The 44,698-nt window shown below is 49.7% G+C and carries 38 protein-coding genes and 1 tRNA gene; 15 read left to right on the top strand and 24 right to left on the bottom strand.

All coding sequences use genetic code 11. The annotated features are described in order from the left end of the window. Nucleotides 1–343: 343 nt before the first annotated feature. The 5 genes from ACY0JR_RS20470 to rpmH form a co-directional block, all read right to left on the bottom strand. Complete coding sequence (locus tag ACY0JR_RS20470) at nucleotides 344–868, bottom strand: DUF2480 family protein (protein ID WP_462636029.1); 525 nt, start codon at nucleotides 866–868, stop codon at nucleotides 344–346. Nucleotides 869–875: 7 nt separating this feature from the next. After that, complete coding sequence (tsaB, locus tag ACY0JR_RS20465; RefSeq protein WP_462636028.1) at nucleotides 876–1,565, bottom strand: tRNA (adenosine(37)-N6)-threonylcarbamoyltransferase complex dimerization subunit type 1 TsaB; 690 nt, start codon at nucleotides 1,563–1,565, stop codon at nucleotides 876–878. A 109-nt stretch (nucleotides 1,566–1,674) separates the two neighbouring features. Further along, nucleotides 1,675–3,336 carry a S41 family peptidase gene (locus ACY0JR_RS20460; RefSeq protein WP_462636027.1) on the bottom strand — a complete coding sequence of 554 codons (1,662 nt, stop codon included), beginning with the start codon at nucleotides 3,334–3,336 and terminating at the stop codon, nucleotides 1,675–1,677. A gap of 33 nt (nucleotides 3,337–3,369) precedes the next feature. Beyond that, nucleotides 3,370–3,780 (bottom strand): ribonuclease P protein component, encoded by a 411-nt coding sequence (gene rnpA, locus ACY0JR_RS20455; RefSeq protein ID WP_462636026.1) that lies wholly within the window; start codon nucleotides 3,778–3,780, stop codon nucleotides 3,370–3,372. A 35-nt stretch (nucleotides 3,781–3,815) separates the two neighbouring features. Beyond that, a complete protein-coding gene (rpmH, locus tag ACY0JR_RS20450; protein ID WP_071885432.1) occupies nucleotides 3,816–3,974 on the bottom strand; it encodes a 50S ribosomal protein L34 in 159 nt (52 codons plus the stop codon). 430 nt (nucleotides 3,975–4,404) lie between these two features. Between rpmH and ACY0JR_RS20445 the strand changes: the two genes are divergently transcribed. Together ACY0JR_RS20445 and ACY0JR_RS20440 are read left to right on the top strand one after the other, a co-directional pair. Continuing rightward, nucleotides 4,405–6,144 carry a M61 family metallopeptidase gene (locus ACY0JR_RS20445; protein ID WP_462636025.1) on the top strand — a complete coding sequence of 580 codons (1,740 nt, stop codon included), beginning with the start codon at nucleotides 4,405–4,407 and terminating at the stop codon, nucleotides 6,142–6,144. Between the two features lie 78 nt (nucleotides 6,145–6,222). Further along, entirely contained in the window at nucleotides 6,223–7,116 is an 894-nt protein-coding gene (locus ACY0JR_RS20440) for a serine hydrolase (RefSeq protein WP_462636024.1), read from the top strand. Nucleotides 7,117–7,245: 129 nt separating this feature from the next. Here the strand turns inward: ACY0JR_RS20440 and ACY0JR_RS20435 are convergent, their stop codons facing one another. Both ACY0JR_RS20435 and ACY0JR_RS20430 read right to left on the bottom strand, forming a co-directional pair. Next, a complete protein-coding gene (locus ACY0JR_RS20435) occupies nucleotides 7,246–7,527 on the bottom strand; it encodes a hypothetical protein (protein WP_462636023.1) in 282 nt (93 codons plus the stop codon). Nucleotides 7,528–7,591: 64 nt separating this feature from the next. Beyond that, complete coding sequence (locus tag ACY0JR_RS20430; RefSeq protein WP_462636022.1) at nucleotides 7,592–7,909, bottom strand: hypothetical protein; 318 nt, start codon at nucleotides 7,907–7,909, stop codon at nucleotides 7,592–7,594. Between the two features lie 159 nt (nucleotides 7,910–8,068). Here ACY0JR_RS20430 and ACY0JR_RS20425 point away from each other — a divergent pair, with 159 nt between their 5' ends. Then, nucleotides 8,069–8,446 carry a hypothetical protein gene (locus ACY0JR_RS20425; RefSeq protein ID WP_462636021.1) on the top strand — a complete coding sequence of 126 codons (378 nt, stop codon included), beginning with the start codon at nucleotides 8,069–8,071 and terminating at the stop codon, nucleotides 8,444–8,446. A gap of 132 nt (nucleotides 8,447–8,578) precedes the next feature. Here the strand turns inward: ACY0JR_RS20425 and ACY0JR_RS20420 are convergent, their stop codons facing one another. The 4 genes from ACY0JR_RS20420 to ACY0JR_RS20405 all read right to left on the bottom strand — a co-directional run bounded on the left by ACY0JR_RS20420 (nucleotide 8,579) and on the right by ACY0JR_RS20405 (nucleotide 11,940). Next, nucleotides 8,579–9,499 carry a PfkB family carbohydrate kinase gene (locus tag ACY0JR_RS20420; protein WP_462636020.1) on the bottom strand — a complete coding sequence of 307 codons (921 nt, stop codon included), beginning with the start codon at nucleotides 9,497–9,499 and terminating at the stop codon, nucleotides 8,579–8,581. A 211-nt stretch (nucleotides 9,500–9,710) separates the two neighbouring features. Further along, nucleotides 9,711–9,787 (bottom strand) — tRNA-His (locus tag ACY0JR_RS20415). Between the two features lie 123 nt (nucleotides 9,788–9,910). Continuing rightward, nucleotides 9,911–10,573 (bottom strand): hypothetical protein, encoded by a 663-nt coding sequence (locus tag ACY0JR_RS20410; protein ID WP_462636019.1) that lies wholly within the window; start codon nucleotides 10,571–10,573, stop codon nucleotides 9,911–9,913. Between the two features lie 29 nt (nucleotides 10,574–10,602). After that, complete coding sequence (locus ACY0JR_RS20405) at nucleotides 10,603–11,940, bottom strand: dihydroorotase (protein WP_462636018.1); 1,338 nt, start codon at nucleotides 11,938–11,940, stop codon at nucleotides 10,603–10,605. A gap of 781 nt (nucleotides 11,941–12,721) precedes the next feature. Here ACY0JR_RS20405 and ACY0JR_RS20400 point away from each other — a divergent pair. Further along, on the top strand, nucleotides 12,722–14,161 hold the full coding sequence (locus ACY0JR_RS20400; RefSeq protein ID WP_462636017.1) for a DEAD/DEAH box helicase: 1,440 nt from the start codon (nucleotides 12,722–12,724) through the stop codon (nucleotides 14,159–14,161). A gap of 155 nt (nucleotides 14,162–14,316) precedes the next feature. Here the strand turns inward: ACY0JR_RS20400 and ACY0JR_RS20395 are convergent, their stop codons facing one another. From ACY0JR_RS20395 to ACY0JR_RS20385, 3 genes are all read right to left on the bottom strand, one after another. Beyond that, nucleotides 14,317–14,775, bottom strand: coding sequence for a hypothetical protein (locus ACY0JR_RS20395; protein ID WP_462636016.1), 459 nt, complete (start codon nucleotides 14,773–14,775; stop codon nucleotides 14,317–14,319). A gap of 148 nt (nucleotides 14,776–14,923) precedes the next feature. Beyond that, nucleotides 14,924–15,589 carry a uracil phosphoribosyltransferase gene (upp, locus tag ACY0JR_RS20390; protein WP_462636015.1) on the bottom strand — a complete coding sequence of 222 codons (666 nt, stop codon included), beginning with the start codon at nucleotides 15,587–15,589 and terminating at the stop codon, nucleotides 14,924–14,926. Further along, nucleotides 15,544–16,506 carry a GNAT family N-acetyltransferase gene (locus tag ACY0JR_RS20385; RefSeq protein WP_462636014.1) on the bottom strand — a complete coding sequence of 321 codons (963 nt, stop codon included), beginning with the start codon at nucleotides 16,504–16,506 and terminating at the stop codon, nucleotides 15,544–15,546. The genes upp and ACY0JR_RS20385 overlap by 46 nt, the downstream gene beginning before the upstream one ends. Nucleotides 16,507–16,839: 333 nt before the next feature. Here ACY0JR_RS20385 and ACY0JR_RS20380 point away from each other — a divergent pair, with 333 nt between their 5' ends. Then, nucleotides 16,840–18,534 (top strand): hypothetical protein, encoded by a 1,695-nt coding sequence (locus ACY0JR_RS20380; RefSeq protein ID WP_462636013.1) that lies wholly within the window; start codon nucleotides 16,840–16,842, stop codon nucleotides 18,532–18,534. Between the two features lie 244 nt (nucleotides 18,535–18,778). After that, the gene (locus tag ACY0JR_RS20375) at nucleotides 18,779–20,611 is read left to right on the top strand and encodes an ABC transporter ATP-binding protein (protein WP_462636012.1); all 1,833 of its coding nucleotides are present in this window, start codon (nucleotides 18,779–18,781) and stop codon (nucleotides 20,609–20,611) included. Between the two features lie 109 nt (nucleotides 20,612–20,720). On the opposite strand, the gene ACY0JR_RS20370 is transcribed toward ACY0JR_RS20375, so the two are convergent. Next, nucleotides 20,721–20,993, bottom strand: a complete 273-nt coding sequence (locus tag ACY0JR_RS20370; RefSeq protein ID WP_462636011.1) for a hypothetical protein — start codon at nucleotides 20,991–20,993, stop codon at nucleotides 20,721–20,723. A 30-nt stretch (nucleotides 20,994–21,023) separates the two neighbouring features. Here ACY0JR_RS20370 and ACY0JR_RS20365 point away from each other — a divergent pair, with 30 nt between their 5' ends. From ACY0JR_RS20365 to ACY0JR_RS20330, 8 genes are all read left to right on the top strand, one after another. After that, nucleotides 21,024–21,533 carry a hypothetical protein gene (locus tag ACY0JR_RS20365; protein ID WP_462636010.1) on the top strand — a complete coding sequence of 170 codons (510 nt, stop codon included), beginning with the start codon at nucleotides 21,024–21,026 and terminating at the stop codon, nucleotides 21,531–21,533. 3 nt (nucleotides 21,534–21,536) lie between these two features. Then, nucleotides 21,537–22,121, top strand: coding sequence for a D-sedoheptulose 7-phosphate isomerase (gene lpcA, locus ACY0JR_RS20360; RefSeq protein ID WP_462636009.1), 585 nt, complete (start codon nucleotides 21,537–21,539; stop codon nucleotides 22,119–22,121). A gap of 52 nt (nucleotides 22,122–22,173) precedes the next feature. Continuing rightward, a complete protein-coding gene (locus tag ACY0JR_RS20355; protein ID WP_462636008.1) occupies nucleotides 22,174–22,851 on the top strand; it encodes a hypothetical protein in 678 nt (225 codons plus the stop codon). Nucleotides 22,852–23,129: 278 nt separating this feature from the next. Beyond that, nucleotides 23,130–24,668 carry a YifB family Mg chelatase-like AAA ATPase gene (locus ACY0JR_RS20350; protein WP_462636007.1) on the top strand — a complete coding sequence of 513 codons (1,539 nt, stop codon included), beginning with the start codon at nucleotides 23,130–23,132 and terminating at the stop codon, nucleotides 24,666–24,668. Between the two features lie 302 nt (nucleotides 24,669–24,970). Continuing rightward, nucleotides 24,971–25,588 carry a porin family protein gene (locus ACY0JR_RS20345; protein WP_462636006.1) on the top strand — a complete coding sequence of 206 codons (618 nt, stop codon included), beginning with the start codon at nucleotides 24,971–24,973 and terminating at the stop codon, nucleotides 25,586–25,588. 308 nt (nucleotides 25,589–25,896) lie between these two features. Beyond that, nucleotides 25,897–26,589, top strand: coding sequence for a porin family protein (locus ACY0JR_RS20340; protein ID WP_462636005.1), 693 nt, complete (start codon nucleotides 25,897–25,899; stop codon nucleotides 26,587–26,589). A gap of 400 nt (nucleotides 26,590–26,989) precedes the next feature. After that, a complete protein-coding gene (locus ACY0JR_RS20335; protein WP_462636004.1) occupies nucleotides 26,990–27,640 on the top strand; it encodes a porin family protein in 651 nt (216 codons plus the stop codon). A gap of 193 nt (nucleotides 27,641–27,833) precedes the next feature. Further along, a complete protein-coding gene (locus tag ACY0JR_RS20330; RefSeq protein WP_462636003.1) occupies nucleotides 27,834–28,487 on the top strand; it encodes a porin family protein in 654 nt (217 codons plus the stop codon). 106 nt (nucleotides 28,488–28,593) lie between these two features. On the opposite strand, the gene ACY0JR_RS20325 is transcribed toward ACY0JR_RS20330, so the two are convergent. From ACY0JR_RS20325 to uvrA, 9 genes are all read right to left on the bottom strand, one after another. Next, nucleotides 28,594–29,964 carry a dipeptidase gene (locus tag ACY0JR_RS20325; RefSeq protein ID WP_462636002.1) on the bottom strand — a complete coding sequence of 457 codons (1,371 nt, stop codon included), beginning with the start codon at nucleotides 29,962–29,964 and terminating at the stop codon, nucleotides 28,594–28,596. A gap of 693 nt (nucleotides 29,965–30,657) precedes the next feature. Beyond that, nucleotides 30,658–31,302 carry a glycerol-3-phosphate 1-O-acyltransferase PlsY gene (gene plsY, locus ACY0JR_RS20320; RefSeq protein WP_462636001.1) on the bottom strand — a complete coding sequence of 215 codons (645 nt, stop codon included), beginning with the start codon at nucleotides 31,300–31,302 and terminating at the stop codon, nucleotides 30,658–30,660. 215 nt (nucleotides 31,303–31,517) lie between these two features. After that, complete coding sequence (locus ACY0JR_RS20315; protein ID WP_462636000.1) at nucleotides 31,518–36,602, bottom strand: hypothetical protein; 5,085 nt, start codon at nucleotides 36,600–36,602, stop codon at nucleotides 31,518–31,520. An 18-nt stretch (nucleotides 36,603–36,620) separates the two neighbouring features. Next, nucleotides 36,621–37,484, bottom strand: a complete 864-nt coding sequence (gene prmA / locus ACY0JR_RS20310; protein ID WP_462635999.1) for a 50S ribosomal protein L11 methyltransferase — start codon at nucleotides 37,482–37,484, stop codon at nucleotides 36,621–36,623. Nucleotides 37,485–37,725: 241 nt separating this feature from the next. Further along, the gene (tpiA, locus tag ACY0JR_RS20305; protein WP_462635998.1) at nucleotides 37,726–38,490 is read right to left on the bottom strand and encodes a triose-phosphate isomerase; all 765 of its coding nucleotides are present in this window, start codon (nucleotides 38,488–38,490) and stop codon (nucleotides 37,726–37,728) included. 186 nt (nucleotides 38,491–38,676) lie between these two features. Then, a complete protein-coding gene (locus ACY0JR_RS20300; RefSeq protein ID WP_462635997.1) occupies nucleotides 38,677–39,828 on the bottom strand; it encodes a lycopene cyclase family protein in 1,152 nt (383 codons plus the stop codon). Further along, a complete protein-coding gene (locus ACY0JR_RS20295) occupies nucleotides 39,818–40,483 on the bottom strand; it encodes a carotenoid biosynthesis protein (RefSeq protein WP_462635996.1) in 666 nt (221 codons plus the stop codon). The genes ACY0JR_RS20300 and ACY0JR_RS20295 overlap by 11 nt, the downstream gene beginning before the upstream one ends. A gap of 98 nt (nucleotides 40,484–40,581) precedes the next feature. Further along, on the bottom strand, nucleotides 40,582–41,265 hold the full coding sequence (locus ACY0JR_RS20290) for a YiiX family permuted papain-like enzyme (protein ID WP_462635995.1): 684 nt from the start codon (nucleotides 41,263–41,265) through the stop codon (nucleotides 40,582–40,584). A gap of 208 nt (nucleotides 41,266–41,473) precedes the next feature. Next, a complete protein-coding gene (gene uvrA / locus ACY0JR_RS20285) occupies nucleotides 41,474–44,290 on the bottom strand; it encodes an excinuclease ABC subunit UvrA (protein WP_462635994.1) in 2,817 nt (938 codons plus the stop codon). Nucleotides 44,291–44,567: 277 nt separating this feature from the next. Between uvrA and ACY0JR_RS20280 the strand changes: the two genes are divergently transcribed. Beyond that, the coding region (locus ACY0JR_RS20280) for a 30S ribosomal protein THX (RefSeq protein ID WP_462636030.1) at nucleotides 44,568–44,698 on the top strand (131 nt) is incomplete at its 3' end.

Raw genomic sequence — 44,698 nt, 5'->3', positions numbered from 1 at the left:
CGAGACGCAGGAAGTTCCAAGCAGGAAATATTTTCCTCAGTAGAGAAACTTGGATAGGACTCCCGGCCGGAGCCTCAGACGTAACCAAGATCAGGTGCCCGAGAGTTCCCTGCTGATTGAAGTTTTACTTCGTTTTAACGCCATTTTTAGGAATCAAAGCTGAAAACACCCTTAGATCGAGTAGATCTTACTAAAAGAGACAAGATGATGCCACCTTGTCTCTTTTATCTTCATCAGTACACCTATTCTGCTTTGGGCCTGCTTTTCTAAAAACAGTTCATCTTTCGCAATCGCATCTTGGCTGTAATTTAAGAATACAGCCGGTTAAGCTAAAGCCATAGGGTTAGACTGTGGCTACTTTGTCTTTCGGCTTTTTATAGATAGGAACGGTGGAGCAGGGCTCACCATACATAATGCTGCTTACTACCGGTAACAACTTCTGCATGATCTCTACATAGGCATAGGTAGGAACCGGAATCTGTCCGCAGCCTTTGATTACTACTTTGGCATCTTTGTACTCTTCGGCATTTATTTTGGCGATAGCATCTTGTAACAAGGCCTGCTCTAACGCATCAAGATCACCGAATACGTAGCGGTTCACGAAGGGCTGCAGTTTACTTGCCAGCAACATATAGGCCCAGGTAGGGACAATGGCATCTGTAGAGCAGATGATGGCTACGTTCTTGCCTGCGTACTGCGACCAGTCATTGTCCTTGACAAAGGCACGGAAATCCTTTTCGCGCAGCATCAGTTCCATGAACAGGTTGTCCTTTATATCATAGATGACGCGCTCACCGGGGTGCAGGTATTCTTCCAGGTTTAAAGTGATGAGGCCACTGTTGGCTACTCGGTTTACAAACTCTTCCATCTTTCCTTTATTTCCCTGAGGGCTTGGTGATATATACTTCTTTTAAATAGAAAGGCTCATAATAAGCCACATCTTCAAATTCTGCTGCTTGTAGCTTTGTCCATGCTAAAACACCAATAGCCTTGGCTGTAGGTTTAACATTCTCCAGGTAAAAAGCGTTCGGGTGTGGTGCCAGAAGTTCCTGGGCCTTGGCTGCGCCGCTTCCGAAGAAGATTATGGGCTGTTTTTCCAGTTCAGCGGCAAAACTAGAAGCTTCCAGAATCATCGGCTCTACGGGCCTTTGTTCCTCCAGATCATGCGTCAGGAGACAGGTGTATACTTCTGAGCGGCGGGCATCTAACATGGGGCAGAACAAATACCGCTCCGGAGCGGGGGTAACCGAGATGACTTGTTGCGCCATGGAGGCAAGCGTGCTTACCGAAAGCAATGGCTTATCTAGTGAGAAACACAAGCCTTTAGCTGTTCCTGAGCCGATGCGCAGGCCGGTATAGGATCCTGGTCCACCAGAAACGGCTACGGCATCTACCTGTTCCAACCTCACGCCGGCATATTCCAGCACCTGTTGCACCATCACCGTGATGTGGGAGGAATGCGACTTTTCCATCTGAAGCTCTGCATAAGAGAGCAAAGCCTGGTCTTGGTGTAAAGCCACAGAACAGACCGAGGAGGAAGTTTCTAAAGATAAAATATACGCCATGGGCAAAAAGCTAAGCAGTAACTGGGTTGCAAAGCTACGCTATTCTAAAATAGAAGGGCAACCATGTTCTGGTTGCCCTTATTATACTATATACAAAAGAGAGTAAACTCTATTTCTTGGTGCTGGTGGTAAGCAAACTCTGGTAGCGCGACGGGTTGTTCAAGACCTCTACCGCTGCTACAATGTTTTTATCGTCATTGAAAGTGGCTTCCACCAGGCCTTTTTGCAGATAATAACGGGAAACAATCTCCTGCTCCAACAACTCAGTGATCTCGGCTTTGAATCTGAGCAGGTCATTTCCTTTGTTGGCGGCCACTTTCTTTCTGATCTGCTCAATATCGCCTTTCACTTCCTCATAGTGCTTGTCTTCCTTCGCTTTCTTGATCATGTTGTCTAAGGCTTTCTCCACATCGGTTGAATAGGAGATGTCTTTTCCGTTGAGAAAGGTGATGAACTTCTGATACTCGGCATCTGACAACCGGAAGTCTTTGGCCGAAGCAATGGTTGGGTTAGCCGCTCTGAACCGGGTGGCGTAATCAAAGATGTAGTTCTTTGTCATCAGTTTGCGGATGATATCTGGCACAGGTTGGTCTTTCACTTCCACGTCTGGGCTGATGCCACCACCGTCATATACCACGCGACCATTAGCCGTCTTGAACGCTACCCGCAAAGAATCTGGGGTTTTGTGCAACGTACCGTCTGCATCTCGGTGGGCGTAGTCAATGGCTTGGATGCACCGGCCGCTGGGGATATAATATTTAGCGGTGGTTACTTTCAACTGAGAGTTATAGGAGAGCGGACGCGTCATCTGTACCAATCCTTTTCCGAAGGTTCTTTCACCCACCAGCACGGCCCGGTCATAGTCTTGCAAAGCACCGGCTACAATCTCGGCGGCCGAGGCGCTGTTATTGCTAGTCAGGACTACCAACGGCATCTGCACATCCAGCGGCTCATCTAGGGCCTTGTACATTTTATTCCAATCAGACACCTTGCTCTTGGTGCTCACAATGTCTTTTCCACGGGCTAGGAACAGGTTAGAGATGTTCACCGACTCGTTCAACAAACCACCGGGATTATCGCGCAAGTCCAGAATCACTTTCTTGGCTCCCTGCTCCTTCAACTTGGTCACGGCATTGCGCACCTCGCGGCCTGCGTCAACGGTAAACCCAGAGAGTTGCAGATAGCCAATCTCAGGCGTGACCATGCCATAATAAGGAACATTGTTGATTTGGATGTTGGCCCGGGTGACATCCACCACTATGGGCTTCTCCGTACCGAAACGCTTGATTTCCAGTTTCACGATGGTGCCGGCCTGCCCTTTGAGCAGTTTGCTGATATCGTTGTCAGATTTTTTGGAAAGGTCTACCCCGTCAATCTTCAGGATTTCATCGCCAATGATTAAGCCTGCCTTCTGGGCCGGAGAACCCTCATGCGGCAACGAGACAATGGTGCGGCCTTCGCGTTTTCCCACTAAAGCACCTATACCGCCGTACTGACCCGTGGTCATGGTACGGAAGTCTTCAATGTCGTCTTCGGGAATATAGTTGGTGTAAGGGTCCAGTGACTTAAGCATGGCGTCAATGCCGGTGCGCACCAGTTTGGAGGGAGCCACATCATCTACGTAATAGGTATTTACCTCTTTGAAGAGCGTGGCGAAAATGTCAAGGTTTTTGGCGATATCGAAATAGCGCTCAGAGCCGTCGTTGGTGAACGAGAAAAGGCCCCACGCGGTGCCCGCCACCAATAGGCCGGCAAAAGTTTTCTTCAACATATCAGCAGCGGTGAAAACGGGAAAAAGGGAAGACTATTTAGTTAGCAAACGCTCTAGCCCTGAATTTAGTTTTTTGCTGATATAATTGAAAGGACTTTTTTCTTTCCCAATGTAAAGAATACCAATGTACCACGTGCCGCCGTCTGGATTTGGCCTGAAGAACGCGTGTTTGTGCAACCGGTACGCTTCGCGCATTTGCCGTTTGATACGGTTGCGGTCCACGGCTTTTTTGAAGTTCCGCTTAGAGACGGAGACCATTACCTGAACGGGGAGTTCAGAAGGGCCGGGAACGTGCATGGCCACGAAACGGAGCGGATAGGAATTAAAAGAAGAACCTTCACGGAAAAGCTGTTCAATCAGCTTTTTGCTCCGTAAACGTTCTTCTTTCGGAAATCTATAAGAAATCGAATGCTCTTCTGCAGAATGTTCAGTGAAGGAACCCATTCGCGAGGCGCCTTGCAGCGAGCTACTCAGAAAAATTAGGCTTTATGTCTTCTTTCGTCAGAAACGGTCAGTTTATGACGGCCTTTAGCTCTTCTGCTAGCTAATACTCTTCTACCATTGGCAGTTTCCATTCTTGAGCGAAAACCATGCTTATTTCTTCTTTTGCGTTGCGAAGGTTGGAATGTTCTTTTCATCTTACACTAAACATTATATTAAGGGCTGCAAAATTAGGAAATGAATTCTGATAAATCAAACCTCACTCCACATTTTAATTTGATTATTTGCACGTTACCCCGTTCGGCTGAAAGCCCTGCTGCACTAGATGGCCCAAAAATAAGCGTTTTAAGGCTGATTTAGGTAAACGAAGTTGGGAAAAGGAGCTTCATTCCCGAAAAGTACGGACAGGTCGCGCCCTGTCCTAAACGGTGGCTCTCAGCAGCAGCCTTTACTACCAAGGAAAGCGTAGGGAAATGCCAAGATCAGGAATGCACCGGGGAATGCCAAGATCAGGAATGCGGGAGGACAGGTCGCGACCTGTCCGTACTTCTTTTTAATGGTGCCATAAAATGAGCCTTAAAACGTGTTACCTTCGTTATAAGAGAAAAACGCCTAAACAGACACACTGTGCCGCACTACCACCTTTCCTTTGAGAATCCGCTTACGGGCTTTCTGCAAGTCCGGACTTCTATCGAAAACATTTCCACACCAGAATTGTACCTGCAATTGCCTGCCTGGCGGCCGGGACGGTACGAGTTGCAGAATTTCGCGCAGAAGTTGCAGGGCTTTGAAGTAGTGGCCCCAGACGGCTCTCCCCTACCCTTCCGAAAAGAAACCAAAGACCGTTGGCGCGTAGAAACCCAGGGAAACCAAACCTTGGAAGTGCGCTATAACTTTTATGCCCGCCAAATGGATGCGGGAGGCTCTTGGTTGGCCGAAGATTTTCTGTACGTAAACCCCGTGAATTGCCTGCTTACCGCCGAGGGACAGGAACAAGAAGTCTGCACGCTGTCATTGAGCATACCAGAAGAATGGCAAATTGCCTGTGGGCTCCCAGAACCGAAGCGGCACACGTTGGAAGCCCAGAACTTTGACCATTTGGTAGATTCGCCGTTTATCGCTAGTGCCACACTACAGCATGAGGTGTATGAAGAGCAGGGCATTCCGTTCCACGTGTGGTTTCAAGGTGACTGCGCACCGGACTGGAAGCAGATTCTGTTGCATTTCAGGGCGTTTACCCAAGAGCAGTTGGCTTTGTTCCAGACCTTCCCGGTGAAGGATTACCATTTCCTGAACATCATTCTGCCGTATCAGCATTACCACGGGGTAGAGCACCTGAATTCAACGGTAATCACGTTGGGGCCTTCGGAGGCTTTGATGGCACCTACTCTATATAAGGAGTTGCTGGGCGTGAGTTGTCACGAACTGTTTCACACGTGGAACATCAAGCAGATACGGCCGAAGGAGATGCTGCCGTATGATTTCACCCGGGAGAACTACTTCAGAACTGGCTACGTGGCCGAGGGCGTGACCACTTACTACGGCGATTACCTGCTGGCCCGCAGCGGTGTGTTTACTGCTGACCAGTACTTCCAGGAACTGAACACCGTCCTCAAACGCCACACTGTAGACCAGGGCGAGGCAAATCTTTCCGTAGCCGATTCTTCTTTTGACACCTGGCTGGACGGTTACAAACCTGGCATCCCAGACCGCAAAGTGAGCATTTACCACAAGGGCTGTATCGCGGCCTTGGTTTTAGACCTGGAAATCAGAAAAGCCACCCAAAACACTCATTCCTTGGATGAGGTCATGCGCCGCATGTGGGAAGAGTTCGGGAAGCCAGGCATTGGGTACGCAGAGGAAGACTACCAGCGGCTGGCCGAGGAGGTGGCAGGTGTCTCACTGGAGAAGTATTTCCGGGAGATGGTTTTTGGGACGGTTGCTTTTGAGAAGTGGTTGGCACCGGCGCTAGACTACGTAGGTTGTACGCTGGAGAAAGCACCGGCCGTGCTGCCGTATGAAAGTGTATTCGGTTTTCGGCTGAATCCCGCGCCGTCAACCTCTACGGTCATCAGTTATGTGGTTCCCGGCTCACCGGCTTCCGCAGTGCTGTCCGTAGACGATGAACTGATTGCCGTCAACGGCCGAAAACTGGAGAACGGCAATCTGCCGCATTTACTCAAAGGCCAGACAGAGATAGAAGTGACCTTGTTTCGGCAAAAGACCCTTAAAATGGTGAACCTGAAAGCCGACGGCATCCTCTATCTTCCGCAGTATTGTGTGCAAAAGAATCCATCGGCCACGGCCGAACAACAGGCTAATTTCAAACGCTGGCTTAAGCAGGACTTTGGAGCTGCTATTCTTTAGTCTTTTCCAGGCTGTTTTTCAGAAAATGAGCGCTAAGTGGGCGGGCTTCATTACCTTGGGCGTAAATCAGAAAAAACCATGCGTACTTCCATCGCTAGCCTGACATTGGTGTTTCTGCTGCTGGGTTGCACCGTTACTAAACAGAACAAGGAAATGCTTGCATTGAGAGAACAGGTACTGGCCGAACTAGGCAAGCAGAAAGGCACGTTCGCGGTGGCGTTTAAGAATTTGGATACCGGCGAAGAACTGTTGCTGAACGAACACGAAAGTTTCCACGCAGCCAGCACCATGAAAACGCCGGTGCTCATAGAAGCCTACAAACAAGCCTCTGAGGGGAAATTTGCCTTAACGGATTCTATTCTGGTGAAGAACGAGTTCAAAAGTATTGTGGACGGCAGCCCGTTCAGCATTAGTCCCGAGGACGACAGTGAACAGGAACTATACTCCCAACTAGGGCAAAAGCGGCCCATAGCTGAGTTGTTCTACAAGATGATTATCCAGAGTAGCAACCTAGCCACCAACATTGTGATTGAAAAGCTGGACGCGAAGAACGTAACCCAAACCATGCGGAGCTTCGGGGCGAATGACATTCAGGTGCTGCGCGGGGTGGAAGACACCAAAGCGTACCAGAAAGGCATGAACAATACCACCACGGCTTATGACCTCCTGCTGCTGTTCCAGAAGATGGCAAAAGGAGAAACTGTGAGCGAAACGGCTTCTCAGGAAATGATCAAGGTCTTGCTGGACCAGAAACACAATGACCTTATTCCTGCCAAACTGCCCCCAAACGTGAAAGTAGCCCACAAAACCGGCTGGATCACCGGCGTACGCCATGACTCTGGCATTGTGTTTCTGCCCGATGGCCGGAAATATGTCTTGGTCTTACTCTCCAAAGGGCTGGAAGATGAAAAAGCCGGCATTGCGGCCATGGCCAACGTCTCTGAAATGATTTACCGGCACGTTGTGAATTAGTCCTGAGTTCTGAGTCTTGAGTTCTGAGTTTAGGAATCTCGCTTCTCGTTTGACCTGAAGCATAAAAAAGCGGAGGCTGCCCATTAGATGGGCAGCCTCCGCTTTTTTATCAATCAATAAAGAGAACTCTTATTTACCGCGATCTACTTGGTTGTCGCTTGGGTTACTGCGAGGTCTGTCGCCGCCATCGCCGTAGGAGTTGTTCACGCCTTCACGGTTGTTGTTACCGGTTCTGGACACTGCCCGCTCGTCCTGAATGGTGGTGCCGCCGCTCTTGGAGCTGTGGTAACTACTCTCAGGGGTTTGGGGCGTTTGGTCATCCGGGGTCAGGTGGTTTTTATCTGTGTTATCAATGAAACCGCCTTTGGTATTATCCTTTTCTCCGCTGTGATTCTTCTTATTGCTGCTCATAAAATCCTCCTTTTGGGTTAAGTTGATACCTTCTATACGAGCACCTTGGTGAAAAGTATACCGATTATCCACTAAAAGCCAGCACCAAGATCACTAGCAGCGTGGGCAACGAAAGGTAAAACCAGAAAAGCACGTGCTTGCGGTAATTGCGCGGCACCTGAGAACTGGCCAGCAGCAACGCACCCACCAATACAGCCATATAAACCAGAATAAAGTACATGACTTTGTTCCAATTGCGCACAATAGAACCGCCTTGCTCCTCTACTTCGGGTGCTGTGGGAATAAGCCAAGTCATCAAGCTGTAATAGACAGCCACCTCCAGGGCCAGGAACACCACGGCTCCTATGAAAATGGCCAGCGCTGTATCATTTTTCTTCTGCATTGCTCTTTCAATAAAAACCAACTTAGAAAAATCTTGTCAGATTTTCTGATTTTTAAACAGTTTTCACCTTCCTTTCACTAAATCTCCCCTAAAACACGTTAGGAAAACGGAGCAGGCGGCATTTACCTGAGGGAAGGGGAATGGCGGCCTTGATGAAGCATGAGGACGAACCAAGTAGACATAAATTTAAAGGCTGTATTGGCCATCTTTGAGGGTTTTCTAAAGTCTCCTGAATTTAAGCAGATTGCCGAGGACAGCCTTGCCCTGGTACAGGAAACCGGCTATTCCAAGATTCTGGTAGACACCAGTCGCATAAAGATCATTCAGCAGGAAAACCAGCAGTGGATCAATGAAGAGTGGTTTCCCAGAGCCGTCAAAGCCGGTGTTACCCACATGGCCTTCCTTATTCCGCAAGATTACTTCGGGAAGGTAAGCGTAGAATCCACGAACAAAAGCATGTGCCAGCGCGGCGACATTGACATCCAATACTTCACAGACCTTAAATCCGCCAGAAGATGGCTGGGGTTTAAAGTCTGAAAGGGTTGAGTTTAGCACCTCTTTTCCTGAATACATCAAAAAAGCCCGGGGCTACTGAAAATTTCAGTAGCCCCGGGCTTTTTACTCTAGATGTGTTTTAAGGCTGAATTTTCAAAAATGGCCACTAAACGCTTAGGCTTGCGGCTGGAAGTTCACCAGCTTCACAAATTCCAATACACGCTGCACCACCTCATCTGGCTGCAGATCTACCAATCGCTCCGTCCCGAACTGCTCTACGCAGAAAGACGCCATGGCCGAACCGTGGATTACCGCACGTTTCATGTTCTCAAAGCTGATATCATCTGTAGAAGCCAGGTAGCCAATGAAACCACCGGCAAACGTATCACCGGCACCGGTGGGGTCAAACACTTCTTCCAGCGGCAATGCCGGCGCGAAGAACACCTCTTCCCTGTGGAACAACAGCGCACCGTGCTCGCCTTTTTTGATGATAAGGTATTTAGGTCCCATGCCCATGATCTTTTTGGCGGCTTTCACCAAAGAGTACTCGCCGCTCAGTTGGCGGGCTTCCTCGTCATTGATGCTGAGCACGTCTACCATGCCAATGGTTTGCACCAGTTCCTCCAAGGCAATATCCATCCAGAAGTTCATGGTGTCCATTACAATCAGTTTGGGACGGTTGGTCAGGCGCTCAATTACCTGGCGTTGCACCTGCGGGGCCAGATTACCCAGCATCAGGTATTTACAATTCTGGTAGCTCTCAGGGATTACCGGGTCAAAGTCGCCCAGCACATTCAACTCCGTCACCAGCGTCTCACGGCTGTTCATGTCATTAAAATAGCGGCCCGACCAGAAGAACGATTTCTCGTTCTCTTTGATCTGCAAACCATCTACGTTGATGCCTTTACTCTGCAGCATGGCAATGTCTGACTTCAGGAAATCGCCGCCTACCACAGAAACCAGGTTCACGGGCTGCACAAAGTTGGCCGCGGATAAAGAAATGAAGGTTCCGGCTCCGCCGATGATCTTTTCCCGTTTCCCGAACGGAGTTTCCAGCGCATCAAACGCCACCGACCCGATTACTAATAGACTCATGTGTTTTTTCAGTTATGCGCGAGACGTATCAAGTAGCACGTATCGCGTAGCAAGATTGTTTTAAATCTGATAAAGCTCAAAATCGGCAAAAAAAGCACTCATCCTTTGCAAGCATCCACCTCTCAAGATAATAGTCCTGATACGTGATATTTGCTACCTGATACGCTTTCGCCCGAAAACAAAAAAAGCCCCTGACGAATCAGGAGCTTTTTGGGGTGGCCGATGGGGTTCGAACCCACGACTTCCAGAATCACAATCTGGTGCTCTAACCAGCTGAACTACGGCCACCGTGTAATTGGATAGCAAAAGTAGTGGGTTTGGAGATTCAACGCAAGTTTCTGCCGCTAATTTTCTTTAATATTTTCTTCCTCACTACACAAAAGACATGAGGACAATCTGTTGTGAGGCAAATTAAATGCTTGGTGTAACTGCCTTTACTTCTTGACCAATCCAAACATTACCAAGCCTTAAAACAAACATCCTTTCTTGATCCGTTTCTTCTCCAACCAACCTAATGGGCGTATTTGACTTTACAAGCTTTCGGTAATACCGTTGATTTCCGTAATAATCCTCTGGACTGAAAAAGTCATCAATTTTTGCATCCAAGAAATCGCTTTCGCGGATAAAACTCATGTCATCTGAAGCAAACCAGTTGAAAAGCTTGATCCGCTCCAATTCATTACTAAAAAGCATGGTTGGAAAGACAACCTGCGGCTGGGCTTCAGGCCACATTCCCTCATAATCGAAAGCCCCTTCCCCAACTGCCGCAACGACCTGGGAGTCTATAAAATCATGCTCAAACACCCAAATAGCAAGATAGAACTCTGCAAAATTGGCCGTCAGCTGTGCTTTCCAAAAAGCATGGATATCCAAAAGCCTTGAGAACAACTGTTTCCTGTAATCTGAAGGATACGTTGCATCATAATATAGATTGGACCAAGGGTCAATCTTTGCCTTGCAGTAATAATAGCCTGTTCTCTTAAGCAGCTTTAAGTCGATTAGCTTGTTAGCTTCAAACCATTCATCTATGTTTTTCTGCCGTCTCTTTAATCCACGGATTTTTTTCGTTCTCAAAAGATGCTTTTTAGGTTCATGGACACAAATTACCGGCTAAACAGCACCCGCTCCCCTTTCTTGCTCTCATCAAACTGTCCGTTCTGATACGCCAGATGCCCAGAGACAATGGTATGCGTCACCACGCCGGGCAAAGTTTGCCCTTCCAGCGGCGACCAGCCGCACTTATAATAAATGTCATCTTTGGCTACCGTTTGGCTCTGGTTTAAATCTACCAACACCAGATCGGCCCAATACCCTTCCCGGATGAAGCCGCGCTTTTCTACCTGAAAACAGATGGCTGGGGCGTGGCACATTTTCTCCACCATCCGCTCCAGAGAAATCTTGCCCTGCTGATAGAACGCCAACATCACCTGTAACGAATGCTGTACCAGCGGTAATCCAGAAGGTGCTCCTTTATAGGTACCGGCTTGTTTCTCTTCCCAGGTGTGCGGCGCATGGTCCGTGGCGATGATGTCCAGTCTATTATCCAGCAGGCCTTGAAACAGCGCTTCTTTGTGGCGTGCTTCTTTAATGGCGGGATTGCATTTGATCTGGGCACCCAGCGTCTCGTACTGCGCCGCGTCAAACCACAGGTGGTGCACGCAGACCTCGGCGGTGATGCGCTTCTGCTCCAGCGGCACGTCATTCGCAAACAAAGCCAGCTCTTCGGCGGTACTGATGTGCAGGATGTGCAGGCGGGTATTGTGTTTCTTGGCCAGTTCCACCGCCATGCTGGACGATTTGTAACAGGCCTCTACACTTCGGATGACCGGATGCATGCTCATGGGAATTGCGTCGCCGTACTGCTCGGTGGCCTGCTGCATGTTGGCCCGGATGGTAGCTTCGTCCTCGCAATGGGTGGCAATGAGCATGGGAGACTTGGCAAAGATTTCTTCCAGCGTGCTGATGTTATCCACCAACATATTGCCGGTGCTGGAGCCCATGAACAGCTTGATGCCGCAAACGCTACGCGGATCAGTCTTCAGGATCTCCTCCAAGTTGTCATTGGTGCCGCCCATGAAAAACGAGTAGTTCGCCAAGGACTTCTGCGCCGCGGTGTCATACTTCTGCTGGAGCAGTTCCTGCGTAGTAGCGTTAGGCACGGTATTGGGCATTTCCATGAACGTCGTCACGCCTCCGGCTACCGCGGCTCTGGGCTCGCTGTATAAATCGCCTTTGTGGGTAAGGCCAGGATCCCGGAAGTGAACCTGGTCGTCAATGATGCCGGGCAGTAGGTACTGGCCCTGTGCCTCTATAATCGTATCGGCAATGGCATTGAGGTTTTGCCCGATGGTGTGGATGAGGCCGTCTTTTACCAGTACATCGGCGGATTGGATCTGGCCTTCGTTTACCAGTTGCGCGTTCTTGATCAGGATGCTGTTCATGGTGCTAAGTTAGTCCATGACTTAATTTATTCAGAAAGATTTTCTAAATCATTTATATCCCTTGTTCTACCGGTACTTTTCTTATTCTTAAGTAAATCTGGGAGGCTTATGAAGTTCACTGGCATTCCCTCAATATCGAATACTATCCTTCTAGGAAAACACTCCTGAAAAGAAACGCCATCAATCTGTGTAAGTATATCTATACATACGCACGGGAGGATAACCTAATTGCACAACTGATTCTGGCTCCAGAAAATCTTGCTTCCGTAGCCCTACAGCACCGAAACCAAATTCTGTCAATACGCTTAAAATCTTAGCCGCAGTCTCATCTGCCGGTTCAATCCAGACATCTAGGTCACCCGTGTACCTGGGGTAGCCATGTACTGTTACTGCATACCCTCCCACAATCAGATACTCAACATTATGCTTACTCAACATTATGCTGGTTTAATAACGCGACAAACTCGCTGAAGTCTGGGCTGAACATCTTTTCTGAATTGAATGTATTGCTGCCTTAGTACCTCCAAGGCCGCAAGTCGCTCCTGGGGAGTTTTTTGCTTCCAGTAATGAAAATCTGACTCCTGTTCCCGAAGCTTTCCTACTTTAACCACTTTTTCCATATGGCGGCATTTTATGCATTTAAAGATACGGGGTAATCACTGAAAAGATGAAAAGGTACTTTAACACCTTCTGTTTTCTGTATGCTTTCCCAAAAACAGCCCAATAACGTATTATAGGACTGAACGGTAGACACAAATCTCAATTCCGTACCTTTGCAACAATGATAGAAGAAGAAAACGAAAATCTTGCCCCAGTGCAAGACGAGAACATAGCCCCAGAGGCAATAGAGGAAACCGCGCAGGAAGAAGAGGCGCTGCCTAGTTTTGAGGATTTCAAGCTGAACAAGCAGTTATTAAATGCCATTGCCGAACTGGGTTTCCAGAAGCCTACGCCCGTGCAGGTTCAGACTATTCCGTTAGCTATGGCTGGGCATGACGTGATGGGCATTGCGCAGACGGGTACGGGCAAAACGGCCGCCTATGTGTTGCCGTTGCTCATGAAAGTAAAGTACGCCCAGGGCAAACATCCGCGGGCACTCATTCTAGCTCCCACCCGCGAGTTGGTGATGCAGATTGAAGAGAACATTCAGAAGTTCAGTGCTTACTTAGATTTGCGCACCGTAGGTATTTACGGCGGCGTGGGACCTAAAACCCAGATTGAGCGCATTCAGGCCGGTATTGACATTCTGGTAGCCACGCCTGGCCGGCTCATGGACATTTACCGCAAAGGCGAACTGCACCTGAAAGAACTCAAAACCTTGGTGCTGGACGAGGCCGACAAAATGATGGACATGGGTTTCATGCCACAGATCCGGCAGATTCTGGAAATTATACCGCGTAAACGGCAAAACCTGTTGTTCTCGGCTACCATGCACGAGCGGGTACACACACTATCTGAGGAGTTTCTGGAGTTCCCGATGGTGGTGGAAGTGACGCCGCAGGCTACGCCGGTAGAAACCGTGAGCCAGAAACTGTACCAGGTGCCCAACCTCCGGACCAAGATTGCGCTGCTGGACTACCTGTTTAAAGACAGAGAAACATTCAACCGTGTCATGATTTTCACCCGCTCTAAAACCAACGCCGACAACGTGAGTTCTTTCCTGGACCGCAAAGGCGAAGGTGGCGTGCGCGTAGTACACGGCAACAAAGGCCAGAACACCCGCATCAACGCGGTGGAAGCGTTCAGAGAGGGCGAAGTGCGCTATTTAGTGGCAACAGACGTGGCAGCTCGCGGCATCGATATCAATGATGTGAGTCACGTGATCAATTTCGATGTGCCTATCATTTACGAAGATTACGTGCACCGCATTGGCCGCACCGGCCGGGCTGAACAGAAAGGCGCTTCCATTATTTTCGCGAATGAGGCCGAGATGCACCACATTGAGCGCATTGAGAAGCTGATCAAAATGAAGATCCCGGAAGCTCCCTTGCCCGAGGAAGTAAAGGTCTATGAAACTCCGTTTGAAGAACAGCAAATCATTAACCGGGAACTGGACAACTACAAACGCCAGCAAGACCCCAACTTCAAAGGCGCTTTCCACGAGAAAAAAGCCCGTCCGCAGTACGAGAACAAAGGCAAAGGCGAAAAAGTGAGAGACCTGAAGAAAGCCGGCTGGAAGAAAACCAAAGCCGGCGGCGGCAGCAAGCGGAAGAGCCGGTAATTGTTGTTGATTGCTAGTTATTGATTGTAGAAAGTCAGGGATCGAGTTTTAACCCACTTTTCTAAAAACACGCTTAAAAACAGAAGAGCCGCTTAGTTTCCTAAGCGGCTCTTCTGTTTTTAAGCGTGTTTTACTCTATATAGAACAATCGACAATTATTTGAGAAACTGCAGGAAAGGCAAGTGGCTCAACTTGAAAAGGGTAAGTGTCACCGCGAATCCCCAGAAAATGGCACTCCAAAGCATGTGCAGCACAATCCGGCTTTTAGATACGCCCAGTACAATGGCCAGCACGGTGCCCACAATGGGCGTGAACAGAATGGGAGTAAGAAAAGCGATGCCAGACATGCCAAAGCGCTTCCAGACAGAAACGATACGGCGGTTCTTTTTGCTGAACATAGGCTTGTTTTTGGCTCGCTGTCGTTCTACATACCGGTCATGCACGGCAGAGCCAATCAAGGAGAAAAGCAGTACGCTGGTCATCATACCCGCAATGGTGAGTCCTACGGTCGCCCAGAAAGACAGGCCCATAGTTAAGCCGGCCAATGGCCCGCCAAAGAACTTGACCGCACTCAGCAAATAAACAGAAATATATTTCAGAACTGCAGCAATCATACAGTTGTTACCTCAAAAGTGTTCTCCAACATCATTCTTAAATTTCACGCAAGTCCTTTATTCCAAATACCTTAGAGACTTCAGCCTGCAAAGATACTTATTTAGTAACGCACCTTAACTAACAGTTATTAGGGCAAAAGAAAGTATCTTATTGTACTTTCTCATTTTTTTCACCGAAGGCTAAATCTCCAGCATCGCCTAGGCCCGGTACAATGTAAGACTGCTCGTTCAAGTGCTCGTCCAAAGCACCTAACCAAAGCTCAGCCCGTGGAATCTGCTCCTGGAGGTGGGCTACTCCTTCGGGGCTGGCAATAATGGCTGCTATAATGATCCGTTTAGGGGTGCCATACTGAAGCATGTCCTTATAGGTGAGCACCAATGATTTTCCGGTGGCTAGCATAGGGTCTACCAGAATCAGGATTTTATCTTCCAGATGTGGCGTGGCCATGTAGTCTAAATGGACAGACAGTTTACGGGCCCCTTCTACCCTATAGGCACCCACAAAAGCACTGGTAGAATGGTCAAAATAATTGAGAAAGCCTTGGTGGAATGGCAAACCCGCCCGTAGCACAGTAGCCAGAATAGGAAACTCCTGCAACAGGGTTTGCTGCGTTTGGGCCAGAGGGGTTTGAATAGTTTGCTCAGCGTACGGCAACGTTTCTGAGATTTTGTAAGCCATCACCTCGCCCAAGCGCTCCAGATTCCGCCGGAACCGCAAACTGTCTTTCTGCACGGTCACGTCACGTAACTCAGAAATAAAATGATTGGCTAACGAAGGTGTTTGGCTAAGAATGTGAAGACGGTTGGCGTCCATTGCAGGGCTGTGGGTTTAGGTTTACTGCTTAAAGATACGTAGGAGACCGGCTGCGCACCAAAACCGGCATAAAAATTAGCCACGCCGGGCACTTCACTGCCTTCAAAGTCGAACGTTTTGCCAGAACCAGCCTCCTGCTGCATAAGTTGGTCCAGCAGAAAAGCCATGGCGTTGTGCGTTCTTCCCTGCGCTGAACTGGCTCCAAACAAAAAGGTGATTCTGTGCGCTGTGCGGAGAATGAACGCAGCCGCGAGTAAGTTATTTTGATTTCGTACTTCCCAAATTTCGCCCGTCCCTTTCTCTTGGGCCTGCCGGTAAAGCTTTTCCAATCTTCGGTAATGCCGAGGTCGCAAACCATGCAGTTCTTTTCCTTTGGTACTTTGAAACAACTCCAACAGCGGAGCAATATTCTCGGTTGATTTCAGAACCAGCTGCGCGGCTTCAGCCTTTTTTAGATTCCGGCGGAGGTTGGTGCTGTAGTTTTGCCTCAATTCTGTAAAACCAGGCGCTAAAGACAATTCATAATTCGGCCGCAGCCGCGCAACCCAGGGCTCCGGCAATTCTAAAGTAGTGTTTGCCGGTAAAGGCATCTGGTATTGCACTTCCGCATAGAGGCCTGGCAAGAACGCCAGGTACTCCTCTACCTCTCTATACCTGCTGGCGGGCGTGGTCACCAACCCTAGTTGCTGGGTGAACAGCGGTTGGTACACCTTTCTCCTGCCCAGCCATTTCTTAACCGGTAACGGAAACAGGGAAACATATTCTTCGCCCTGCATTTCTACCAGCGCTTCCCATTGCCCACCACAGACCACGTCCAGATACCAGGCTTGCAGATACACCAACGGCTCCTCCGCTTTCCGCAGGCAAATCTCCCACTGCGCGAAGTTGAGTTCATGGTGTCGTACTAGCTGTATCATGGTTCTGGCAAGATACAGTTTTCATGCTTCTTTTGAGTTGTATCCTTTTAGAGCAGGGTCAATGCATTCCAGAGTATGATTGCTATTGATGCTTCAACAAACGTTTAGCAAGCCTCTATCTCACGGAAGTTGCAAACTTCCGACCATAGTAGGTCCAAGTTGAAAACTTGAACCATGTTTCACTAAAGCATTTTCACCCTACTTTTCCAAAAACAGGCAAAAAACAACTCAAGACTCAAAACTCAGGACTCAGAACTTCCCTAAGGCAACCTGTTGGCCTTGGGGAGAGTACACGTGCAAAATCCGTTATCTTCGTGGCTTCAATTCCTTTTTATGAGAAAAACATACCGTCTGCTGTTGGGTCTATCATTCTTGGCGGGTTCTGCAACGGCACAAGATGCCACCGTGCCGCTGAACCCCGATGTGTACCGGGTTATTGACCGTTACCACATTAAACGCAATACCGAAGACCTGCATACATCCTTCCGGCCCTACGGTCGTGCCCGGGTTGCCCGTTTGGCCGAAGAAGCCCGGCAAGATGCCACCTCCAGTTCCCCCACTGATGAGTACAACATTGATTACCTGCTCAACGACAACTGGAACTACACCCGCAACTCCCGCAACAATGAGAGCCAGCGGTCTCTAGGCCCGTTTTTCAAAAACAAAACCGATCTCTACCATTATGAGAGCGAGGACTTCACCTTGCGGGTGAATCCAGTCATAGGGCTGCAAGCGGGCAAAGACACAGAGACCGAAGGGCTGCGCTACATTAACACCCGCGGGCTACAGGTGGAAGGCACTATTGACGAAAAACTGGGTTTTTATACCTTCCTCGCCGATAATCAGGCCAAACTACCCGGCTACGTGAATGAAAGGGTTTCACGTGACAACATTGTGCCGCATGAAGCCTATTGGAAAACCTTCGGGAACGGCGGGGGCTATGACTTTTTCTCGGCCAGAGGCTATATCAATTATGCGGCTACCAAGCACATCAGCGTGATGTTGGGCCATGACCGCAATTTCATCGGGAACGGGTATCGGTCCATGATTTTGTCTGATTACTCGGCACCGTACTTCTTCCTGAAACTGCAGACGCAAATCTGGAAACTGCAATACACCAACCTGTACGCCGAACTTACCCAAAACTTTCAGCAAGCTGACCAACTCTACGACAAGAAGTACATGACGCTGCACCACCTCAGCGTAAACATCTTGCCTAACCTGAACGTGGGCGTGTTTGAGTCTGTGATTTTTGGGCGGGACAGGGGGCGTTTTGAGTTGCAGTACCTGAATCCCATTATCTTCTACCGCAGCATTGAACAGGGCCTGGGTTCTGAAGACAACGCTTTGCTGGGGATGGATTTTAAGTGGAACATCTATAACCGGGTGCAACTCTACGGACAAGCTGTGCTGGATGAATTCCTGATTAGTGAGCTGCGCGCTGGTAACGGTTGGTGGGGAAATAAATTCGCCCTGCAAGGCGGAGCCAAGTACATAGACGCCTTCGGGGTTTCTAACTTAGATTTACAGGGAGAAGTAAACCTGGCCCGCCCGTACACCTACCAGCACGAAGACCCGTCCAAGAACTACCAGCACTATTTGCAGCCCTTGGCCCACCCCATGGGTGCGAACTTTGCCGAAGCCATTGCCATTGTGCGGTACCAACCGTTGCCTAAACTCACTTTGACGGCCAAAGCCATTGCCACCCGCTACGGCCAGGACCCGTTACCCACCGTTGACCCACTGGACCCAGAAGGCGGGCTCATTGAGTACAACTACGGCGGCAACGTCTTAAAACCCTACACCACCCGCCCCGGCGATTACGGTTTTCAGATTGGCGATGGCGTGACCACCAATCAGTTTTACGGCGAAGCCACCGCTTCCTTCCAACTCATGTACAACATGTTTCTGGACGTAACTCAGGTAGTGCGCCGCGCCAACGCCAATGACAGCCGTTTTAACCGAAACAACTCCTTTTCAGCGGTCTCCTTCCGTTGGAACATTCCGCAGCGTACGCACGACTTTTAAAAGAAACCTCGCTCGCCTCCGGCGAGTGTGAGCTACTTGCAGCCTCTGGCTGCGTGGGGGTAGCTTACACTCGCCGGAGGCGAGCGAGGATAAGTTCAAATGTAGGGCAACCACAAGGGATTGCCCCTACATCTGGGAACACCCAGGCAAGTCTGCTTTACCCTTCTTTTCCAGAAAACAAGCTCTAAACACCTCTTGTACAACACATGCGGTTTCATTCCGGCAAAGCCGTACCTTTGCGGGAATGAAAACTTATTTCCGCATTTTAAAATTTGCGCGGCCGTTTAGCCAGTACGTTCCGTGGTACGCCATTGCCACCTTGCTGGCGACCATCTTCGGGGTGCTGAACTTCGGGTTACTGGCGCCTTTGCTGAAAGTATTGTTCGGGCAGGCCCACAGCATGGATGAGATTCCTGCCGCCGTCCCGGCCTTTGAATTCAACATTGCTTGGTTCACCCAGTTCTTCTACTACCATGTAGGTCAGATTATCCAAGCCGAAGGCAGCATTGGCGCCCTGCGCTTTATCTGTATCATGCTCGTGATCTCAGTACTGCTCGCCAATGTGTTCCGCTACATCGGTCTCCGGATTGAGGGCGTAGTGCGGGCGCGGGTGGTGAAAAACCTGAGAATGCAGGTGTTTGAGCGCCTCACACAGTTGCAACTGGGCTTTTTCTCCAACCAGCGCAAAGGTAACATCATGTCTACGCTCACCAATGACGTGCAGGAAGTAGAGAACTCTGTGGTGAGTACCCTAAACGTGCTGTTTCGGGAGCCTTTTCTGCTGATCGGTTATTTTGTGGTGCTTTTCTACATCTCGCCGCAGCTCACGTTTTTCAGTTTGCTGGTGCTTCCGGTTTCCGGACTGATTATCTCCAGCATCTCCAAGAAGTTGAAGCGCCAGTCGTCACAGGGGCAAGATGCGCTGGGGGCTATCTTAGGCATTATTGATGAAACGTTGGGTGGCTTGCGCGTGATCAAAGGGTTCAATGCGCAGCCGTACGTGCTGGGCAAGTTCAGGGAAAGCAATAGCCTGTACGCCCGCATCATTACCTCTATGAACAACAAACGCAGTCTGGCCTCGCCTTTCTCTGAGTTCATGGGCGTTTCGGCCGTGGCCGGAATTCTGTTTTATGGCGGTTCTCTGGTGTTGCGCGGCGAATCTGACTTAGGCGGCGAAGACCTGATTGCTTATCTGGCTTTGTTCTCGCAGGTACTGGTGCCGGTAAAAGCCATCTCCAACGCGTTCAGCAACATCCAGCGCGGACTGGTCTCCGGGGAAAGGGTGCTCACCTTAATAGACACCGAACCGTTGATCCGGGACCGGCCAGACTCCAAAACCCTCCCCGAGTTTACCAATGCCATCGTGTTCAAGAACGTCAGCTTCCAGTACGCCAATGATCCCATTCTGCAAGACATTAACCTGCGTATCCCCAAAGGAAAAACCATTGCGCTGGTAGGTCCATCGGGTGGTGGCAAGTCTACCTTGGCAGATTTATTGCCTCGTTTCTATGATCCTACCCAAGGCTCTATCACCATTGACGGCCAGGACCTGCGCGATTGCTCGCTGTTCTCAGTGCGGGAGCAAATGGGTATTGTGACGCAGGAGTCCATCCTCTTCAATGACACTATCTTCAACAACATCGCCTTCAACAAGACTGAAGCTACGGAGGCCGAAGTCATGGCGGCGGCTAAAATTGCAAATGCCCACGAGTTCATCATGCAATCGCCGGAAGGCTACCAGACTTTAATTGGCGACCGGGGCGGTAAACTATCTGGCGGGCAGCGGCAGCGTCTGAGCATTGCCCGCGCCATTCTCAAAAATCCGCCTATTTTGATCATGGACGAAGCCACCTCAGCCCTGGATACGGAGTCTGAGAAACTGGTGCAGGAAGCGTTGACCAACTTAATGAAGAACCGCACTTCCATTGTCATTGCCCACCGCCTCAGCACCATTCAGCATGCAGATGAGATCATTGTCCTGCAAAGCGGCCGCATAGTAGAGCGCGGCAACCATGCCCAACTGGTACAGCAAGGCGGCCTGTACTTCAAACTCACCCAAATGCAGCACACCTCATAAGCCCAGAAAAGCCTCTCTCTATTTAGAAGCCGTTTTATGCTTGTTTTCTCAGAAGCAGGCTTAAAACGGCTGCTTTGTTATTGCTGTGCGTAGAGTTAGCGCCAGCGCTCTACGCACAAGCCGGACAGCCAATCTCCAGATTGGCGCTATGGGAAGGCTGCTGGCACAGACACTCGCAGGTCTTCCAGACACTGCGAGGTCTCTTGAGTTGGCGGTATAGCGACAGAAACAGAAACTCCCCTCCCACTTTGGCAGGGGTGCCGTGCCCGCAGGGCAGGGTGGTGGAAATAGCCCCTTTCTTGGAAAACAGGCTCAAAACGCGGCTCCTCCATTCCCTACTACAGCTATTTCCCGCCGTTTGCGTACAGCTTAATATATTCATTATTCTTAATGTTTATTAACGCGTACGTCTATGGAGTCTGTGAAGAAGTTTCTAAATATTTTGGTGATGGTGTATTTGCTCATCGCCTTTCTGTTTCTGCTGCGCATTTTAAGCGTCTCTAAGTTTGTGGCTTTGTTTGACTTACCCCATGATGCGGCGTTCTACAACCGGCTGCTGTGGGCGGGAGCCGGTTTGCTGCTGGCAGAACTCTTGGTAGAAAACTTGTATATTGCCACCCTGAACCGAAGTCTGGAACGCGAGCGCAGGCAAGTCACCCAACTGAAGTCACAGTACTATGACCAGCAAATGGCTTTTAAGGCGCAGCGCTATGACCAGCAGGTTAAAAACCCAGGCGCACCTTCCCTTTCTGGACCTGCCCCCGGCAGCACAGAGCGGACCGTGCCTTCGTCCAGCCAGCAGAGGGGAACAAACATGGCCGCAGAGCAGGGTCCTATCATTACCCCGGCTCCTATGCCACCCACGTTGAACCCCCAGGAAAACCCCAACCTGCCGCCGACAGATCCTCGGCCTTTTGTATAATACATGACTACCTCTCCTTCTGCCCTCATTCTGCAGGAACTGCAACAAGCCCAACAGGTGCTCACAGATTTTCTGTCCCAACCGGCCACGCTCTCTTCCATTGATGCGGCGGCGCAACTCATGGGCAACAGCCTGAAGAACGGCGGCAAGATCCTTTCCTGCGGTAACGGAGGTTCCATGTGTGACGCCATGCACTTTGCAGAGGAACTCACCGGCCGCTACCGCGATGACCGTGCCCCCATGGCGGCTATCTCCATTTCAGACCCTAGCCACATGAGTTGCGTGATCAATGATTACGGATATGACCACGTGTTCTCCCGCTACGTGCAGGCACTCATCAGGCCCGGCGATGTGTTGTTAGGCATCAGTACCAGCGGCAACTCGGCCAACGTGCTCAGAGCCGCCGAGGCTGCCCGCGCAGCAGGTGCCCACGTAGTCACGCTTACCGGCAAAGACGGCGGCAAACTAGCTCCGCTGAGCGATGTGGAGATAAGAGTGCCCCACTTTGGCTATGCCGATAGAATTCAGGAAATCCACATCAAGGTGATCCATATTCTGATTCTGTTATTGGAAAAACAGATGGCTTAAGCCCGCCGTACCTTTTGCTTTAAATATCTGCAAGAACAATAAACTCAGTAATATGAGGCGTTCCCTAGTGCTTCTCCCCCTTGTTTGTTTCTGCCTTTCCTGTGAGAATTCGGCCCCGAAACAACGCATAGAGACATCATCAGTAGAGTCTACCGCTGCGGAGCCTTCCAGTGCGGCAGAAGATTCCTTGGAGAACCCGGCAGACGCAATCCCGTCTGCTTACCAGATTATTCCCGGCCAGCGCATAGGCCAGATTACTCTGGGAGATTCGCCCGGCCAAGTACAAGCCAATTTGGGTACCCCAGATGCTGGAGATGCTGCCATGGGCAAGTCACTTTCCACCTGGTACAGCAAAGGAACAGGTGCAAACCGGCACCAGGTAAACGTGTACACGGTACGGGAGAAGACGGGCACGCCCGAAGAAACCGTAGGAGTGCAGCAGGTTCGCATCACGTCTCCTGTGTTTAAACTGGCCAACGAAGGTTTAAAAGTAGGCAGCACGCTTCCTCAAATCAGAAACCAATTCCCCGAGGTTAAAGCCATTGCTTCCTATGCGCCCAAAGGAAAACCGCCGGTGTATATTTATGATGCCTCTTCACAAGGAATCGCGTTTGAAATAGCCGGTCCAGACAGCGTTTGCGTAGGGATTACCATTCACCCTAAAAATGCCAGCTCCACAGCTACGTACATACCCGTTCACCCAGAATTGGTGTATCTGCCGCGTGACTAAAGGCGCTGGGCCGCAACTTACTTCAACCTGTTTTCCTGAAAACAGGTTGAAGTAAGTTGTGGCCGGTTCTTCGATTTAGAAAGAGCATGTATCTCTTCATGGGCGATGCGGTGCTTGCATCATACGAATTTTAAAGCCTAAGCAACAATGGCAGGTCTGTAATGGTAGACGAGTCGTGATTATCTGTATACTACTATTTTACTGACTTAAGGAATTTAATTTGCCAAATTCCTGTTGGCTCACTCAAGATAAATTCAATTTAGCATCTAAATAATTATATGCTTGTAAAGACCTTCGGGAGTGCGGTACAGGGCGTGAACGCCTTCACGATCACCATTGAAGTAAATGTTTCGCCGGGTACTAAGTATTTCATGGTGGGCTTGCCAGACAATGCCATCAAAGAAAGTGAGCAACGGATTGAATCGGCGCTGAAACACCACGGCTACCGCATGCCGCGCCAGAAAGTAGTCATCAACATGGCACCGGCCAACGTGCGCAAAGAAGGCTCGGCGTATGATTTACCCATTGCGTTGGGCATTCTGGCGGCCTCAGACCAACTCATCACTGGCCATCTGGAAAAATACCTGATCATGGGGGAACTGGCGCTGGACGGCGAGGTACGGCCCATTAAAGGCGTATTGCCCATTGCTATTCAGGCCCGCAAAGAAGGTTACAAAGGGTTTATCCTTCCCAAACAGAACGCCCAGGAAGCGGCCATTGTCAACAACCTGGATGTAATAGGTGTCTCTAACCTCAAAGAAGCCATCAATTTCCTGACTGGTGACCTTTCCATTCCGCCCCTCAAAGTAGACACCCGTGATCTGTTTCAGCTAACCGTACACCAATACGCCGCCGATTTTGCCGATGTACAGGGCCAGGAAAATATTAAACGGGCCCTGGAGATAGCCGCGGCGGGTGGCCACAATGTGATCATGATCGGCCCACCGGGTGCCGGTAAAACCATGCTGGCCAAACGCCTGCCTTCTATTTTGCCACCGCTCACCCTGCATGAAGCGCTGGAAACTACTAAGATTCACTCGGTGGCGGGTAAACTGGGGGCACACGGTTCTTTGATGGCCCAACGTCCGTTCAGAGCGCCGCACCACACCATTTCAGACGTAGCCTTGGTAGGCGGAGGCGGCAATCCGCAGCCCGGGGAGATTTCTTTGTCACACAACGGGGTTCTTTTTTTGGATGAATTGCCCGAGTTTAAGCGTACTGTGCTGGAGGTGATGCGCCAACCGCTGGAAGAACGGCGGGTCACTATTTCGCGCGCCCGTCTGACCATAGATTTTCCGGCCAATTTTATGCTGGTGGCCAGCATGAATCCGTGTCCCTGTGGCTTCTACAACGACCCTAACAAGGACTGTGTCTGCGGCCCGGGGGTGGTGCAACGCTATTTAAACAAGGTAAGTGGCCCGCTGCTGGACCGTATTGACCTGCACGTAGAAGTCACTCCCGTTTCTTTTGACCAGATGACCGAAACCCGCAAAACCGAAACCAGCGCTGACATCAGAGATAGGGTAGAACGGGCGCGGCAATGGCAGGCCAAGCGGTTTGAAGCTTTTCCAGACATTCATTCCAACGCCATGATGCCGCCGCAAATGGTAAAAGACTTGTGCCGCATCAATGAAGCAGGTCGTTTGCTCCTCAAAAAAGCCATGGAGAAACTAGGGCTCTCCGCTCGGGCGTATGACCGCATCTTGAAAGTGAGCCGCACCATTGCAGATTTAGCGGGTTCAGAAGACATCAAGATAGAGCATTTAGCCGAAGCCATTCAGTACCGCAGCCTGGACCGCGAAGGCTGGGCCGGTTGATTTACCGCTGGTTTCTGGTTCATTGACTTTGACCTTTATCCTCCTTTTACTTCTCCATAGAGTGAAGAAGTAAAAGGAGGATATTTTTTTACAAGAACTGCTTCGGGCTGTCTAATGATGAGAGTAGAAACCAGGCTTGGTGCACTCATCTTTTCAGGTGTTCTACCACTTTCCATTTAGGCAGAACAGGCTATATTTACCTAGTTATCAGTATGTACTTAAACTTCTATTATCATTAACTAGCAACCATTTAAAGAGATAACCAGTTAAATAATGTTGTAAACCTTAAAAAAAAGTCCATCATGAAAAAACTACTACTATTTGTTGCCGCATTATTCATCACCTACTTTGCCCAAGCCCAAGAGGGAATCAAACTAGGCATAAAAGCAGGTGCGAACTTCAGTAGTCTCACCGGTGATGAGACCGATGACTTTGAATCGATATTTGGATTACATGCAGGGCTCTTCGCTGACTATGGTATTTCAGAAATGGTTTCCATTCGCCCGGAAGTACTTTATTCTATGAAAGGAACAAAATTAGAGATCAGTGATGCTGACGACATCATTATCAAAGGCAGATTTCACTATCTAGATGTTCCAATTCTTGCCCACATCAATGCCGGAGGATTTTTCTTTGAACTTGGACCTACCGTTGGTTTTAAATTGTCAAGTTCTACTACTATAGAAGTTGATGGAGAGGAGGTAGATGAAGAAGAACTTGGCCTTAGCGGTGAAGATGATGAAATGAAGAGTTTTGAGTTTGGCTATGCTGCGGGCTTAGGCTATCAGCTTCCTATGGGTGTTGGCATAGGCCTACGTTACCAAGGTGGAATATCCAGCATTAATGAGAATGACAATGATCCTAAACAACGTAACTCCGTTTTCCAATTATCTTTGAGCTATATGTTTGGAGGCAGATAAGTTGATGCTAACCCCGTTTTGAAAGGCCTGCTAGCAAGCAGGCCTTTTTTTATGCCTTTTCGTGTAAGCAGGCTCAAACCATATCAGAAGAGGGAATTACCAGATTACATTCCTATTTAAGGCCGTTTTTCCTAAAAGCGTCTAAATAAGCTAACTTCGGCCGTAGGCTTGCAAATTTTCGATTAGCGCATAGGGGTAAACGGCAACCTGCGTGTCTGGAGAAAGAATAGCAACGGCATTGTGTACATTGCGACCCAATGCCAAGCGGTTCATAGCCTGTGAAACACGTTAACTTATCCTTATAAACCATGAAAAAATTAGTAGTACTTGTAGCAGCAGTTTTCACGTCTTACTTCGCACAAGCACAATCAGGCATCTCGTTAGGCTTAAAAGCCGGGGTTAATTACAGCACCATTATGACAGACGAAGACGAGGGAATCAAGTACAAGCCAGACTTTCACATTGGGGGTTTTGCCGAATATTCTGTCTCAGACATGTTCTCCATTAAACCAGAATTACTGTACTCCAGAAAAGGAGTCAAATACAACTTCAGTGATTCTGAGCAATTCATAGACGGAGATGGCGAAACCCAAACCATTACCGGCGAGGTAGACGCTAAAATGAACTTCCAATACCTGGAGTTACCTCTCTTAGCCAAAGTGAAAGCGGGTAACCTGTTTTTTGAGGCCGGCCCTACCTTTGGGTATCTGTTGAAATCAACGATGGACATGAAATCCAGCTTCTCTGGCGGGGGAATGGACTTTTCCTACGATGGCTCTGATGATATCACCAAGGAGATGAAACGCTTTGAACTTGGCTATGCCGCTGGTATTGGTTACGAACTGCCTGCCGGCTTGGGCTTTTCGCTTAGATACAACGGCGGGTTGAATGATTTAGACAAAAAAACCGAAGAAGATGAGGAAATGGGTGATGTACCTTCAGGTAAAATAAAAAATTCTGTCTTTCAATTCTCACTAAGCTATAGATTTAGCGGCAGGTAATAGCTTTGCCAGACAATAAAAAAGGGGCCTCCAAAGAGGCCCCTTTTTTATTGTCTGGCTTTCAGCCGAATTCACTTTCAACCGGTAGCCTGCCAGCTCCTATTGCTTCTGCTGGTGTTTAAGCCTCTTTTTTCAGAAAACACGCTTAAAGAACAAATACATTTTTTTCTGGCAGAGAACGCTTAAAGCCAGGAACAGAGCTATTCCTCTTAACACACTGAACCACAACACATAAATAAAATTTATTATCTTTTTCTAAGTTGTTTAAGTACTGACGTGTGAAATTTTTACACAAACTTCATGTATAAAGAACCAACATTTTCTAGCAACACCGTATAATGGGGTGTGTTTTACCAGGACTCATCAGAAAAAGAGCCCATTTTTTCACTTAAAAACAACTATGAAAAAGATTGTATTATTTGTAGCAGCTATCCTTTCCTTCGCCGTTGCACAAGCACAGAATGGTCCTAGAATTGGTCTTAGAGCCGGAGCCAACTTATCTAACATCTCCGGGGACTTAGATGACCAGGACATTTATGATAACAAATTCGGGTTTGTGGGGGGCTTAACCGCTAACTTCAACCTCACCAGCGACGGCTTCCTGTCTTTGCAGCCAGAGCTTTTGTACTCACAGCGCGGCTATCAGTACCGCGATGAGCAGTACCAAATTGGCGGCCAAAGCTTTAGAAGCGAAGGTTCTGTGCATTTCAACTACTTAGATTTACCCGTGCTGCTGAGAATTAACGCCGGTGGGTTCTTCGTTGAGGGCGGTCCGCAAGCCTCTTACCTGTTAAGCATCAAAGATAAAAGCGAAAGCTTCCTGGGAAATGATCGTACCGCAACTTCCAGAAAAATTGAAAAAGACAATCTTTCTGAGTTCGAGATTGGGTACGTGGCTGGTTTAGGTTACCAGTTAGACAACGGTCTTAGCTTAGGCTTGCGCTACAACGGTAGCATCAATGACTTGGCAAAAGAAGACAGCGATGACTTAACCAATGCCCGCCACTCTACTTTCCAACTGACCTTAGGCTTCCTGTTCCCTAGCCGGTAAGAAGAATATTCTTTAGAAACCTCTTAAAAGGAGAATCTGCTGCGGCAGGTTCTCCTTTTTTATTACCTCATTTTAAGGCAATTATCTTAAAAACAACCCTAAAACAGGACTACTAAATCTTACTTCTAACATTTAGGCATAGTGTTTGTAAAATACCTGACAACAAGGGAACTAAATCTTAACTTTTAAAAACATGAAAAAACTTTTCGTATTGGTGTTTGCGGTCATCGCTTCTTATGCGGCCCAGGCACAAACCACCTTCGGGATTAAAGGCGGGGTAAACTATTCCAACCTTTCCGGCGATCTGAAGGATGAAGCAAGGTTCAATAACAAGGTGGGCTTCTCTGGCGGCGTGTACCTGAACGTACCCGTGGTAGGCGACTTCTTTTCCATTCAGCCCGAAGTGCTGTATTCCAACAAAGGTTTCAAGTATGATGATCAAACCTATACAGATCCGTTGGGCTTAACCACTTACCGCAAAGAAGGAACCGCCAATTTCAACTATGTAGATGTACCCGTGTTAGCCAGAGTAAAAGCCGGTCCTATTTTCTTTGAAGCGGGTCCGCAGGTATCTTACTTGGTAAGCGTCAATGACAAGACCAAGACCTTTAGAAATGATGAGTTACAAGACGCCACCACTAGCTCTAAAAGCAAAGAGGGGTACTCAGATTTTGAAGTAGGGTATGCCGCCGGACTTGGTTTCGCTACGCAACGGGGCATCAGCTTAGGGTTACGGTACAACGGCGCCTTCTCTGACTTAACCGATGACTCGCCTGCCAGAGGCGACTTCAAAGATGCCCGTCATTCTTTGTTTCAGCTAAGCGTAGGTTTCCCCATCAGTCGGTAATCTATTCTGAAGCGAATCAGATTCACACGTAAAAACAGAGAGCCCCGCTTAATGGCGGGGCTCTCTGTTTTTACGCTATTTTAACGGAAACAACCTTAAAGCGCGTTTACGCCTGTTGCTGGTGTAACGCCGTAAAGTGCTGGTAAAACAACGGAATGGTTTCTATGCCTTTCATGAAGTTGAACACGCCAAAATGCTCATTGGGGGAGTGAATGGCGTCTGAATCTAGCCCGAAGCCCATCAATACCGTATCCGTCTCCAGCTCAGATTTGAACATGGCTACAATGGGAATACTGCCCCCGCTGCGCACCGGCACCGGCTTCTTCCCAAAGGTATCTTCCATGGCTCTAGCCGCCGCCTGATACCCCGCCGATATGGTGGGTGTTACCACCGGTTCCCCGCCGTGATGCGGCTTCACTACTACCTTTACGCTGGGCGGGGCAATAGATTCAAAATGCTTCTGGAACAACGCACTGATTTCTTCTGACGATTGATGCGGCACCAGACGCATAGAAATCTTCGCGAAGGCTTTGGACGGAATCACCGTTTTAGCGCCTTCGCCGGTGTAGCCGCCCCAGATGCCATTCACGTCCAGCGTAGGCCTGATGGAGTTGCGCTCCATGGTAGAATATCCTTCTTCGCCGTGTACATCAGACAAATCAAGGGCTTGCTTATAAGCATCCAGGCTAAACGGAGCGCGGGCCATCTCGGCACGTTCCTCAGTGCTTAGTTCCTCTACGTTGTCATAGAACCCCGGAATGGTAATGTGGTTGTTTTCATCATGCAAAGATGCAATCATCTTGCAGAGAATGTTGATAGGGTTTGCCACTGCGCCGCCGTACAACCCGGAGTGCAGGTCACGGTTAGGGCCGGTTACTTCCACCTCGTGGTAACTCAATCCGCGCAAGCCGGTAGTCACGGAAGGCACGTCATTGGCCAGCATGCCGGTGTCGGAAATCACGATGATATCGGCGGTGAGCCGTTCTTTGTTTTCTTTCACGAAAGTAGCCAGATTCACGGAGCCTACTTCTTCTTCGCCCTCAATCATGAACTTCACGTTGCAGGGCAAAGCTTTTTGCTGCATCATGGTCTCAAAGGCTTTCACGTGCATGTAGGTTTGGCCTTTGTCATCGCAGGCACCGCGGGCGTAGATTTTTTCGTCTTTGATGACCGGCTCAAACGGCGGCGAATTCCAGAGTTCATAGGGATCAGCAGGCTGCACATCATAGTGCCCGTAGACCAGCACCGTAGGCAGAGCCGGGTCTATGATTTTCTCGGCGTACACAATCGGGTTCCCTGCTGTCTGGAACAACTGAGCGTTCTCGGCTCCGGCGGCTTCCAACTTCTCTCTCAAAAACTCGGCGGCCCGCAGCACGTCTCCTTTGAAAGAAAGGTCGGCGCTCACCGAGGGAATGCGTAACAACTCCAGCAACTCTTGCAGAAACCGGTCTTTGTTCTCTTCAATATAGGCTTTCATAGGATAGGGTTGATGTTGGGTGAAGTTATAACAAAATGTGCCCTTCTCCTTACAACAAAGTGTTTTTGGGGTGTTTTCCTGAAAGCAGCTTTAAAACATGAGGTTTGTTGTTCCCTTGGCTTGGCTGCTTGATACGTGAGTAGAGGGAGGTGCATGCCTTATGCTGTTGCCTTGGGTTGTCTGCTTTTTGCGTGGGTGCAGGTGCTTTATTGTTTCATCTTTTCCCTCCGTGCGCTCACGGCCGCGAGGCCTCGTCTTCCCCTCGCGCACTGCCCTTTCGGCCTGTGAAGCTTTTTGCTTTTAGCTGTGTCTAACTATGGCCAAAAGCGAGGCGCGCTCGGGAAAGACTGGAAAGGGGAAAGTAGCATAATGCGATGGTAGCAATGTGTGAGAATACCTCTCTAAAGCAGAGACTCCCCCTTTGAAGGGGCGAAGGGGGATGTTTACACCTGCCGGTCACACGTATTGCTTTCTCTTGCAAAGGTGTATTCCCAAAAAAACATGGTTCAAGTCTGTGACTTGGACCTACCATGGCCGGAAGTTTGCAACTTCCGTGAGGCTATTTTGCTGGATTATGAATTGCGTTTTGGGCCCATTTTCTGCAAAATAGCTCCAAAGACCTCGTAGTGTCCGGAGGTCCTACGAGTGTCTCTGCCAAACTCATGACAGAACTGCTTAACACAAAGCTGTCTGCTACTTGCTATTAAACGGGTTGATGTTGGCTTTGCTTTCTACGCCTTGCATGAGGCGGGTGATGTTTTTCTTATGCGTGAGCACCACCATGATGGCAATAAAAACCGCGAAGATGGGCAGCAGCACGGTATCTGGCTTGAACATGGGCAGCAACAGGAGCAAAGGAAACGCTATGGCGGCCAGCATGGAACTGAGGGAGACGTACCTAGTGAATAGCAGCACGATGATGAAAATGCCCAGGCAAAGCAAGGCCACTTGTAAGTGAACGGCCAGTACCATGCCCATGAGCGTCGCCACGCCTTTGCCGCCTTTGAAGCCCACGTACAACGGGAAAATATGTCCTATGACGGCTACTACGCCCAGTATCAATTTGAACATAATGAGTTGCTGCGGCTCAATTACGTTCCAATACAACAACAGCGTAGCTAAAGAAGTAGCGGCCCAGCCTTTTAGAATATCAACGGCCATCACAATAGAACCGGGCTTCTTGCCTAATACCCGGAACGTATTGGTAGCGCCGGCGTTTCCGCTGCCGTGCTGCCTAACGTCAATGCCGTAGTAGCTCTTGCCCACCCATACGGCCGTGGGAATTGCCCCAATGAGGTAGGCCAACAAAATGATTCCGCCAATAATGACTATCTCCATGCGCGTGCTGTCTTTTTTGAATTTGTTTCCTTTGATACGGAAACCGCCGTTTTAGTTTTTAGATATCTCTCTTCAAATATAGAAAAAGCCCTAACAATGCCCAATGCCTTCGGCTGTAAAGCAGAAACCCGTTTTAAGACCGATTTACCTAAATCTGTCTTAAAACGGGTTTCTGGAAAAAAATAATCTGCGGCACAGAACGTTACTGCCCCGGCTTAATTCTTAACGGGCGGAATGTCTGGCACGGCTTCTTCTTTTTTCTTCTTTTCTTTTTTCTTTTTGTCAGAGGTGGGTTCTTCTATGGGCGTTTCAAAGCCAGACGGCACCACGTCTACTGCTTCGGCTTTCTTTTTCTTAGCTTTCTTGTCAGTAGCTTCCGGTTGATCTACCGGCGTGTCAAACCCGGCGGGTACGGCACCTACTTCAGTTTCCTCTCCTTTCTTTTTCTTCTTGGCTTTTTTACCGGTTCCCTCCTCTTCCGGGGCCGTGTCAAAGGTGTTGTATACCGGCTGCGGAGCTGCTTTGAGGGGCTCTTTGCCCAGGTATTCCTTCCGGAAGAAATTCACGAAGTCTGCCTTGTCTATATCTTCCAACGGATAGAAGGTGTAATCACCGGTTCCGCGGCCTTTAGATTTGGACGCGACGGCGGCATTGAACTTAGGGTCTGAAGAAGCTATCCCTAAGCCGCCTTCAAAGAAGTTGAAGAAGTACCACACGTACGGGTTCACCTCCAGGTACATAGACACTACATCGCCGGCGGCACCTCGCTTAATTTCCATGTGTCCGGTAAGCTGGGAGTTCACGTCTGTTTTGTCTATACCGGCAATACTGATAGGCCCCGTGCTGTACCATGCGTTGTTTTTAGGCGACCATTTCAGTTTCACTTCATTCAAGACCAGCGTATGGATGAGTTTAGGCGAAATTTTAGAAAAAGGAACGTAGCCTTTGGCGGTAGCGGCGGTGAAATCTGTTACGCCTTTGTCACCAATGAAAGCGGCCAGTTTATACGGCAGCGTAGGGTCTGACAAGGAGATTCCTTCGGGCAGGCCGCCTACTTCTTTGGACACTTTCTGGCCCATGGCTTCAATGGCTTGCTCAGGCACGTCAAAATCAAAGGCCATAAAGGTATCCAGTTCATACAAGCTGCTGTCGGTGCGGCCGGTACCGTTCCCCGAGGCCTGTAGTTTGAAGCCTTTCACCGGATTGATGAAGTTGAACTGCCCGCCGTAGGTCACTTTCTTGGTGGCTTCATTGTACTGCAGCACATTACCCGCATAGGAATTACCGTAGGCCCGGCCTGCGTCACCCAGTTTGTATTGCTTGTCTTCTTTGTTGAAAGAAAGCTCGCCCTCCACTACAAATACATCCAGGTCATCTTCCAACTGCTTCTTGGAAACAAAGGTGTTGTAGATTTTGCCCGAAGAAGTGTTGATGTGGATACCGGTTTTAAGTGGCGTACCGTCTGCCAACATAGGGTTCTTGATTTCAAGACGCACATCTTCCGGGTCTACACCTTCGCGCTTGTACGGGAACCAGTCTTTGCTTTCACTTCCGCTGAAGAGTAATTTGGCGTACCCGTCAAAGTTGAAGGCCTTTTTATTGGACGCCAACGCCAAATTCCCGTGGTAGCGCACGTTAGGAATAATGAACAGCGTATCTTTTTCCGGCACGGTAGCCTCTGCCAGGAAGTAAGCAGGCGCTTTTTCATCCCGCTTTCCTCCCTCTCTGTTCCAGGTAAACTTGTTGAACTTGATTTTATAAGCATCGCCTCCGGCATTGGTGAAGGTGTAGAGAGCGTTACCGGTTATGCCAAACCGATTGTCTATGTGCAGCTCACCTTGGTTCATCTGGTGGAACTTCTGCACCGAGTCCATGGCCAGAGCCGCATTCTTGAAGGTTCTCAGTTCGGCGTTTTTCAGGAGTTGCACCCGGTTGCTGTCTGGTATCACGTAGCTGTCTCCAATAGGAATGTACGGCACCCCAGCAGCCGCCAAGGAGGAATTACTGAAATCATAGATGGCGCTTTGCGCTTTGAATCGGAGCGAATCATCGCCGGACTTCATGGAATAGAAGTGGGAATCGCTGTTGTTGGTGTTGCCGTTGGTGAGTGTCAGTTTTTTGGTTTTGAAATCCCATTTACCCGTAGACAAGGAAGACCGGTACTGCGCGTAGGGAAACTCTGTGGTCATTTTCCCTACAGTTTCCGCGCCATATTCGGCGTAGCCGGCATCCATGTAGAAGTCCAGGTAAATGTCATAGGTGGTAAGCGCGGGTATTTTGCGGTCATTAGACGCTACTTCCATGCCGGCTTTGTTCCCATGCACCAGTCCTTTCTTGAACACAAAGGACGGCGACTTCATGGCTACCTCTTTGTTCTCCACTACCCCGCTGCCAAACAGCGAAGACGGTGTGAACCCTAACATGCCTTTGTACGTGAACCGGTCATTGAACATGCTCATCAGTTCGCGGCCCACAGTGCTTATTTTAAGGGTATCTTGGTACGGCTGCCATTTCATGGTGAAAGATTTGAAGGTACCGCTGGGGTAAGACCCCATGGCTACGGTCCCTTCTTTGAAACTGCCTTTTTTACCGGAAAGCGAAATGGCTGAATCAAGATAAAACACGAAACTTGGCGAATACATAGTGGCGGTCTGGTAACTTAACACGCCTTTGCCTCTTAGACCTTTGGTGTCCATGGTGAGGGTGTCATTGAAATGACCTTTGCCGCCGTAGGTCGCAAACCCGGCTTTGGGAACAGGGTACGTAAAGCCCAGCGCCCCGTCTGGTTGCACCTCCAGTTTGGTCTCAAACGGCGGAAAAATGCCTCCCGAGTTAAACTGCCCCTTAAACCCGATGACATTATGTTTTGTACTGGCCAAGCTGTCTATCTTGAACGGCGGAATATTGAAATACACGGTAGTGTCATACACGCCGCCTAAAATCTCTGGTTTGTTGAAGTACACGGTAGCTCCTGAAATTGCGTCTAAAGCCGGATACCCCTGCGATTTCTTGCGACCAGATTTATTGTCTGGCCGGTTGAGGTACAGTTTGGCTTGTCCTTTTCCGCCGCGGTTTACCAGCGTGAAGGGTGTCTCTTTTTCTTTGCCGTCTTTGCCCTTGGTTTTAGTAGTCAATACCGTTGAGTCAATTTTGGCCATATCAATAAAGAAACCGTCATAGTCAAACAGGAAGTCTTTGCCTCTGAAGGTAAAATCAGTGGACTTCACCTTGCCGTTGAACAGAATGTTCCGGTTTTTCTGGATGCGCACCGTCTGACTATCTGGCTCCACAATCACCAGCGAGTCTGTATGGAAAGCGAAAGATTTCACTCCGTTCAGCACCAGGTCACCGGAGGCAAGGTCAAGCGTGGCATTTCGCCCGGCGGGCGATAAGGCGTTCAGGTTAATGTAGTCGTAGTCTTTCTTGTTGCGGGAAGCGTCTACGTAATGGTATGCCTTGTCGCGCAGGCGTATGTACCCTGTTTTAGGGTCATAGTCCAGGTAATTGCTTTGCGCCAGCGTAGTTACGGCGTTGTGCAGTATCTCGGGCTTCATCTTGGTATCTTCGGCCATTTGAGCCAGATAGAAAGATTTGGAACCGATTTTCAGGGCGTAGCCCACCGTAGTGTACAGCGGGTGAAAATTGGAGATGGTCTTGATTTGCTGGAAGCGGGTCTGGGTGAAGTACTCTTTGGAGTTTACCTGTACTGGCACTTCGTTTTTAGCCGTGAGAATAGCGAAATCTATCTTCGGCTCTTTGAGGTTCCAAGACGCCATGTCGGTGGTGAGTTCGACTTGGTGGTAGGAGTGGAAATAAGGCGTTTGTTTGTAAAGACCGTCGGGGTTGATGAGCACCAGCCGCTTGCCTTCTTTGTTGTACTTGAACTTGACGCCGGGGTGGGTAATAGAATCTTTTCCCTGAAAAAGCGCAATTCCAGCTTCAGGAGCCGTAATCAAGCTGTCATTGATGGTGTAGTTGCGGGAAGTAGCCCTGAATTTAGGCTCTCCGTTCTCAGACACCCAGATGGTAGACGTACTGCCGTCCAGCGCGGCACTCATCAACGTGTTTCCCGCCAAAGAAAGCCCGCCCAGGTATTTGATGTCGGTCCCGAAGCGTTTGATCTGGGCATTGTTGGTGTGCGAGATGAATTTTGGGTAGCCGTTGTCGCCGTTCGGCTTGGGGCGGGTGAGCCGGTACTCCAGATTTCCGCGGATGTTGTTTTCCAGCACCGCCGGAAAGGTAAGCGTTACGTCTTCGGCCTTGAACGTGGGTTTGGCTACTTCAAAGGCCAGGTTCTTAAACTCAGCCGTAGCCTCGCCGCCTAACCGGCTCCAAACCAGTTTACCGCCGTTTCCGGCATACATACCGTTGGCCAAAGACACCGCACCGTTGGCTTGTCTGATAGTAATGGAATCAACCGCCGAGGTAAACACCAAATCAGATTTCTGCAACACTACCACCGGACCCGCCAGCACCGGCAAGGGTGCTGAAAAGTATTCTTGCACCACTACCGGAGCGGGCTCAGGAGCAGGGGTTGGTTCTGTCTTCTTAGCGGCAGCCTTGGTGCTTGCTGCTTTCTTAGTTGTCTTGACTGCTGGTTTGGTTACTTTCTTAGGTGTTTCCCATGCAGCCCAAGGGTCTTCCTCTTCCTGCTTCACTACTTTTGCGGGAGCCGGTTTAGGAGCCGGAGCAGCAGCTTTAGCCGCTGGTTTTGGTGTAGTGGTAGTTTTAGGAGTTGCGGCAGGCGCCGAAGTTGGTTCCTCGTTTCCCCAGCCAGACGCGGCTGGCTCTGCCGTGCCTTCGCGGTACTCAAACGAAAAGGTGCCGCCCTGGGCTTTTAACCCGTTGGTAGGGCCTTTGTAGAGCGTTTTATCCGTTAGAAACTTTTGAGTGCTGGCCAGAAACCGCTCATACACTTTCACGTCCTGCTTCTGGAGGGTTTGCTCCATCACCTTCAGCAATTGGTCCATGTTTGCGCCGCTATACTGGTGCAGGTTGACGCTAGCGCCTATGGCGCCCAGAAAATTCTCAAAGTGGGGCCTTGACTTCAGCTTTTTCTTGAGCATTTGCTGGGCCAGGTCCATGACTTTGGTTTTCTGGGAATTGTTCAGTTTGCCGCTGCTCCAGGCACTTTCAAAGCTGCTGCCTACCTGCACCGCCGCCGCGTTTTTGGTACCCGCCATGAGTGCGCGCATGTCCAGCGCAAACTGCTCGGGGTTATCGGCGGACAGCTTATAATTCTGGGCGGAGCTGACCAAGCTGCTCAACAAAAAAATCAGGAAGAGATAAAGATGCTTCATAAGAGAAAGGGAAGCTGATTATAGGCTGTTTTTCCGGAAAATGGCGGAAACCCAGTTGTTTTTGTTTCTAGAGGATTCAAACGTCAGGTCTAGCGCGGCGGCTCTTTCCTGCAGAATGGGGAGGTCTTCGGTGTAAAAACCGCTTAACACCAGTGGGTTGCCGGGCAGTAGCAATTGGCTGTACACGGGCATGTCTTCCAGCAGCACGTTGCGGTTGATGTTGGCCAGAATCAAATCAAAAGGAGCCTCGCCCTGCAATACAGAAGCATCTCCGAGGCGCACTTCTAGCGTAGCGCAGTGGTTGCGCTCGGCATTTTCGCGGGCATTTTCTACGGTCCAGTCTTCAATATCTACCGCCAGTACCTCGCGGGCACCCAGTTGTTCGGCCATGATGGCCAGAATTCCGGTACCGCAGCCCATGTCCAGCACGCGCTTGCCGCTATGGTCTAAGGTGAGTTGGTTTTCAATCATGAGCGTGGTGGTCTCATGGTGGCCCGTCCCGAAGGACATTTTAGGGGTAATCACAATATCATAAGCAATGCCTTCGGGCTTGGGGTGGAAATCAGCGCGAACGGATACTTTATCAGCGATCAATAATTGTTCAAAGTTCTTCTCCCACTCCTCGTTCCAGTTCTGTTTGGCAATGCTGCGAGTCTGGTACGGAAACTCGCCAGCAAATTGGTAACGCTCTAATACTTCCTGCAGGTCTTCCTCAGAAAATCTCTCTTCTTCAATGTAGCCCTGAAACCCTTCCTCGGTGTCCTGGAACGTATCAAAGCCTAATTCCCCCAGTTCTGCAATTAAGATTTCTGAGTACTCTGGCGAGGCGGTTACCGTTACTTCAATAAAACTCATAATAGGTTTGTCTAAAAATTCTGCCATTCAGCAGATGACTCGGTAAATGTTTCAACGAAAATAAGAGTAATATCTTGTGTTTTAGACTTATTTCTAGAAAAGAGAGGCAAAAACGTCAAAGATAACTTCTTAAAGATACTGTTTTTGTCTCTTAAACAGCGGGGTATAAACGCATTTAGGGCCTGTTTTCTGCAAAACAGGCCCTAAATATAAAATTATATCTATATAACTGCTTCGGCCGCTACCTTGGTCAGCCGCCAAGCGGAAACTAGAAAGATTTGATGATATCTGTAAAGTCTCTGGATTTAAGGGAGGCTCCCCCAATAAGGCCACCGTCTACGTCTGGCTGGGAGAACAGTTCTTTGGCGTTGCCTGGGTTGGCACTGCCGCCGTACAAAATGGTTTTGTTGTAAGCGGCCGCAGCGTCAAAGATGCTGGACAATTCCTCTCTGATGGAAGCGTGCATTTCCTGCGCCTGCGCGCTACTAGCAGTTTTACCGGTACCAATAGCCCAGATAGGCTCATAGGCAATTACAATCTGGTCAAACTCCTCGTTGCTTAAATGCGCTACGGTTTCTCTCAATTGCTGGGCAACGTATTTGAAGTGGTCTTCGGCCTCACGTACTTCCAACGGCTCGCCGCAGCAGAAAATAGGCTTGATGCCTTGCGCCAAAGCCGCTTTCATTTTCTTCAGCAAGAGGTCGGCATCTTCATGGTGATATTGTCTCCTCTCTGAGTGGCCCACCAGCACGTACTCCACGCCCACTGATTTCAGCATAGCCGCCGACACCTCGCCGGTATAGGCACCGCTCTCGTGGGCACTCACGTCCTGCGCCGCCAAATGCATGCGCGGATTTCCCTGGATTAACTTATGAATGGAGTTCAGGAACGGGAACGGCGGGGTCACAATTACTTCCACGTTGTCTGCGGTGACTTCGTCTCTGACCATGTTGTCAATTTCACTTACCAGCGCCTGGGCCTCCTGGTAGGTTTTGTTCATTTTCCAGTTGCCGGCAACAATGTTCTTTCTCATAGCTTGGGTATTTGATGGAAGCGGTGGCGCTAGGCACAGCCGCGTTTTTAGGTTCTTTTTCTGAAAACAAGTCAATAACAGCCCAGGCCCTTGCAGGCGGAAGCCGTAGTTGCGTCGCTAAGTTAGTAATTTGTGGTTTACGTGCATTCTCCGGGGCAGATGTAGGTTCTTGCCCTTACCGGGAATTTACTTTCCTATTCCTTGTTTGAGGGCTGCGGGCAGAAAGATGTGCTTATCTACCGCATTCATAATTCTAAGGTCTTCTAAAAGATTGGTTTCCTCGTTCAGAAATTTAAGAATAAGGCTAGCTGGAAGTTTGCTGAACATAGCATGAAACACTTCCCAAGGCTCCTGCTTCTTCTCGGTCAATACCCGCAGGAACACGCTGTCATAGAAGGCGAATTTGTCTATAAGCGGCTGAGAACCCGCCAATGGTTTTCGGCCTTGGGCCAGGTTCTTGGCAATTGCCGCACACTGCCGTTGAATAAAGCTGAAGGTATAGCCCGTAGAAGCTTTGGTTGCACCACCTGCCGTCCCTATGTTGATGACCTGCTCGCTTAAACTTGTAGAGAAAGGCGCATCGGTCATGGGAATTATCCCGAATTCTTCGTGCGTGACTTCATACTCAGTGATGTGCAGGTAATCGCGGAGGTACGCCTGCAACTCTCGGTCGTACGCCTCCTGCGGCAAAGCTGCTTCTGAAAAGCCCGTGTATTCCACCAGCGCCTCATGGGCATTGATCGGCAACACGTACATAAACCGGCAGTCCTGGTGTTGGGCTACCCGGAAGTCCATGAGCGTAGGTTCTTCGGGCTTGAAGACGGCCGCGGCCGTTTTGATGAAAATACCTTTGAAATGCTGTACCAAGTAATATTTCTGCGGCAACTTAGGAATTTGGAAGAGCACGCTGTTAAACACATACTGAGCCTGGTACACCGCCTGTTTGCCTTTGATGATTCCGTTCGGTTCCAAAGAAACAATCTCGTCTTGCCGAAACTCCACATTTGGAAACTTCTCCATTAACGTGAAACAGTACTGGTAAAACGACAGGCTGTCCAGCATTTTATACCGGTACGGACTAATGTCCAGCAAGGCCGAGAATTTGGGCGAGTGGAAGTGCAGTTTGGCCCATTGGCTTTTAAGGCAACTCTCAAAAGGGCTGTCCTCGGTTTCCCAGAAACACCAGGTGCGGTCATTGGTTTGTTTCAGGTCGCGGTCCAGAAGTAGAATGCGTTTGGCCTGCAGGTTCTCATGACCCAGCAGATGGCAAACCAAACTTAGGCCCGCCGCTCCGGCTCCGGCTATGATGTAGTCGTAAGTGAGAGGTTTATCCGGCATACACCAGTTCAGCTAAGTTGAGCAGCAGAAAGAACACGAACTGCACCAGCAGAAAGTAAGGCGCAAACAGGTTTCGGGAATTCTTCAGCAACGGAATAAGCACCACCGCGAACAGGAAACTGAAGCCGTACCAAGCCAGGTAATTCTGCAACGGCGGCGTATGCCCGTCCCAGTACCAGAAGTCGAAGGTCTCGCAGACCTGCTCAATCAAAAAATCTATGCTCACCGGAATAGCCGCCGTTATGGCTGCTTTTATCAAGAAAGGCTTCGCCCATTGGTTTAAGACCGCCACCGACGCAAAACACAGCGCCGCCCAGTTCATGCCAATCACCAGCGGCACCGACATGAACTTAAACCCGAACGCATCACCGTAATGATAAGCCCCAAACACTTTTCCGGTAGCTACGCCGATGATCTCTGCGGTTAAGCCTACCAAAAACACTGCTATGACGCCCAACACCATTTTAAGGGTCAATCCCTGATGGTTCCAGAGTAGCAGCGCGGTAGCCAGAATCAGGTTCAGGGGCGTGTTGCTCAGAAACCACTCTCTGAAGGGTGTATAGAACCCAATCAATCCGCACACGTGGAACAGGCAGATAATGCCAACGGAAATCTGGAGTTTGGTAATAGGAAGAGGAGCGGCGAGTTCCTTCATTCGTTACTGGACTTGGTTAGAGTTGGCGCAAAGACACCTGTACGCAGCGGCGGCAATATAATCAACCAGAACCAATAAGATTTGTTCTGATCTGCGGCTTACTTCTCCAGCACGGTCACCAGCAACTCAGAGGCAAACATGCTCGCCGGCGAAATCACCTTCTCCTCATACGGAATGTTGCGGCCGTAGCGTTCGCGCATTTTCGCCTGCACGGGTTTGGCGCTTAAGTTAAAATCTTTGAGGTTCTCTAGTTTGCCTACCTCTAGGCCTGTTGCCCGCTGATAGACTTTCCAGATGAGTTCTGAGCAGTAGACTTTTTCATCTGACCACTCAAAGGTGAGGTCATAGTCTTTGCCCGCCAGTTTCTTGCCCTCTTGTTTCATCTTACCTAAAACCGAGGGAGTCAGTACTTGCTCCGCCTTCTTCAGACGCTTTACTACAAAATGGCCGCCCTCGCCACGAGCAATCCACTTGGTCAGCGGAGTGGTAGACACCGGCTGCACCGCTTCAAAGACAAAGTACTCGCCGCCATATTTGTAGACTATGCCGCAGTGGCTGTATTTAGATTTGGTGGCTACCTGAATTGCCTGACTCTGCGCAGAGCGCGAGGTATGGAAGATAATATCTCCGTCTTGCAGTTGCTGGCTTACGGCTACGTTCTGCAAGTATTCCTTGGCTTCCGCTTCACTTGGTTTGCCATACCTTTTTTCAATTAAGATACCAAAGCCCGTTAAAGGAAGAAGCACCCATAAGGCCAGCAAGATTTTGGAGCGGAGTTTCATACTACAAGGTAACAGATTTATCTTTTTCCCAATATCCACTGTAGGGGCAATCCCTTGTGGTTGCTCCTACAGTGGATATTGCATTTGGGCAACCACAAGGGATTGCCCCTACAAACAAAAAGACCTGTGAGGTTTTGAAAACCTCACAGGTCTAAATCATCATTAGACGTTTAGAAGCTATTTTCCCAAAATCAACTGTTAAACAGCCTTACAATTTCGGTTTCAAATACTTGCCGGTGTGGTTATCCTCTTGCTTCACAAGATCCTCTGGGGTGCCTTCAAAGAGGAGGTGACCTCCGTTGGTACCGCCTTCGGGGCCGAGGTCAATAATCCAGTCGGCGCATTTGATGATGTCCATGTTGTGCTCAATGACCAGTACGGTGTTGCCGTTTTCTACCAGCGCATTCAGCGCGGTTAAAAGCTTGTTGATGTCGTGGAAGTGCAGACCGGTGCTGGGCTCATCAAAGATGAACAGGATGTTGCCGTTGTGCGGCGTAGCGCCTTTGGTCAGGAACGAGGCCAGTTTCACGCGCTGCGCCTCGCCACCAGATAACGTGTTGCTGCTCTGTCCTAACCGGATGTAGCCGAGGCCCACGTCTTGCAGCGGCTTCAGTTTCTCCAGAATCTTGGGTTGGTCTTTGAAGAAAATAAGGCTGTCATCAATGGTCATGTCCAGCACTTCTGAGATGTTTTTCTCGTGGTACTGAATGTCCAGAATGTCTTGCTTGAACTTCTGTCCGCCGCAGGCCTCGCAGGTCAGGTAAATATCGGCCATGAACTGCATCTCAATCTTCACCTGGCCTTCGCCCTGGCACACTTCGCACCGACCGCCTTCAATGTTGAACGAGAAGTGCGACGGTTTGAACCCGCGGGCTTTCGCCAGCGGCTGATCAGCGTACATGGTTCTAATAGCATCATAGGCTTTCACGTACGTCACCGGGTTGGAGCGCGAAGACTTCCCAATCGGGTTCTGGTCTACAAACTCCACGTGGCTCACTTTGTTGATATCGCCGGTGAGTTTATCGAATTTACCCGTGGCATCGGCGTGGCCGCCCAAAGCTTTAATAAGCGAAGGAGCCAGGATTTTCTTTACTAGGGTAGACTTACCCGAGCCGCTGACACCTGTTACCACCGTCATCACATCCAGCGGAAACTTAGCGGTTACGTTTTTGAGGTTGTTCTCGCGGGCACCGTGTACTTCCACGCAGTTGCGCCAAGGCCGGCGCTGCGCCGGTACAGATACCTCCATGCGGCCACTCAAGTAACGCCCGGTATAGGTATCGCTCTTCAGCAACTCGTCAAAAGTACCTTGGAACATGAGGTTCCCGCCACCGGAACCGGCCTCTGGACCAATGTCCAGCACTTGGTCCGCGACTTCCATCATGCCTTCTTCGTGCTCCACCACAATCACGGTGTTACCCATTTCCTGCAAACTGCGCAACACGCCAATCAATTGATCAGCGTCTTTGGGGTGCAATCCGATGCTAGGTTCGTCCAGAATGTACATGGAACCCACCAAAGCGCTTCCCAGCGAAGTAGCCAGGTTGATGCGTTGGCTTTCGCCCCCGGATAATGTATTAGAAAGACGGTTCAAGGTCAGGTAACCCAGGCCTACGCGGGTCAGATAACTCAGGCGGTTCGTGACTTCGGTGACCAATCTATCGGCCACGGCCATGTCATGCTCGCTCAGGTTCAGGTTCTGGAAGAACTCCAGCGTTTTGGTCACGGGCATGAGCACCAAATCTGTGATGCTTTTTCCGTCTACTTTCACGTAACTGGCGTCTTTCCGCAGGCGAGAGCCCTTGCAATCTGGGCAGGCGGTGCGGCCCCGGTAACGGCTCAACAACACGCGGTACTGAATCTTGTGCGACTGCTGCTGAATGTGCTTGAAGAAGTCATGCAGGCCGCCGAAATATTTGTTCCCGGTCCAGAGCAACTCCTGCTGTTCTTCGGTGAGTTCGTTGTACGGCCGGTGGATGGGGAAATCAAAGCGCACGCCGTTCTTGAGCAAAGGCTGGAGCCACTCGTTCTGTTTCTCGGTGCGCCACGGCGCGATGGCTCCTTCGTACACCGTCAGGCTTTTGTCTGGGATGACTAAGTCTGGGTCGATACCCAACACACTGCCCCAGCCTTCGCAGGTCTGGCAGGCACCGTACGGGTTATTGAAGCTGAAGAAGTTCACGTTAGGCTCCTCGAACACCATGCCGTCCAGCTCGAAGCGGTTGGAGAACACGCGGGTCTCGTCTCCCATCTGGATGTGGCACTCATCGTGGCCTTCGTAAAAGGCGGTCTGCACCGAGTCTGCCAGGCGCATCTGGAGGCTTTCGGCTTCTTCGTCCTTCCGGATCACGGCGCGGTCAATCAGGATGAAGACCTCGCCTTTGGGTTCTTTTTTCCCCTCGGCAATCAACTCTTCAATAAAGAAGGGTTCGCCGTTGAGGATCACGCGGGAGTAGCCTTTCTGCAAAAGCAGGTCCAGTTCTTTGCTGAGTTTGCGTTCAGGAGAGCGTTGCAGCGGCGCCAGAATCATGAGGCGGGTGCCGTCTTCCAGCGTCATCAGGAAATCCACGACGCTAGTTACCGTGTCTTTTTTCACTTCCTGCCCAGAAACCGGCGAAATGGTTTTGCCTATGCGGGCGTACAACAGCTTGAGGTAATCGTAAATCTCAGTGCTGGTACCCACGGTGGAGCGGTTGTTCCTGATGCTGACCTTCTGCTCAATAGCAATGGCCGGACTGATGCCCCGAATATAGTCCACGTCGGGTTTGTCCATGCGGCCCAGGAACTGACGGGCGTAGGAGCTCAAGCTCTCCACATACATGCGCTGCCCCTCGGCGTAGAGTGTGTCAAATGCCAGCGACGATTTACCGGAACCGGAAAGGCCGGTGACCACTATGAACTGGTTGCGCGGCAAAGCCACGCTCAGGTTCTTTAAGTTATGGACGCGGGCCCGTTTGATGATAATGTGCTCGCGGGCATCCAGCGCGTCTAACTCTGTATCTTGTTGAATGAGATCTTCTGTCATATAGAATTGTAGCCTCTCTAGAACAACAACCGTGGCAGAATAATTCTGTTCAGACGGGTTTAAAACAAGCGCGAGGCTAAACCGCAAAGGTAGGCATACGCATTGGTTTTTAGAAGGGTACCTGCTTCCTTCGTTTCAGGGCTGGTTTCAGGAAAACAGGTCTGAATCCGATGGAGAAACTTGCGCTTATTTACCCTATTTTGTAACTTTCTTTCCTTTCCTCTCGCATGAGAGTACTTGTTATAACATGTTTCACTTACAATAAATCTGTACCACTATGGGAAAAGGAGATGGTAAAAGCAAAAAAGGCAAAATAAGCAAAGGCTCTTACGGCAACAGCCGCCCCAAAAAGGCGAAAAACGAAGCCACCAAAGCAGCCAAGCTAGGTGTTTCTAAAACTGCCACCGC

This window comes from Rufibacter sp. JT3400010 (assembly GCF_054956755.1).
This window is presented reverse-complemented; position numbering and strand designations above follow the sequence as displayed.

Coding starts and splice junctions, on each gene's coding strand:
- ACY0JR_RS20460 (WP_462636027.1), bottom strand. CDS start 3,336: ATGTTGAAGAAAACTTTTGCCGGCCTATTGGTGGCGGGCACCGCGTGG.
- ACY0JR_RS20420 (WP_462636020.1), bottom strand. CDS start 9,499: ATGAGTCTATTAGTAATCGGGTCGGTGGCGTTTGATGCGCTGGAAACT.
- ACY0JR_RS20325 (WP_462636002.1), bottom strand. CDS start 29,964: ATGAAAGCCTATATTGAAGAGAACAAAGACCGGTTTCTGCAAGAGTTG.
- ACY0JR_RS20380 (WP_462636013.1), top strand. CDS start 16,840: ATGAGAAAAACATACCGTCTGCTGTTGGGTCTATCATTCTTGGCGGGT.
- ACY0JR_RS20435 (WP_462636023.1), bottom strand. CDS start 7,527: ATGAGCAGCAATAAGAAGAATCACAGCGGAGAAAAGGATAATACCAAA.
- ACY0JR_RS20335 (WP_462636004.1), top strand. CDS start 26,990: ATGAAAAAGATTGTATTATTTGTAGCAGCTATCCTTTCCTTCGCCGTT.
- ACY0JR_RS20440 (WP_462636024.1), top strand. CDS start 6,223: ATGCGTACTTCCATCGCTAGCCTGACATTGGTGTTTCTGCTGCTGGGT.
- ACY0JR_RS20400 (WP_462636017.1), top strand. CDS start 12,722: ATGATAGAAGAAGAAAACGAAAATCTTGCCCCAGTGCAAGACGAGAAC.
- ACY0JR_RS20300 (WP_462635997.1), bottom strand. CDS start 39,828: ATGCCGGATAAACCTCTCACTTACGACTACATCATAGCCGGAGCCGGA.
- ACY0JR_RS20340 (WP_462636005.1), top strand. CDS start 25,897: ATGAAAAAATTAGTAGTACTTGTAGCAGCAGTTTTCACGTCTTACTTC.
- ACY0JR_RS20365 (WP_462636010.1), top strand. CDS start 21,024: ATGGAGTCTGTGAAGAAGTTTCTAAATATTTTGGTGATGGTGTATTTG.
- lpcA (WP_462636009.1), top strand. CDS start 21,537: ATGACTACCTCTCCTTCTGCCCTCATTCTGCAGGAACTGCAACAAGCC.
- prmA (WP_462635999.1), bottom strand. CDS start 37,484: ATGGCAGAATTTTTAGACAAACCTATTATGAGTTTTATTGAAGTAACG.
- plsY (WP_462636001.1), bottom strand. CDS start 31,302: ATGGAGATAGTCATTATTGGCGGAATCATTTTGTTGGCCTACCTCATT.
- rnpA (WP_462636026.1), bottom strand. CDS start 3,780: ATGGGTTCCTTCACTGAACATTCTGCAGAAGAGCATTCGATTTCTTAT.
- ACY0JR_RS20470 (WP_462636029.1), bottom strand. CDS start 868: ATGGAAGAGTTTGTAAACCGAGTAGCCAACAGTGGCCTCATCACTTTA.
- ACY0JR_RS20315 (WP_462636000.1), bottom strand. CDS start 36,602: ATGAAGCATCTTTATCTCTTCCTGATTTTTTTGTTGAGCAGCTTGGTC.
- ACY0JR_RS20330 (WP_462636003.1), top strand. CDS start 27,834: ATGAAAAAACTTTTCGTATTGGTGTTTGCGGTCATCGCTTCTTATGCG.
- upp (WP_462636015.1), bottom strand. CDS start 15,589: ATGGACGCCAACCGTCTTCACATTCTTAGCCAAACACCTTCGTTAGCC.
- tpiA (WP_462635998.1), bottom strand. CDS start 38,490: ATGAGAAAGAACATTGTTGCCGGCAACTGGAAAATGAACAAAACCTAC.
- ACY0JR_RS20405 (WP_462636018.1), bottom strand. CDS start 11,940: ATGAACAGCATCCTGATCAAGAACGCGCAACTGGTAAACGAAGGCCAG.
- uvrA (WP_462635994.1), bottom strand. CDS start 44,290: ATGACAGAAGATCTCATTCAACAAGATACAGAGTTAGACGCGCTGGAT.
- ACY0JR_RS20290 (WP_462635995.1), bottom strand. CDS start 41,265: ATGAAACTCCGCTCCAAAATCTTGCTGGCCTTATGGGTGCTTCTTCCT.
- ACY0JR_RS20395 (WP_462636016.1), bottom strand. CDS start 14,775: ATGATTGCTGCAGTTCTGAAATATATTTCTGTTTATTTGCTGAGTGCG.
- ACY0JR_RS20425 (WP_462636021.1), top strand. CDS start 8,069: ATGAGGACGAACCAAGTAGACATAAATTTAAAGGCTGTATTGGCCATC.
- ACY0JR_RS20350 (WP_462636007.1), top strand. CDS start 23,130: ATGCTTGTAAAGACCTTCGGGAGTGCGGTACAGGGCGTGAACGCCTTC.
- tsaB (WP_462636028.1), bottom strand. CDS start 1,565: ATGGCGTATATTTTATCTTTAGAAACTTCCTCCTCGGTCTGTTCTGTG.
- ACY0JR_RS20355 (WP_462636008.1), top strand. CDS start 22,174: ATGAGGCGTTCCCTAGTGCTTCTCCCCCTTGTTTGTTTCTGCCTTTCC.
- ACY0JR_RS20375 (WP_462636012.1), top strand. CDS start 18,779: ATGAAAACTTATTTCCGCATTTTAAAATTTGCGCGGCCGTTTAGCCAG.
- ACY0JR_RS20430 (WP_462636022.1), bottom strand. CDS start 7,909: ATGCAGAAGAAAAATGATACAGCGCTGGCCATTTTCATAGGAGCCGTG.
- ACY0JR_RS20345 (WP_462636006.1), top strand. CDS start 24,971: ATGAAAAAACTACTACTATTTGTTGCCGCATTATTCATCACCTACTTT.
- ACY0JR_RS20295 (WP_462635996.1), bottom strand. CDS start 40,483: ATGAAGGAACTCGCCGCTCCTCTTCCTATTACCAAACTCCAGATTTCC.
- rpmH (WP_071885432.1), bottom strand. CDS start 3,974: ATGAAAAGAACATTCCAACCTTCGCAACGCAAAAGAAGAAATAAGCAT.
- ACY0JR_RS20385 (WP_462636014.1), bottom strand. CDS start 16,506: ATGATACAGCTAGTACGACACCATGAACTCAACTTCGCGCAGTGGGAG.
- ACY0JR_RS20370 (WP_462636011.1), bottom strand. CDS start 20,993: ATGAATATATTAAGCTGTACGCAAACGGCGGGAAATAGCTGTAGTAGG.